This is a genomic window from Bradyrhizobium sp. GCM10028915, assembly GCF_042666195.1.
GTDB lineage: Bacteria > Pseudomonadota > Alphaproteobacteria > Rhizobiales > Xanthobacteraceae > Bradyrhizobium > Bradyrhizobium canariense_D.
The window spans coordinates 111,176-165,508 of the sequence record NZ_JBHTFN010000024.1 but is presented as its reverse complement, the minus strand read 5'-3'; the positions used below and the strand labels follow the sequence as shown (position 1 = coordinate 165,508).

The 54,333-nt window shown below is 64.6% G+C and carries 59 protein-coding genes (2 of these 59 only partly in view); 33 read left to right on the top strand and 26 right to left on the bottom strand.

Annotated features, from left to right (window positions below; translation table 11 throughout):
* The 4 genes from ACFQX9_RS15565 to ACFQX9_RS15550 form a co-directional block, all read left to right on the top strand.
* Positions 1 to 403: the 3' end of an acyl-CoA synthetase gene (locus ACFQX9_RS15565; RefSeq protein ID WP_377789282.1), read on the top strand. It extends 1,505 nt beyond the left edge of the window; only the last 403 of its 1,908 coding nucleotides appear in the window; the start codon falls outside the window, past its left edge; it ends in the stop codon at positions 401 to 403.
* A gap of 167 nt (positions 404 to 570) precedes the next feature.
* Positions 571 to 2,418 carry a caspase domain-containing protein gene (locus ACFQX9_RS15560; protein WP_377789280.1) on the top strand — a complete coding sequence of 616 codons (1,848 nt, stop codon included), beginning with the start codon at positions 571 to 573 and terminating at the stop codon, positions 2,416 to 2,418.
* Positions 2,419 to 2,441: 23 nt separating this feature from the next.
* Entirely contained in the window at positions 2,442 to 4,220 is a 1,779-nt protein-coding gene (locus ACFQX9_RS15555) for a caspase domain-containing protein (RefSeq protein ID WP_377789530.1), read from the top strand.
* Between the two features lie 125 nt (positions 4,221 to 4,345).
* Positions 4,346 to 5,671 carry an LVIVD repeat-containing protein gene (locus tag ACFQX9_RS15550; RefSeq protein ID WP_085358876.1) on the top strand — a complete coding sequence of 442 codons (1,326 nt, stop codon included), beginning with the start codon at positions 4,346 to 4,348 and terminating at the stop codon, positions 5,669 to 5,671.
* Positions 5,672 to 5,777: 106 nt separating this feature from the next.
* Here ACFQX9_RS15550 and ACFQX9_RS15545 read toward each other — a convergent pair whose 3' ends face one another.
* Together ACFQX9_RS15545 and purB are read right to left on the bottom strand one after the other, a co-directional pair.
* Positions 5,778 to 6,950: a M20 aminoacylase family protein gene (locus ACFQX9_RS15545; RefSeq protein WP_026232974.1), complete on the bottom strand. Its 1,173-nt coding sequence runs from the start codon at positions 6,948 to 6,950 to the stop codon at positions 5,778 to 5,780.
* A gap of 106 nt (positions 6,951 to 7,056) precedes the next feature.
* The gene (purB, locus tag ACFQX9_RS15540; protein ID WP_377789275.1) at positions 7,057 to 8,364 is read right to left on the bottom strand and encodes an adenylosuccinate lyase; all 1,308 of its coding nucleotides are present in this window, start codon (positions 8,362 to 8,364) and stop codon (positions 7,057 to 7,059) included.
* A gap of 589 nt (positions 8,365 to 8,953) precedes the next feature.
* Between purB and ACFQX9_RS15535 the strand changes: the two genes are divergently transcribed.
* Positions 8,954 to 9,538, top strand: coding sequence for a TetR family transcriptional regulator (locus tag ACFQX9_RS15535; RefSeq protein ID WP_018455555.1), 585 nt, complete (start codon positions 8,954 to 8,956; stop codon positions 9,536 to 9,538).
* A gap of 57 nt (positions 9,539 to 9,595) precedes the next feature.
* Here ACFQX9_RS15535 and ACFQX9_RS15530 read toward each other — a convergent pair whose 3' ends face one another.
* From ACFQX9_RS15530 to ACFQX9_RS15520, 3 genes are all read right to left on the bottom strand, one after another.
* On the bottom strand, positions 9,596 to 9,898 hold the full coding sequence (locus ACFQX9_RS15530; RefSeq protein WP_377789273.1) for a hypothetical protein: 303 nt from the start codon (positions 9,896 to 9,898) through the stop codon (positions 9,596 to 9,598).
* 146 nt (positions 9,899 to 10,044) lie between these two features.
* Positions 10,045 to 10,695, bottom strand: coding sequence for a response regulator transcription factor (locus tag ACFQX9_RS15525; RefSeq protein ID WP_085396093.1), 651 nt, complete (start codon positions 10,693 to 10,695; stop codon positions 10,045 to 10,047).
* 7 nt (positions 10,696 to 10,702) lie between these two features.
* Positions 10,703 to 12,073 carry a sensor histidine kinase gene (locus ACFQX9_RS15520; protein WP_377789271.1) on the bottom strand — a complete coding sequence of 457 codons (1,371 nt, stop codon included), beginning with the start codon at positions 12,071 to 12,073 and terminating at the stop codon, positions 10,703 to 10,705.
* 179 nt (positions 12,074 to 12,252) lie between these two features.
* Here ACFQX9_RS15520 and ACFQX9_RS15515 point away from each other — a divergent pair, with 179 nt between their 5' ends.
* The 5 genes from ACFQX9_RS15515 (at position 12,253) to ACFQX9_RS15495 (ending at position 16,592) form a co-directional block, all read left to right on the top strand.
* Positions 12,253 to 13,023 carry a MotA/TolQ/ExbB proton channel family protein gene (locus tag ACFQX9_RS15515; protein ID WP_085351049.1) on the top strand — a complete coding sequence of 257 codons (771 nt, stop codon included), beginning with the start codon at positions 12,253 to 12,255 and terminating at the stop codon, positions 13,021 to 13,023.
* Complete coding sequence (locus ACFQX9_RS15510) at positions 13,020 to 13,706, top strand: hypothetical protein (protein WP_085351050.1); 687 nt, start codon at positions 13,020 to 13,022, stop codon at positions 13,704 to 13,706. Before ACFQX9_RS15515 ends, ACFQX9_RS15510 begins: the two co-directional genes overlap by 4 nt.
* Positions 13,699 to 14,304 carry a hypothetical protein gene (locus tag ACFQX9_RS15505; protein WP_377789268.1) on the top strand — a complete coding sequence of 202 codons (606 nt, stop codon included), beginning with the start codon at positions 13,699 to 13,701 and terminating at the stop codon, positions 14,302 to 14,304. Before ACFQX9_RS15510 ends, ACFQX9_RS15505 begins: the two co-directional genes overlap by 8 nt.
* A 116-nt stretch (positions 14,305 to 14,420) precedes the next feature.
* On the top strand, positions 14,421 to 15,161 hold the full coding sequence (locus tag ACFQX9_RS15500) for a metallophosphoesterase (protein ID WP_085351051.1): 741 nt from the start codon (positions 14,421 to 14,423) through the stop codon (positions 15,159 to 15,161).
* Between the two features lie 6 nt (positions 15,162 to 15,167).
* On the top strand, positions 15,168 to 16,592 hold the full coding sequence (locus tag ACFQX9_RS15495; RefSeq protein WP_377789266.1) for a protein kinase: 1,425 nt from the start codon (positions 15,168 to 15,170) through the stop codon (positions 16,590 to 16,592).
* Positions 16,593 to 16,616: 24 nt separating this feature from the next.
* Here the strand turns inward: ACFQX9_RS15495 and ACFQX9_RS15490 are convergent, their stop codons facing one another.
* The 4 genes from ACFQX9_RS15490 to rpe form a co-directional block, all read right to left on the bottom strand.
* Positions 16,617 to 16,808, bottom strand: a complete 192-nt coding sequence (locus ACFQX9_RS15490) for a hypothetical protein (RefSeq protein WP_007602380.1) — start codon at positions 16,806 to 16,808, stop codon at positions 16,617 to 16,619.
* Between the two features lie 21 nt (positions 16,809 to 16,829).
* Positions 16,830 to 17,006, bottom strand: coding sequence for a hypothetical protein (locus ACFQX9_RS15485; protein WP_018455566.1), 177 nt, complete (start codon positions 17,004 to 17,006; stop codon positions 16,830 to 16,832).
* A 4-nt stretch (positions 17,007 to 17,010) separates the two neighbouring features.
* On the bottom strand, positions 17,011 to 17,151 hold the full coding sequence (locus ACFQX9_RS15480) for a hypothetical protein (RefSeq protein WP_162847284.1): 141 nt from the start codon (positions 17,149 to 17,151) through the stop codon (positions 17,011 to 17,013).
* A gap of 150 nt (positions 17,152 to 17,301) precedes the next feature.
* Positions 17,302 to 18,003, bottom strand: a complete 702-nt coding sequence (gene rpe / locus ACFQX9_RS15475) for a ribulose-phosphate 3-epimerase (protein ID WP_018455567.1) — start codon at positions 18,001 to 18,003, stop codon at positions 17,302 to 17,304.
* 249 nt (positions 18,004 to 18,252) lie between these two features.
* On the opposite strand from rpe, the gene ACFQX9_RS15470 reads away from it, so the two are divergent.
* Entirely contained in the window at positions 18,253 to 19,047 is a 795-nt protein-coding gene (locus ACFQX9_RS15470; RefSeq protein ID WP_085385053.1) for an EF-hand domain-containing protein, read from the top strand.
* 12 nt (positions 19,048 to 19,059) lie between these two features.
* On the opposite strand, the gene ACFQX9_RS15465 is transcribed toward ACFQX9_RS15470, so the two are convergent.
* From ACFQX9_RS15465 to ACFQX9_RS15455, 3 genes are read right to left on the bottom strand one after another with little or no spacing between them, the layout of a single operon-like run.
* Positions 19,060 to 19,272, bottom strand: coding sequence for a KTSC domain-containing protein (locus tag ACFQX9_RS15465; protein ID WP_026232976.1), 213 nt, complete (start codon positions 19,270 to 19,272; stop codon positions 19,060 to 19,062).
* Positions 19,273 to 19,321: 49 nt separating this feature from the next.
* Entirely contained in the window at positions 19,322 to 20,317 is a 996-nt protein-coding gene (locus tag ACFQX9_RS15460; RefSeq protein ID WP_018455570.1) for a P1 family peptidase, read from the bottom strand.
* 58 nt (positions 20,318 to 20,375) lie between these two features.
* Positions 20,376 to 23,186 (bottom strand): PAS domain S-box protein, encoded by a 2,811-nt coding sequence (locus ACFQX9_RS15455; RefSeq protein ID WP_377789263.1) that lies wholly within the window; start codon positions 23,184 to 23,186, stop codon positions 20,376 to 20,378.
* Positions 23,187 to 23,426: 240 nt separating this feature from the next.
* Here ACFQX9_RS15455 and ACFQX9_RS15450 point away from each other — a divergent pair, with 240 nt between their 5' ends.
* Positions 23,427 to 23,813, top strand: coding sequence for a response regulator (locus tag ACFQX9_RS15450; RefSeq protein WP_018455572.1), 387 nt, complete (start codon positions 23,427 to 23,429; stop codon positions 23,811 to 23,813).
* An 81-nt stretch (positions 23,814 to 23,894) separates the two neighbouring features.
* On the opposite strand, the gene ACFQX9_RS15445 is transcribed toward ACFQX9_RS15450, so the two are convergent.
* The 5 genes from ACFQX9_RS15445 to ACFQX9_RS15425 form a co-directional block, all read right to left on the bottom strand.
* Complete coding sequence (locus ACFQX9_RS15445; RefSeq protein WP_377789262.1) at positions 23,895 to 25,013, bottom strand: branched-chain amino acid ABC transporter substrate-binding protein; 1,119 nt, start codon at positions 25,011 to 25,013, stop codon at positions 23,895 to 23,897.
* 157 nt (positions 25,014 to 25,170) lie between these two features.
* Entirely contained in the window at positions 25,171 to 25,911 is a 741-nt protein-coding gene (locus ACFQX9_RS15440) for an ABC transporter ATP-binding protein (protein ID WP_377789260.1), read from the bottom strand.
* On the bottom strand, positions 25,908 to 26,741 hold the full coding sequence (locus ACFQX9_RS15435) for an ABC transporter ATP-binding protein (protein WP_377789258.1): 834 nt from the start codon (positions 26,739 to 26,741) through the stop codon (positions 25,908 to 25,910). The genes ACFQX9_RS15440 and ACFQX9_RS15435 overlap by 4 nt, the downstream gene beginning before the upstream one ends.
* Complete coding sequence (livM, locus tag ACFQX9_RS15430) at positions 26,738 to 28,057, bottom strand: high-affinity branched-chain amino acid ABC transporter permease LivM (RefSeq protein ID WP_018455576.1); 1,320 nt, start codon at positions 28,055 to 28,057, stop codon at positions 26,738 to 26,740. The genes ACFQX9_RS15435 and livM overlap by 4 nt, the downstream gene beginning before the upstream one ends.
* Positions 28,058 to 28,068: 11 nt before the next feature.
* Complete coding sequence (locus ACFQX9_RS15425; protein WP_018455577.1) at positions 28,069 to 28,986, bottom strand: branched-chain amino acid ABC transporter permease; 918 nt, start codon at positions 28,984 to 28,986, stop codon at positions 28,069 to 28,071.
* A 341-nt stretch (positions 28,987 to 29,327) separates the two neighbouring features.
* On the opposite strand from ACFQX9_RS15425, the gene ACFQX9_RS15420 reads away from it, so the two are divergent.
* The gene (locus ACFQX9_RS15420; RefSeq protein WP_018455578.1) at positions 29,328 to 29,864 is read left to right on the top strand and encodes a hypothetical protein; all 537 of its coding nucleotides are present in this window, start codon (positions 29,328 to 29,330) and stop codon (positions 29,862 to 29,864) included.
* Here ACFQX9_RS15420 and ACFQX9_RS15415 read toward each other — a convergent pair.
* The 3 genes from ACFQX9_RS15415 to ACFQX9_RS15405 form a co-directional block, all read right to left on the bottom strand.
* Positions 29,826 to 30,218: a carboxymuconolactone decarboxylase family protein gene (locus ACFQX9_RS15415; protein WP_085351059.1), complete on the bottom strand. Its 393-nt coding sequence runs from the start codon at positions 30,216 to 30,218 to the stop codon at positions 29,826 to 29,828. The two genes, ACFQX9_RS15420 and ACFQX9_RS15415, sit on opposite strands and share 39 nt — an antisense overlap.
* 107 nt (positions 30,219 to 30,325) lie before the next feature.
* Entirely contained in the window at positions 30,326 to 31,108 is a 783-nt protein-coding gene (gene pcaD / locus ACFQX9_RS15410; RefSeq protein WP_377789255.1) for a 3-oxoadipate enol-lactonase, read from the bottom strand.
* Between the two features lie 36 nt (positions 31,109 to 31,144).
* Complete coding sequence (locus ACFQX9_RS15405) at positions 31,145 to 32,500, bottom strand: 3-carboxy-cis,cis-muconate cycloisomerase (RefSeq protein ID WP_377789253.1); 1,356 nt, start codon at positions 32,498 to 32,500, stop codon at positions 31,145 to 31,147.
* 184 nt (positions 32,501 to 32,684) lie between these two features.
* Between ACFQX9_RS15405 and ACFQX9_RS15400 the strand changes: the two genes are divergently transcribed.
* The 10 genes from ACFQX9_RS15400 to ACFQX9_RS15355 all read left to right on the top strand — a co-directional run bounded on the left by ACFQX9_RS15400 (position 32,685) and on the right by ACFQX9_RS15355 (position 40,632).
* Positions 32,685 to 33,131: a carbon monoxide dehydrogenase subunit G gene (locus ACFQX9_RS15400; RefSeq protein WP_018455582.1), complete on the top strand. Its 447-nt coding sequence runs from the start codon at positions 32,685 to 32,687 to the stop codon at positions 33,129 to 33,131.
* Positions 33,132 to 33,295: 164 nt separating this feature from the next.
* Positions 33,296 to 33,781 (top strand): (2Fe-2S)-binding protein, encoded by a 486-nt coding sequence (locus tag ACFQX9_RS15395; protein WP_007602418.1) that lies wholly within the window; start codon positions 33,296 to 33,298, stop codon positions 33,779 to 33,781.
* A gap of 33 nt (positions 33,782 to 33,814) precedes the next feature.
* Positions 33,815 to 34,621: a xanthine dehydrogenase family protein subunit M gene (locus ACFQX9_RS15390; protein WP_247455062.1), complete on the top strand. Its 807-nt coding sequence runs from the start codon at positions 33,815 to 33,817 to the stop codon at positions 34,619 to 34,621.
* Between the two features lie 62 nt (positions 34,622 to 34,683).
* On the top strand, positions 34,684 to 35,604 hold the full coding sequence (locus ACFQX9_RS15385) for an AAA family ATPase (protein ID WP_377789250.1): 921 nt from the start codon (positions 34,684 to 34,686) through the stop codon (positions 35,602 to 35,604).
* A 130-nt stretch (positions 35,605 to 35,734) separates the two neighbouring features.
* A complete protein-coding gene (locus tag ACFQX9_RS15380) occupies positions 35,735 to 36,937 on the top strand; it encodes a VWA domain-containing protein (RefSeq protein WP_085361694.1) in 1,203 nt (400 codons plus the stop codon).
* 9 nt (positions 36,938 to 36,946) lie between these two features.
* Positions 36,947 to 37,270 (top strand): XdhC family protein, encoded by a 324-nt coding sequence (locus tag ACFQX9_RS15375; protein ID WP_148751517.1) that lies wholly within the window; start codon positions 36,947 to 36,949, stop codon positions 37,268 to 37,270.
* Positions 37,271 to 37,272: 2 nt separating this feature from the next.
* A complete protein-coding gene (locus ACFQX9_RS15370; RefSeq protein WP_377789247.1) occupies positions 37,273 to 37,974 on the top strand; it encodes an XdhC family protein in 702 nt (233 codons plus the stop codon).
* The gene (locus ACFQX9_RS15365) at positions 37,971 to 39,584 is read left to right on the top strand and encodes an NTP transferase domain-containing protein (protein WP_377789245.1); all 1,614 of its coding nucleotides are present in this window, start codon (positions 37,971 to 37,973) and stop codon (positions 39,582 to 39,584) included. The genes ACFQX9_RS15370 and ACFQX9_RS15365 overlap by 4 nt, the downstream gene beginning before the upstream one ends.
* A gap of 184 nt (positions 39,585 to 39,768) precedes the next feature.
* Positions 39,769 to 40,158, top strand: a complete 390-nt coding sequence (locus ACFQX9_RS15360) for a DUF4189 domain-containing protein (protein WP_018455588.1) — start codon at positions 39,769 to 39,771, stop codon at positions 40,156 to 40,158.
* A gap of 63 nt (positions 40,159 to 40,221) precedes the next feature.
* Positions 40,222 to 40,632 (top strand): DUF2000 family protein, encoded by a 411-nt coding sequence (locus tag ACFQX9_RS15355; protein ID WP_377789243.1) that lies wholly within the window; start codon positions 40,222 to 40,224, stop codon positions 40,630 to 40,632.
* Between the two features lie 43 nt (positions 40,633 to 40,675).
* Here ACFQX9_RS15355 and ACFQX9_RS15350 read toward each other — a convergent pair whose 3' ends face one another.
* From ACFQX9_RS15350 to ACFQX9_RS15340, 3 genes are read right to left on the bottom strand one after another with little or no spacing between them, the layout of a single operon-like run.
* Entirely contained in the window at positions 40,676 to 41,089 is a 414-nt protein-coding gene (locus tag ACFQX9_RS15350; RefSeq protein WP_377789241.1) for a GFA family protein, read from the bottom strand.
* A 12-nt stretch (positions 41,090 to 41,101) separates the two neighbouring features.
* The gene (locus ACFQX9_RS15345; protein ID WP_377789239.1) at positions 41,102 to 41,563 is read right to left on the bottom strand and encodes an SRPBCC domain-containing protein; all 462 of its coding nucleotides are present in this window, start codon (positions 41,561 to 41,563) and stop codon (positions 41,102 to 41,104) included.
* Positions 41,560 to 41,895 carry an ArsR/SmtB family transcription factor gene (locus ACFQX9_RS15340; protein WP_377789237.1) on the bottom strand — a complete coding sequence of 112 codons (336 nt, stop codon included), beginning with the start codon at positions 41,893 to 41,895 and terminating at the stop codon, positions 41,560 to 41,562. Before ACFQX9_RS15340 ends, ACFQX9_RS15345 begins: the two co-directional genes overlap by 4 nt.
* A 108-nt stretch (positions 41,896 to 42,003) precedes the next feature.
* Here ACFQX9_RS15340 and ACFQX9_RS15335 point away from each other — a divergent pair, with 108 nt between their 5' ends.
* From ACFQX9_RS15335 to ACFQX9_RS15310, 6 genes are all read left to right on the top strand, one after another.
* A complete protein-coding gene (locus ACFQX9_RS15335; RefSeq protein WP_377789236.1) occupies positions 42,004 to 42,699 on the top strand; it encodes a TetR/AcrR family transcriptional regulator in 696 nt (231 codons plus the stop codon).
* Entirely contained in the window at positions 42,696 to 43,484 is a 789-nt protein-coding gene (locus tag ACFQX9_RS15330) for an HlyD family secretion protein (protein ID WP_377789234.1), read from the top strand. The genes ACFQX9_RS15335 and ACFQX9_RS15330 overlap by 4 nt, the downstream gene beginning before the upstream one ends.
* Entirely contained in the window at positions 43,481 to 44,410 is a 930-nt protein-coding gene (locus ACFQX9_RS15325; protein ID WP_377789232.1) for an ABC transporter ATP-binding protein, read from the top strand. The genes ACFQX9_RS15330 and ACFQX9_RS15325 overlap by 4 nt, the downstream gene beginning before the upstream one ends.
* Positions 44,407 to 45,570: an ABC transporter permease gene (locus tag ACFQX9_RS15320; RefSeq protein ID WP_377789230.1), complete on the top strand. Its 1,164-nt coding sequence runs from the start codon at positions 44,407 to 44,409 to the stop codon at positions 45,568 to 45,570. The genes ACFQX9_RS15325 and ACFQX9_RS15320 overlap by 4 nt, the downstream gene beginning before the upstream one ends.
* A gap of 31 nt (positions 45,571 to 45,601) precedes the next feature.
* Positions 45,602 to 46,909, top strand: coding sequence for an adenylate/guanylate cyclase domain-containing protein (locus tag ACFQX9_RS15315; protein WP_377789228.1), 1,308 nt, complete (start codon positions 45,602 to 45,604; stop codon positions 46,907 to 46,909).
* 809 nt (positions 46,910 to 47,718) lie between these two features.
* Complete coding sequence (locus tag ACFQX9_RS15310) at positions 47,719 to 48,633, top strand: PhzF family phenazine biosynthesis protein (RefSeq protein WP_377789226.1); 915 nt, start codon at positions 47,719 to 47,721, stop codon at positions 48,631 to 48,633.
* A 149-nt stretch (positions 48,634 to 48,782) separates the two neighbouring features.
* On the opposite strand, the gene ACFQX9_RS15305 is transcribed toward ACFQX9_RS15310, so the two are convergent.
* Both ACFQX9_RS15305 and ACFQX9_RS15300 read right to left on the bottom strand, forming a co-directional pair.
* Positions 48,783 to 49,244, bottom strand: a complete 462-nt coding sequence (locus ACFQX9_RS15305) for a DUF488 family protein (protein WP_377789224.1) — start codon at positions 49,242 to 49,244, stop codon at positions 48,783 to 48,785.
* Positions 49,245 to 49,264: 20 nt separating this feature from the next.
* Positions 49,265 to 50,086, bottom strand: coding sequence for a DUF72 domain-containing protein (locus ACFQX9_RS15300; RefSeq protein WP_377789222.1), 822 nt, complete (start codon positions 50,084 to 50,086; stop codon positions 49,265 to 49,267).
* A 115-nt stretch (positions 50,087 to 50,201) separates the two neighbouring features.
* Here ACFQX9_RS15300 and ACFQX9_RS15295 point away from each other — a divergent pair, with 115 nt between their 5' ends.
* From ACFQX9_RS15295 to ACFQX9_RS15280, 4 genes are all read left to right on the top strand, one after another.
* A complete protein-coding gene (locus ACFQX9_RS15295; RefSeq protein WP_085351074.1) occupies positions 50,202 to 50,582 on the top strand; it encodes a hypothetical protein in 381 nt (126 codons plus the stop codon).
* 89 nt (positions 50,583 to 50,671) lie between these two features.
* Entirely contained in the window at positions 50,672 to 50,875 is a 204-nt protein-coding gene (locus ACFQX9_RS15290; protein ID WP_026232985.1) for a hypothetical protein, read from the top strand.
* Between the two features lie 275 nt (positions 50,876 to 51,150).
* Positions 51,151 to 52,284 carry a glycosyltransferase family 2 protein gene (locus ACFQX9_RS15285; RefSeq protein ID WP_377789220.1) on the top strand — a complete coding sequence of 378 codons (1,134 nt, stop codon included), beginning with the start codon at positions 51,151 to 51,153 and terminating at the stop codon, positions 52,282 to 52,284.
* A 6-nt stretch (positions 52,285 to 52,290) separates the two neighbouring features.
* Complete coding sequence (locus tag ACFQX9_RS15280; protein WP_377789218.1) at positions 52,291 to 53,793, top strand: glycosyltransferase family 39 protein; 1,503 nt, start codon at positions 52,291 to 52,293, stop codon at positions 53,791 to 53,793.
* A gap of 25 nt (positions 53,794 to 53,818) precedes the next feature.
* Here ACFQX9_RS15280 and ACFQX9_RS15275 read toward each other — a convergent pair whose 3' ends face one another.
* Positions 53,819 to 54,333, bottom strand: the 3' end of a protein-coding gene (locus ACFQX9_RS15275) for a CHASE2 domain-containing protein (RefSeq protein WP_377789217.1). It continues 1,375 nt past the right edge of the window; only the last 515 of its 1,890 coding nucleotides appear in the window; the start codon falls outside the window, past its right edge — the gene reads right to left on this strand; its stop codon occupies positions 53,819 to 53,821.

Here is a 54,333-nt window from a genome sequence, read left to right as displayed (position 1 = left end):
CGCCTATGCCGGCGAGCTGCCGGTGGGCTATGTGCAGCTGAAGCCGGGCGCGACCGTCGAACCGGGCGAGCTGGAGACATGGGTGCGCGAGCGTACGCCGGAGCGCGCAGCTGTCCCGGTGCAGGTCATCCCGATCGATCCGATGCCAGTGACGGGCGTCGGCAAGGTGTTCAAGCCGCAGCTGCGCTGGGACGCAGCCCAGCGCGTGTTCACGAAGGTGCTGACACCGCTCACTGAGCGCGGCATCGACTGCAAGGTCAGGGTCGGTGCTCACGGCAGCCACGGTTCGATCGCAACTGTGACGCTGGCGGGCCTGCCGGCGGATCAGCGCGAGGCAGTTGCGAGCGAGGTGCACGCACTGCTTGCACCGTTCGTGATGCGCCATGAGGTGGTGCAAATGTAGCGGACCCAACAGACGGCTTCGACCGTCGGCTCGAAAGCGGGGCGACGCTTCGCCGCATTATCCATAACGCCGGTAGAGCCTCTTATGTGACAAATATCACATAGGAAGAGTTGGTAATTGAGCGATGGTCCGAATAGTCTCGTGGAATTGCATCCGGGGGGACGCAAGTGATTCCGTTTCGGATAATTGCTTTGTTGATTTTGGCCATTGGCCTCGCCTGCGGACCGGCCCATGCGGACCGGCGGGTGGCGCTTGTCATCGGCAATTCCGCCTACAAGAGCGCGCCCAAGCTCGGCAATCCCGTCAACGATGCCACTCTGGTCGGCGGCATGTTCAAGAAGGCGGGCTTTGATTCCGTCGATGTCAGGTTGGATCTCAGTGCCAGCGAGATGCGGCGCATGTTGCGTGAGTTCGCCGGCAGGACCCGCGATGCCGACATGGCGGTGATCTATTACGCCGGCCATGGCATCGAGCTGGAAGGTACCAACTATCTCATTCCGATCGACGCGACGCTGGAGACGGATGGCGACGTGCTCGACGAGACCATCCCGGTCGAGCGCGCGCTGTTCGCGGTCGAGCCGGCCAAGCAGCTTCGTCTGATCATCCTCGACGCCTGCCGCGACAATCCGTTTTCCAAGAGCATGAAGCGGACGCTGGCCTCGCGCGCGATCGGACGCGGGCTCGCCAAGGTCGAGCCGACCAGCCCCAACACCATGATTGCGTTCGCGGCGAAGGCCGGTTCGACCGCGTCCGACGGCGATTCGAGGAACAGCCCGTTCGCCGTCGCTTTGGTCGAGCACTTGCCCAAACCGGGCCTAGATTTGCGCAAGGCGTTCGGCTTTGTCCGCGACGATGTGCTGAGGAGCACCGGGAACAAGCAGGAGCCCTTCGTGTATGGCTCGCTGGGCGGCGATGACGTGCCGTTGGTTTCTGCCAAGCCGGCTGCAACCGGTCCGCAGGCAAATCCGCAGGATTCTATTCGCAGGGATTACGAGCTCGCGCTGCAGCTTGCCACGCGCGACGGTTGGGAAGCCTTCCTGGCGCAATATCCCGAAGGCTTCTATGCCAATCTGGCCAAGGGCCAGATGAACAAGATCGCTGCTGAAGAGACGCGCGCGTCGGCCGAGCAAAAAGCGAACGCGGCCGAGCAGCAGAAGGCAAGGCTCATTGCCGAACGCGCCCAGAAGGCCGAGCAGGACAAGGCGGCCGCGGCGGCCAAAGCCGCCGAAGAGGCCCGGATCGCGGCGGAGAAACAGAAGCAGATCGAGCAGGCGAGGACGGAGGCAGCGGAGCACCAGCGCAAGCTGGCTGAGGCTGCCGCGGCGAAAGCACAGGCCGAGAAGCAGGCGGCGGAGAAGGCCAAGGCCGAACTTGCTGCCAAGCAGGCCGCAGAGAGGGCCTCGGCGGAGGCGGGTGCGAAGCCCGCGGCCGACCGACAGCTGCCGCAGGCCGGGACCGAGAAGGTTGCCGCGCTTTCGTCCGCGCCGGCATCCACGCTTTCGGCAGCCGATCTGGCGAAATCCCTTCAGAGCGAACTGCGCCGCGTCGGCTGTCTTTCGGCCGCCGCTGACGGCGACTGGAACGCCGCAACGCAGCGCTCGCTGACGCTGTTCAACAAATATGCCGGCACCCAGTTCGACGCGAAGCTTGCGAGTGTCGACGCGCTCGATGCGCTGAAGGCGAAGCCGGGGCGGGTCTGCCCGCTCGTGTGCAATTTCGGTTTCAAGGCCGACGGCGATCAATGCGCGAAGATCACCTGCCGCGCCGGCTATCATGTCGGCGACGACAACGAGTGCGAGAAGGTGCCGGAGAGAAAGCCGCCGCCTACCGCCCGCGACGAGCCCAGAAGGCGCGACCAGGACCGGAAAGACGCCGAGTCCGCAGCGCCGAAGTCCCAAGCGTCTGGACAGATGATCTGCAACAACGCGGGATGCCGGCCGGTCGCAAAGGGCTGCCGTCTCGGAACGACGAAGCTCAATATAGGATCGAGCGTCACCACCGAGGTTTGCAATTGAGTGTGTATCGGCTCGTCGCTGTAATGGTCTTTGCGACCTGGCTCGCTTGCGGGCCGGCCTGTGCCGACAAGCGCGTTGCGCTCGTCATCGGCAATTCCGCCTATAAGAACGCGCCGCGGCTCGCCAACCCGGTGAACGACGCCGGGCTGGTCGGCGGCATGTTCAGGAACGCAGGCTTCGATACGGTCGAGATCAGGCTGGACCTCAATGCCAGCGAAATGCGACGATCGCTGCGCGAGTTCGCGGCCAGGACGCGCGATGCCGACATGGCAGTCATCTACTATGCGGGCCATGGCATCGAGCTGGACGGCAGCAACTATCTCGTTCCGACCGATGCGATGCTGGAAACTGACGGTGACGTCCTCGACGAGACGGTCGCGCTGGATCGCGCGCTGTACGCGGTCGAACCGGCCAAACAACTCCGTCTCGTCATCCTCGATGCGTGCCGCGACAACCCATTCGCCAAGACGATGAAGCGCACCCTGGCCTCGCGCGCGATTGGTGGCGGACTTGCCAAGGTCGAGCCGACCAGTCCGAACACGATGATCGCCTTTGCGGCCAAGGCGGGATCGACGGCGTCGGACGGCGACTCCCGCAACAGCCCGTTCGCGGTGGCGCTGACCGATCATCTCCCGAAGCCCGGGCTCGACTTGCGCAAGGCATTCGGGTTTGTCCGTGACGACGTCTTGAAGAAGACCGGCAACAAGCAGGAGCCGTATGTCTATGGCTCCCTGGGCGGCAGCGACGTGCCGCTGGTGCCGCTGAGGCCAGTCGCAGCAGGTCCGCAGGCAAACCCGCAGGACAGTGTGCGCAAGGACTACGAGCTGGCGCTTCAGGCCGGCCTGCGCGAAGCCTGGGAAGCATTCCTCCAGACCTATCCGGACGGCTTTTACGCCAACCTCGCTCGTGTGCAGTTGAAGAAGATTGCCGCCGAGGAGGATCGCACGGTGGCGACCGAGAAGGCGCGTCTGGCCGAACAGGAGAAGGCGAGGCTCGCGACCGAACGAGCCCAGAAGGCCGAGCAGGAGAAAGCCGCCGCAGCTGCCAAAGCCGCGGAAGAGGCGAGGATCGCGGCCGAGAAAGCCAAGCAGATCGAGCAGGCCAAGGCGGAGGCGGCCGAACGAGATCGCAAGGCGGCGGAAGCTGCCGCGGCCAAGTCGCTCGCGGAGAAGCGGGCGCTCGAGAAAGCGGCGACGGAGGCCGCAACGAAGCAGGCGGCGGACAAGCAGGCGGCTGATGCCGAAAGCAGGAAGGTCGCCGCGCTGTCGCCGCCGCCAAGCTCCCCGCCGCCCGGCGATCTCGCGAAATCCGTTCAGAGCGAGCTGCGCCGCGTCGGCTGTCTTTCGGCCGCCGCTGACGGCGATTGGAACGCCGCATCGCAACGCTCGCTGACGCTGTTCAACAAATATGCCGGCACCCAACTCGACGCGAAGCTTGCAAGCGTCGACGCGCTCGATGCGCTGAAGGCGAAGCCAGGACGCGTCTGTCCGCTCGTATGCAATTTCGGCTTCAAGGCCGACGGCGATCAATGCGCGAAGATCACCTGCCGCGCCGGCTATCACGTCGGTGATGACAATGAATGCGAGAAGGTGCCGGAGAAGAAGCCGGTGGTCACGCGCGAGGATTCGAAGAGGCGCGACCAGGACCGCAAGGAGGCGGAGTCCGCGGCTCCGAAGTCGCAGTCCTCTGGGCAGATGATCTGCAACAACGCCGGATGCAGACCGGTCGCAAAGGGCTGTCACCTCGGGCCGGTGCCCAATGCGAACGCCAGCGCCAAGATCACCGGCGAGGTCTGCAACTGAGGGCCAGGCAGCGGTGATGTCCGGCCGGACCAGACACGTCTGCGGTTGAGGTGAGGGTAGGCGACACGAGGCTTGCGTGCCCCGCCGCAAGCGAGCATCATTCCCAAAAAAAATGGGGAAAACCGATGCTTGAGCTCTCGCGCCGCAGTCACCTTCAGCAATTGTCGGCCGTGCTCGGATCCGCCGCGCTGCCTGGGTGGTCGAGATGCGCTAGGGCTTCGGAGGCAGACATTCCCCCCGAGGGCATCGGCAAGGGCATCAAGCACATCTCCTACAGCGACATCGGCGGACGGCCCGACAGCGTGCAGGTGATGTTCAACCGGCAGCATGTCTATGTCGGACATATGTTCAGCGACGGCGTGACGGTCCTGGACGCATCCGATCCGCGTGCGCTGAAGCCGGTCAATTTCTTCACCGCGGGACAATACACTCGCACCCACCATTTACAGGTGGCGGAAGACCTGCTGCTGCTTGCAAACGGCGCCAACATCGTCGCGATGCAGTCCTACGACAATATGCGCGGCTATTTCGAGAACACGCTGGTCGACAGCATCACCAAGGCCAAGAAATTCCGCTGTGGGCTGTCGATCCACGACATATCGAAACCGAACGAGATGCGCGAAATCGCATTCCTCGAAATGCCCGGCTTCGGCATCAATCGGCTGTGGTGGCCGGGCGGCCGCTATGCCTATGTATCGGCGCATCTCGACGGGTTCACCGACCACATCCTTTGCGTGGTCGATCTCAAGACCATCACCAAGCCGGAGATCGTCGCGAAATGGTGGCTGCCGGGCATGAACCGTGCGGCCGGCGAGCCGGCAACGCCGAAGGGCAAGCGCTTTGCGCTCCATCACATGATCACGGCGGGTGATCGCGGCTATGCTGCCTGGCGCGATGGCGGCTTCACTATTCACGACATCAGCGATCCCGTGAATCCAAAGCTGCTGTCCCACATCAACTGGTCGCCGCCCTTCGCCGGCGGGACGCATACGCCGCTGCCGCTGCCCAAGCGACAGCTCGCAATCGTCGCCGACGAAGCGAACGCGGACAATTGCGCCAAGGGGCTGTTCCATACATTCGTTCTCGACGTGCGCGCGCCGGCAAATCCGGTGCCGATCGCGACCCTGCCGACCCCGCGCGACCGCGATTTCTGCACGAACGGCACCTTCGGTCCGCATAATCTGCACGAGAACCGTCCGGGCTCGTTCCAGAGCGAGGAGACGATCTTCGCAACCTACAACAATGCCGGCGTCAGGGTGTTCGACGTCAGGGACGCCTTCGCACCGAAGGAGATCGCGTATTGGGTGCCGCCGACACCGAAAAAGCTCATCGATCCGCGCCCGAACGTCGCGCTCGCGGCCAAAACCTGCGACGCCTATGTCCGGCCTGACGGGCTGATGTTCGTCTCCGACTGGAACGCCGGCATGCACGTGCTGCAATATCAGGGATGAGCGGTGTTGTAGGGTGGGCAAAGGCGCGAAGCGCCGTGCCCACCATTTGCAGCGGAGAAGTTTGTGGTGGGCACCCTTGCGCTTTGCCCACCCGGCGAGACCTGCACTAACCCGCCGGCATCCGCGTCTCTACCAGGCGCGCCCAATACGACGCGCCGTGGCCGAGGATGTTGTCGTTGAAGACGTAGGCCGGGTGGTGGCACTCGTTGCCGTCGCCCATGCCGACCAGGATCATCGCGCCGGGGCGTGCTTCCAGCATGAAGGAAAAATCTTCGGCGCCCATCATCGGAATGAACTTGTCGTTGACGCGCTCGGCGCCGACGATGTCGCGGGCGACGTCGGCGGCAAGGCCGGCCTCGCGCGCATGGTTCATCGTCACCGGATACATGCGCGTGTATTTGGTCTCCGCCGAGCCGCCATAGGCGCGAGCGACGCTCTCGGCGACTTCGCCGATGCGGCGCTCGACGAGATCGCGCACTTCAGGGTCGAGCGTGCGCACGGTGCCGCCGAGCTCGGCGATCTCCGGGATGATGTTGAAGGCCGTACCGGAGTGGAATTGCGTGATCGAGATGACGGCGGACTTCAGCGGATCGACGTTGCGCGCGACGATCGACTGCAGCGCATTGACGATCTGCGAACCGATCAGCACGCTGTCGATCGACTTGTGCGGACCCGCGCCGGCGTGGCCGCCCTTGCCGTGGACCGTGATCTGGATGTTGTCGGAGGAGGCGAGCATCGCGCCGGGCGTGGTCGCGAAATGTCCTTCGGGCAGGCCCGGCATGTTGTGCATGCCGTAGACCTCCTGGATGTTCCAGCGCGTCATCAGCCCATCCTCGACCATCGCCTTGCCGCCGCCGCCGCCTTCCTCGGCGGGCTGGAAGATCACCACGGCCGTGCCGTCGAAGTTGCGCGTCTCGGTCAGGTATTTTGCCGCGCCCAGCAGCATCGCGGTATGGCCGTCATGGCCGCAGGCGTGCATCTTGCCCGGGACCTTCGATGCATAAGGCACGCCCGACGTCTCCATGATCGGCAGCGCGTCCATGTCGGCGCGCAGGCCAATGGTCTTGCCCGAGGCGGACTTGCGGCCGCGGATCACGCCGATGACGCCGGTGCGGCCGATGCCCGTCACCACCTCGTCGCAGCCGAACTCGCGCAAGCGGTCGGCGACGATGCCGGCGGTGCGGTGGACGTCGTATTGCAGCTCCGGATTCTCGTGGAAGTCATGGCGCCAAGCGGCCATTTCGTCGGAGAGGGCGGCAACGCGATTGACGATGGGCATGGAGGCTCCGTCTCTGTTGTTGTTGCCGGATGAGCGAAGAGACATCCGGGATCTTTGTGAGAGAAGTCCCGGGTATCGCTGCGCTCACCCGGGCTACGAATGACGCTCAGCTCTCGCCGAACACACGCTTGAAGATCGTGTCGACGTGCTTGAAGTGATAGGCGAGGTCGAACTGCTCGTCGATTTCGGCGTCGGTGAGATACTTCTTCACTTCAGCGTCCTTCTTCAGAAGCTGGAGGAAGTCACCTTCGCCGCGCCAGACCGGCATGGCGTTGCGCTGCACGAGCTTGTAGGCGTCCTCGCGGCTTGCGCCCTTCTGCGTCAGCGCCAGCAGAACACGCTGCGAATGCACGAGGCCGCCGAGGCGGTCGAGGTTCTTCTGCATGTTGGCGGGGTACACCAGCAGCTTGTCGATCAGGCCGGCGAGGCGCACCAGCGCGAAGTCGAGCGTCACGGTCGCGTCGGGGCCCATCATGCGCTCGGCAGAGGAGTGCGAGATGTCGCGCTCGTGCCAGAGCACGACGTTCTCCAGCGCCGGCGTCACATAGGCGCGCACCATGCGCGACAGCCCGGTGAGGTTTTCCGAGAGCACCGGATTGCGCTTGTGCGGCATCGCGGACGAACCCTTCTGCCCTTCGGAGAAGAACTCCTCGGCTTCCAGCACTTCGGTGCGCTGCATGTGGCGGATCTCCACCGCGAAACGCTCGACCGAGGAAGCGATCACGCCGAGCGTCGAGAAATACATCGCGTGGCGGTCGCGGGGGATGACCTGCGTCGAGATCGGCTCCGGGACGAGGCCCATGGCTTTCGCAACATGCTGTTCGACGCGCGGATCGATCTGGGCGAACGTGCCGACCGCACCGGAGATGGCGCAAGTCGCGACTTCCTTCCGCGCCGCGATCAGGCGTTCCCTGGCGCGCGAGAATTCCGCATAGGCATAGGCGAGCTTGAGGCCGAAGGTCACGGGTTCGGCGTGGATGCCGTGGCTGCGGCCGATGGTCGGCGTCATCTTGTGCTCGAGGGCGCGCTTCTTCAGCGCCGCCAGCACCTTGTCGAGGTCGGCGAGCAGCAGGTCGGCGGCGCGAGTGAGCTGGACGTTGAGGCAGGTGTCGAGCACGTCGGAGGAGGTCATGCCCTGATGGACGAAGCGCGCTTCGGGGCCGACGATCTCGGCGAGGTGGGTGAGGAAGGCGATGACGTCGTGCTTGGTCTCGCGCTCGATCTCGTCGATGCGGGCGACGTCGAAAGTGGCGTCCTTGGCCTTGGCCCAGAGCGTTTTGGCGGCCTCCTTGGGAATCGTGCCGAGCTCGGCAAGGGCGTCCGCCGCATGCGCCTCGATCTCGAACCAGATCTTGAACCGGGTCTGCGGCTCCCAGATCGAGGCCATTTCCGGGCGGGTATAGCGGGGGATCATTGGACTGCTCCAGGAAGGTGGGCGGGCGACCCAGAAGGGGGCGACCTGCCAAAATGCTTTTTACGCCGTGACTTAGCAGAGCGGGGAGAGCGAAACAAACGGCACCCGCAACGTAGCGGGGGATGATTGGGCTGGGTGGGGGCATCGCGCCGGCCGCAGCGGGGGCGCTGGGCGGCCCGCGCCGCCCGCGCCGTAGGGGACCGCAGATATTAACTGTCAATCACGGATCATTGACTGACAGATATTGAAATCTGTCAGCGAGACGTGTATATCTGTTGTCGGACGCTCCGATTGGGCGTCTGGCGGCATCCCGGGAGCCCGACATCCCAAGCAGATGGGGGATTGAGGGTCGCAATTGAACAACAGGGACCGCCAATTGATTGGAGACTTACGACAATGACGACCGAAATCATCAATTTGACCGGGACGATTGGGCACTGGCTCAATTTACTGGTGGCGCGCCAGATCGCGGCGCAGGCTGCAAAACTGCCTCATTAAGGCGAGAGCTTTCCGAAACGACCGGCACGGGCGCTTCGGAAGCAGCTCTGTCGTCGGGTAACTGAGCCCTCAACGGGAACATGGTGCTGGCATGAACGAAGCCGTTATCTTGACGCCGGAGCGGATCCTCGAAGTCACCGAGGACGTACTGCGGCGTTACGGACTGGCCAAAGCCACCGTGGTCGACGTTGCCCGTGCGCTCGATGTGAGCCATGGCAGCGTCTATCGCCATTTCCCGAGCAAGGCTTCGCTGCGCGAAGCGGTTGCCAAACGCTGGCTTGACCGCATCGACGCGCCGCTGCTGGCGATCGCCAAGGAGCAGGGCCCGGCGCCTGACAGGCTCGACCGCTGGCTGCGCACGCTGTTCGCCGCCAAACGTTCGCGTGTGCTCGACGACCCCGAGATGTTCGACACCTATCTGACCCTGGCGCGCGAAGCCTGCGCGGCCGTCAAATGTCACAAGGACACCATGATCGACCAGATCGCGGCGATCCTGTCCGACGGCGTGACGCAGGGCGTGTTCGCCGTCGATGACGTCAAGACCACCGCGCGTGCGATCTTCGATGCCACAGTCCGCTTTCACCATCCGGCCCATGCCGACGAGTGGAAGGATGCCGATCTCTCGGCGCGTGTCGATGCGACGCTGGCGCTGGTATTGCGCGGGCTGAAGGCGTAGGCCGAATACTCCACGCGCTGTTCCAAAGCCGTTCGATGGCCCGTATGGGCGGCGCTTTTATCCGTCGACCTTGTGGGCGAGGGCACCATCGCGGAGCGAACGCGGATGGTGGGACTTTTTCCGCGCACGAAGAGCGGTACCCGCCAATGGCACGACCGGCGGGCTTTCCGGATAGGCATTGACTTCAATTTCGACGAGGTCCTTCGCCCGCTTTCGAAGCCTGTAGAATGCAAGCTCATGTTCGAGCATGGGGCAGTGGAATCGAATGGTTGCTGTGTCTGGCAAGCGACAGAGTTCATCGATGAGCTCGCCGACAGTGATGAGCGCGGGATAGGTAGCTTCGCGGATAGCCTTACTCATGGCGGAACTCCTTCACTCCGGTACTAACCAGAGTTCGACGGCCTCCGTTCCAATCCGCATCGCAAGGCGGTCGAAATATACTGGGAGACGCCCGCATGCGGAGGACGGCTCCGTGCGCCTGCCTGCCTCCAAGGAGGGGCAAACACCTAGATCTTCGTCAGTCCACAATTGGCTGCCAGCCGCACCAGCTGCGCATCCGTGCGCGCGCCGGTCTTGGTCTTGATCAGATAGTGATAGTTCTGCACCGTCTTGACGCTGAGATTGAGATGCGCAGCGATCTGTTCGGTCGTGGCGCCGCCGGCGAACTGGCGCAGGATCTCGATCTCGCGTTCTCCCAATTGATCCAGCGCCGAGCCCGCCGACAGACTGTCCTCGGCCAAGATGTGCGCGATGTCGTCGCTCATGGCTCGCTCGCCGCGGGCAACGCTGCGGATCGCGGACACGACCGCGGACGGCTCGCTACTCTTGGTGACGAAGCCGCTGGCGCCGGCACTGAAGGCTGCCTTCACCAGCACGGCCTCGTTGTGCATGGTAAAGACGAGGATGCGCGCCCGCGGGCTGCGCGCGCGGATGTTGCGGATGGCTTCCAGTCCGCTCGCGCCGGGCATCGAGATATCAAGCACGACGACATCAGGATCGCGCGCCTTGAAGGCGCTGTAGGCATCCGCAGCGTTGTCGGCTTCCGCCACGACATGCAGATCACCCTGGCTTTCCAGCACGCGCCGATAGCCTTGCCGCACGATCGGATGGTCGTCGACCAGCAGCACGGAAATGCCTGTTGCCGTAATCTCGTTCATGCCGGCCTCATGCGGCGAGCGGGATGGTGGCGGCGACGCTGAGTCCGCCTCGGGCGGGCAGGATCGAGAATGAGCCGCCGGCCGCTGCGACGCGCTCGCGGACGCCGGTGAGGCCGAAGCCGGCCGACTGCTTGACGCGTGCTGCGTTGCCGCCGCCATCGTCGTCGACACGGATCAGCAATGCATCGTCGTCGCCCGCGCGCCGTTCCACGCTGAGCGAAATCTCGCGTGCCGCGCCGTGGCGCAACGCGTTGGTCAGGCATTCCTGCGCGACGCGATAGGCCGTGATAGCGGCCGGGCCGCTGATGTCGGTGAAGTCGCCCTTGAGATCGAGCTGGATCGTCGGCCGCGCCGAGCTCTGCGAGCGCCAGCTATCCACCAAATTCACGAGGCTCGCCTCCAGTCCGAGCTCGGCGGGCAGGGGATTGCGCAGGCGCTTCAGCGCGTCGCGTAGCGAGGCCATCAGATGATGCGTGGCCTGCGAGATCATCCGCGCGTCCTGCACGATATCGTTGCGCTTGTCTGCCTTCGTGCTCGCCGTCTCGATGGTGTTGGCGAAGGCGAGGATGGCCGAGAGATTTTGTCCGAACTCGTCGTGCAGCTCGCGGGCGAGCGCGCGGCGTTCGTCGTCGCGGATCTCGATCAGGCGCCGCGTCAGCGCCGCGCGCTGTTCGGTCGCTTCCTCCAGCCGGCCGCCGAGCTCGCCGACGGCGCTGCCGATCATCGCCAGCTCCATCGAGCGGAAGCGCGGCAGTTTCGTGCGATAATGGCCGCGGGCCATGCGCTGCAAGGCCGTCACGATCGTGCGCGCCGGCGCCAGCGCATGCGCAATCGCGAGCGAGGCCAGCAGCGCGATCGCCGCCGCCATCAAAAGCGCGACGTCGATCACGTTGAGGATGTACTCCCATGCAAGCGAGATGGCGGCCGTTTCATCCGGCGTCGCGACCACCGTTCCGGCGGTCGCCGCGCGGGGACTGACGGGCCGTATCACTTCGGCATGGCTGCCGAGGAAGGTCGGCACGATCGACGCGAACCAGCGCGGCGGCGTCTTGCCCAGCCCCTCGCTCTGGCCGCAGAGCGGCTTTTCGAATGCGATGGCCGGTTGGAATTCGACGCAGACGCCGGGTGAGATCAGCTTCATCGTTTCCAGCGTGCGCCACTCCGGAACCGGCAGAAGCTGCTCGCGTGTTCTGCTGCTACGCAACAGGAATTCGTGCCAATACAGGGCCTGAAGCGCCTGGGCGACCCGCTGCGCCGAGGCCGCAGTCGCCCGGTCCACGCTGCGATAGGCGTCGAACGTGGCCCAGATGGTCGCCGCGCCAAGGCAGAGCACGACGATGAGAAACAGACGGGCGACAAGCTGAAGCACAAGGCGCATGCGATCACCCCAAAGTTTGCTAAGGTCAGCCTAACAACGCCGCCGCGCCTTGCCAATTGCGAGGCACGGCAAGATGGTAGCTCGGGCAAATTTCCCATGCCGGATTGGGCATGGCTCTTTGGACCGGGCGCGGCGGCTTTGATCTAATGGGCGGAATTCACGGCCAGGAGCGGTGCAGCATGAGTTCGATGACGATTGGGCCGATCGCGGGGCCTGCTGCCGACCCATCCGAGCGCAGTGCGCTCCTGTTCTGGATGATCTTCACCGGGCTTTCGATCTTCGCCGTCGTGCTGCTGTGGCGGTTCGGCCTGATCCGCCTGATGCTGACCTCAGATCGGACCTACATTTCCAGCGTGATCGCGCTGCTCTATGTCCTCACCTGCGGTCACTGCTTCCTGCGCACGCGGGCCATTGCCCGCGAGGGCGCGGCGGCAAGGCGCTGCCGCGCGGTGCTTGCGGCCCCCGAGGGCGGCAGGGCGCTCGACGTCGGCGCTGCCGCGCTGCCGCGCGGGCTGGTGCGGGACCACATTGAGAGCCTCGTGACCAAGGCCGCGGCGCAGGACTACCGCCCCGTCGACCAGACGCTATTGCTGCGAACGCTCGCCGACCGGCTGCGCGGCTCCAACGGCTTCGGGGCCTTCGTCTCGGATACGCTGATGAAGCTCGGCCTGCTCGGCACCATCGTCGGCTTCATCATCATGCTGGCGCCGATCGCGGGACTGGATGCCGCCGACAAGGTCGCGATGCGATCCTCGATGGGACTAATGAGCGACGGCATGGCGGTCGCGATGTACACGACGCTGGCGGGCCTCGTCGGTTCGATCCTGGTCCGCATCCAGTATTACATGCTGGATGCCGCGACCCAGAAGGTGTTCTCGGATGCGGTGGTGCTGACCGAGACCTATGTGACGCCGGTGCTGGAACGTAAGGGCGCTGGAATCGCGACATGATGGATGATTTCGGTCTCTATCCGCGCGAGGAGCCGTTCGATCCCTTGGGCGTGATGCTGTTCAAGGCGCTCCAGGTGATCGCTTTCCTGTTCTTCCTCGCGCTGCTCGCGGTCTCGCCGGACGCCAAGGACGGCAAGATCGACTCCAAGGCCGAGTTCATGATCACGCTGGACTGGCCCGACAGCCATCCCGACGATCTCGACCTGTTCGTGCAGGATCCCGTGGGCAATATCGCCTGGTATCGCCACCGCGAGGCCGGCTTCCTCACGCTCGACCGCGACGATCGCGGCGGAGCCAACGACTTCATCATGGTCAACGGCAAAAAGATTGCCTCGCCGATCCGCGAGGAGATCGTCACGGTGCGGGGCATCGTTCCCGGCGAATACACCGTCAATGTCTCACATTTCGTGGCTACGACCGGCGAGCCTGTGACGGCCAATGTGAAGGTGCAAAAACTCAATCCGACGGCGCAGGTGATCTTCGATAACAAGTTCACGGTCGATCACACCGGCGACGAGAAGACCGCGGTGCGGTTCCGGCTCGACGCCGAAGGCAAGGTCGTCAATGTGGACCAGCGGCCGAAATCGCTGCTGGAGACCTTTCGCAGCGGCTGGCGCAACGGCGCCGATCTCGACCCGAGCACCGGCGTGAGCAAGAACGCTGTGAGGGTGCGCCGTGACTAGCCTGCAAACGGTCATCCTCACGCTATCGATAGCCTACGCCGTCATCGGTGCGCTGCTGCTGGTCGTTCTGGTCTATGCGCGGCTGCATTGGTCGTTCAAGGCGGTCGCGGTGGTCGTGACCAGTGCGTTCTATGTCGTCAGCTTCACCGAGATGCGCGGGCTGCTCGGCTGGGCCAGCGCCGATCGGCTGCCGGCCTCGTTCAAGCTGCTGAAGGCCCGCATCGTCGAGCCGCATTCGCTGGAGGGCGATCCCGGCTCGATCTATCTCTGGGTCGAGCAGCTCGACGAGGACAATCGGCCGAGTGGCATCCCGCGCGCCTTTCGTGTGCCCTACAATGACAGGCTGGCCGACAAGACCCATGCGGCGGAGAACGAGATCGCGCTGGGACATCCGCAAGGCGGCCGGGCCGCCGATTTCGGCGGCGGCGATGGCAGCCTCATCGACATGGTCCGGGAATATGTGACGCCCAAGACCATCATGGAGACGAGCGGAGGCGATTCCTCGACCGGCGAATTCCTGGTACCACCGGCCGGCGCGCAGGGCGCCGTGTTCACGCCGTTGCCGCCGCCCCGGATGCCGCCGAAGGACGAGCAATAGGCTCTTCACCATCGCGACAGGGCAGTGCTGGCAAACCGCGCGCCGCTGGCGCATGTTCTTGACCTCCCTCAATTTAGCCTTATCGGCTCCCAATAAGGTTCGAGGGTGGAGGGTGCGTGCTTCTCGCTGTCTTCTCGGATATCCACGGCAACCGGCAGGCGTTCGAGGCGTGCCTGAAAGTCGCGCGGGCGCGTGGCGCCGAGCGCTTCATCCTGCTTGGCGACTTCGTCGGCTATGGCGCCGATCCGGAATGGGTGGTGGATACCGCGATGGAGCTGGTTGTCCAAGGCGCCGTCGCCGTGCGCGGCAATCATGACCAGGCGGTGAATTCCTCGGCCGAGACCATGAATGCCGAGGCGCAAATCGCGATCGAATGGACCCGCGGCCGGCTCGACACCGCGCAGCGGCGGTTCCTGGCGGAATTGCCGATGCTGGTGGAGGACGGCGATCGCCTGTTCGTGCATTCGGAAGCCTCCAGCCCCCGAAGCTGGCACTATGTCCGATCGACCGCCGACGCAGCCAAGAGCCTGATCGCGACGCCGGCTCATGTCACGTTCTGCGGCCACATCCACCGCCCGGCGATCTATTCGATGTCGGTGACGGCGAAGATGTCGGGACTCGTGCCCAAGACTGACGTCTCCGTACCGCTGCTGCGCGGCCGGCAATGGCTTGCGGTGCTCGGCTCGGTCGGCCAGCCGCGCGATGGCGATCCATCCGCGGCTTTCGCGCTGTTCGACACGGTCTCGTGCCAGATCACCTATTGCCGCGCGCCCTACGACGTCGAGACGGCCGCGAACCGGATCCGCGAGAACGGCCTGCCGCATTGGCTCGCCGACCGACTGTCGCAGGGGCGTTAGAGGCCGATGCCGAAACCCCTCGTCAAATCGGGCGCAGAGATCGACGGCTACACGATTGGCGATTGCGTCCATGCCGGCGGAATGGCGACGCTGTGGACCGTCACCCGTCCCGGCCTCGACGTGCCGCTGCTGATGAAAATTCCGCGGGTGTCGGAGGGCGAGGACCCCGCGGCGATCGTCTCCTTCGAGATGGAGATGATGATCCTGCCGCGGCTTGCGGGTCCGCACGTGCCCTCCTGTTTCGGCACCGGCGATTTCGCCCACCAGGCCTATGTCGTGATCGAGCGCATCTCCGGGACCACGCTCTACAAGCGGTTGCCCGACCTGCCGCTGCCGTATGACGAGGCGCGGCAGCTCGTCGCCAGGATCGCAACGGGGCTTGCTGATTTGCACCGGCAGAACGTGATCCATCACGACATCAAGCCGAGCAGCATCATGTTCCGCGAGAGCGGCGAGGCGGTGTTGATCGACTATGGCCTGTCGCATCACAACCATCTGCCGGACCTGTTGCAGGAGGAATTCCGCCTGCCTTACGGCACCGCGCCCTATATGGCGCCAGAACGGTTGTCAGGGGTGCGCGACGATCCGCGCAGCGATCTGTTCTCGCTGGGCGTGCTGCTCTATTTCTTCACGACCGGCGAGCGGCCGTTCGGCGAGGGCGAGACACTGCGTGCGATGCGGCGCCGGCTTTGGCGCGATCCGCACCCGCCGCGCGGCTTGCGCGCCGATTATCCGCCCTGGCTCCAGGAGGTGGTGCTGCGGTGCCTCGAGATCGAGCCGGTGCGGCGCTATCCGACGGCGTCGCAGCTCGCCTTCGATCTGACCCATCCGGACCAGATCAGGCTCACCACACGCTCGGAGCGGATGAAGCGCGACCCGTTAAGCGTCGCTTGGCGGCGCCGCTTCAACCAGGGCGTCATGCAGCCGCGCGCGAAATCGGATGTCGCAGCCCAGATCGCATCAAGCCCGATCCTCGCGGTCGCGCTCGACACGGTGGAAGGCGCCCCCGAGCTGAACGAAGCGTTGCGCGTCACCACCGAGCGTATTCTCGCCACGCTGCCGTCGGCGCGGCTCGCCTGTCTCAACGTGCTGAGGCTCAACCGCATCGCGATTGACAGGACGCTGGATGAGCAGGGCTCCAACAAGCATATCGACCGGTTGGTGGCGCTCAGACACTGGGCCACGCCGCTCAAGCTCGATGAGAGCCGGCTGTCGGCTCACGTGCTGGAAGCCGTCGATCCCGCGGCGGCCATCCTGGAGTTTTGCGAGGTCAACCACGTCGACCACGTCATCATCGGCGCGCGGCAGGGCTCGTTCAGGCGCACGCTGCTCGGCAGCGTCTCGGCCAAGGTGGCCTCGGAAGCGGCCTGCACCGTCACCGTGGTACGGCCGCCGCGAATGGCTGCGGATGCGGGCGAGGAGGCCGGATAGGGCCGCGCTCTGGATCCTGGAGGCTCAGGCCGCGTGAGCGGTGTGGACGGAGCGCTTGCGACGGATCGGCCAGGAGAATTGCGGGCCGGGCTCGCCGTGATCCGCGCTGCCGCCGAAGAACTGGATGATCTCGCGGCAGGGCTCGCAGTTGAACAGGTTACGCGACGCGGATGCCTTGGTCATTTCCTTGAGGCAGTTCGGGCAATGCGGCTTCATGAGCTTGGTCCAGAAAAGAATTCAATGCCGGCGCGGTAACCGGAGCGGGTGATCCAGGTCCATCTCGGGCCCGGTGTCGTCGCGCATCTCGTCTTCGGTGCGTTCGAGCCGACCGAAGAAAAAATCGAGGTCAGGATGTGGGCGCCGCGGGATGCGGCACCGGCGCTTCGGCTGACGTTTCACGAGCGCGATCTGCATGGGGTCAGGCCCGATACCAGTCGCGACGAGCGATGCGGGCCGAGCGTACCGAGACCTTCACCGGTCCGGCCGATGGACCAAACACAACAAACGCACAAAAACCAAGCCACAACGCCACGCCAGTCCAGACCAGGGTCGTCGTCATGATGTGCTCCCGCGAAAACAGGCAAGAATCACTAGCGGTGATTTGCGCGAATCAGGGAAGCCCGGAGGAGTACGGATCAAGGTTGCAAATCTAGGCATTGCGCGCCGCAACACCCGTAGAAGCCGCACGTCTGCGGAGTCGAGCGGGCCCTCAGATCGCCTCGCCGCGTGCGCCCGCGGCGGCGTTGCGGATTGCGGCGATGTTGGTCTTATAGGCGTCCTGCGTGCCGCCCCTGAACACGGACGTGCCGGCGACGAAGGCGTTGGCCCCGGCCGCAGCCAGGGGACCTGCGACGTCGGGCCCGACGCCGCCATCGACCTCGATGTCGATCGGGCGGCCCGCTGTCATGGCGCGGATGTCGCGGATCTTGCCGATCGCGGAGGGGATGAAAGCCTGGCCGCCGAAGCCGGGATTGACCGACATCACCAACACGAGGTCGACCAGGTCCAGGACGTATTCGAGCGCACTGATCGGCGTGCCCGGATTGAGCGAAACGCCGGCCTTCTTGCCGAGTGCGCGGATCGCCTGAAGCGAGCGGTGCAGATGGGGACCGGCCTCGGCATGCACGGTGATGTGGTCGCAGCCGGCTTTCGCGAAGGCCTCGAGATAGGGGTCACAGGGCGAGATCATCAGATGCGCGTCGAAGATCTTCTTGGTGTGCGGGCGCATCGCCTTAATGACGTCGGGGCCATACGAGATGTTGGGAACGAAGTGCCCGTCCATGACGTCGAGATGGATCCAGTCGGCTCCAGCGGCGTCCACGGCGCGCACCTCCTCGCCGAGCCTGGAGAAATCCGAGGCCAGGATCGAGGGCGCGATTGCCAGGGGGCGGGGAGCGAAGGCTTGGGTCATGGCGGTTTCCCGTGGCGGCCGTGGAAGATGGACTCGCCTAACATGGGCCTCTCAGCCGGGCAATGCAGGGGCGGCGTGCTTCCTGTGGGCGGAAATTTCTGCCGCGACCGGCATGAATTGCCGGTGTTCCGGGGCCGTGCAAAGTGCGGTGAAAGCGGATTTCATTGAGCTTTTTGCGCTGGCACGGCGCTTGCTGACTTCACCTGAACAGAACAGGCCGCGGCATGCCGCATCGGTTGGAGTTGTGCAATGTTGTTTGCTCTTGGGGCCGTATCGAGCGCACTCGACGCGATCCAGTCGCTGACGAATTCGAAATCGTCCTCGTCGACGCAGAAGACGGGATCCTCGCAAAAGCCCGCGACCAATCCGTTCGCGATCGAGAGCGGCAGCAACAGCACGACCGGCGCGGCCTCGTCGGTCAATGCGGGCAAGACCCCGCAGATCTCGCCGGAGACGATGAACGCGCTGTTCGCTGCGCAGAGCCAATCCTCGGACAGCACCGGCAGCGCCGCCAGCTCGACCTCGTCGAGTTCGACGTCCTCCTCCTCGACGCGCCGCGACGCCGCCTTGAAGGATCTGTTCTCGCAGATCGATGGGGACGGCGACGGCAAGATCACCAAGTCGGAATTCGAGAATGCGCTCGGCGCCGGCGGCACCAATCTCGCGCAGGCCGACGACGTTTTCTCGAAGCTGGATTCGAATACCGACGGCAGCGTCAGCCTCGACGAGATGTCGAAGGCGCTGAAGGGCGGCCATCACGGTCACCATCACGCGCAAGGCGCGGGCGATGCCTCCGGCAGCGGTTCGGGTTCCTCCTCGCGGTCCAGCGGCGGCTCGACCTCGACCTCGACGACCGGCGCCGACGGTTCGACCACCACCACTGTCACCTATGCCGACGGCTTCAAGATGTCGACGACGGTCCCGGGCGCCTCTAGCTCCCGTAATTCGGCGTACGATCTGTTCGCGCAGTTGATGCAGCGGCAGGGCGGGCAGGGACAAGGCGCCTCAGCGGCTGTCGGTTCATCGATGTCGATGAGCGTGTAACCTTGCTCACGGCTAGCCGGCATATTCGTGCGTGATGTCACGATAGGCATACCGGTCGCGGATTTCGCGGTTGAAGAACGTACCCTTTGACCGCACATTCTTGAACGCGGCGGCGACCTCGGGCGGAACGTCCGCATAGACATAGAGGCGTCCGCTGACGAAAGTCACCGTCAGCTCGCGCCTATCGGGGGCGTAGCGGAAAAAGCGGATCACGGAAGACGGCATGGTTGTGCACCTTGTCGGCCAGGGTAACGCCGTGTCAGCCGTTTCGTTTCTATCCGAACCGGTCCTTCCACGCCGGCATTGCGCCGGCAAACGGCAGGGCCGTCGCATTGTAGACGCCGCGAGCGATGGCGCGTGCGACCACGTTGGCGGCGATCGTTCCGAGCTCGGTAAGGCCGACCAGCGGCTCGATCGGCTTCTCGCCCGTTGCGGCGGCGAACAGCACGTCGCCGTCGGTCGGTGCATGCACCGGATAGATCGCACGGGCGAACCCGGTATGCGCGATCATCGCAAGCCGCTTGGCCTGGGGTTTGGTCAGCGTGGCATCGGTGACAACGACGCCGATCGTGGTGTTCTCGCGCGCGTTCGCGGCGGGTCCGCCCTTGATGCGCATCGCTAGCATGTCTGGTGTGAACGTGGACGGCAGGCCGCGCCCGCCGAACTCGCCGTTCTCCTCGAACGGCGCAGCCCAGAACCAAGGCCCTTCGCCAACGGTTGTGCTGCCGACCGCGTTGACGACCATGATCGCGGCGACCTTGATACCATTGGCCAGGACCGCGGAGGCCGACCCCAGTCCACCCTTGAAGGTCGCGGTGGTGGCACCGAGGCCGGCGCCGACGCTGCCCAGTGCGAAATCGTCGCTGGCGGCCAACGCTGCGGCGTAGCCGAGGTCGCGATAGGGCGCGAAGCGTCCCCAGGCCTTGTCGCCGCCGTTGAGCAAGTCGAAAACGATTGCGCCAGGCACGATCGGAATCACCGCCTCGCGAATTCGCAAGCCGCGGCCTTGTTCGGCGAGCCAGGCCTGGATGCCGCCGCCGGCGTCGATTCCAAAGGCGGAGCCGCCGGACAGCGCAATCGCGTCAACGCGATCGACGGTGCTGGCGAGGTCGAGCAACGCGTCTTCGCGCGTGCCGGGTCCGCCGCCGCGAACATCGATGGCCGCAACCGCGGGGGCGTCGAAGATGATCGCGGTCGTGCCAGTGGCGATTTTCGCATCCTCGGCATGGCCGACGCGGACGCCGGCGATATCGGTGAGAAGGTTTTTCAAGGCGGCTCCGCAGGCTGAAAGGCGCTCGCTTCAGCGATATCGCAGGGATGCCGCAGGCTCAACCCGCGAGCGCGGTCCTCAGCATCTTGGCGAGCTCGGACTTACGGTAGGGCTTTGCCAGCAGCAGCACGCCGGAATCGAGCCGCCCGTGATGGACGATGGCGTTCTCGGTGTAGCCCGAGGTGAACAGCGTCTTCAGGTCGGGGCGGCGGCGAGCCGCCTCGTCGGCGAGCTGGCGGCCGTTCATGTTGCCGGGCATGATGACGTCCGTGAATAGCAGGTCGATGTCCTTGTCGGCGTCGATGATAACGAGGGCCTCGGCCGCGTTGGCGGCTTCGAGGGCGGTATAGCCGAGGCTCTTGATCTGGGTCACGACATATTGGCGCACCAGCGCGTCGTCCTCGACGATCAGGATCTTTTCGTGGCCGCCGGTGACCGGCGCGTTCTGCAGCGCCTCGAATTCGGTCTCCTGCACGCCGCTCGAGCGCGGCAGGTAAATCTTCACGCTCGTGCCGTGGCCTTCCTCGCTGTAGATCTTGATGTGTCCGCCGGACTGCTTGACGAAGCCGAACACCATGCTGAGCCCGAGGCCGGTGCCCTTGCCGACCTCCTTCGTGGTGAAGAAGGGATCGAACACCCGGTCCATCAACTCCGGCGGGATTCCGGAGCCGGTGTCGCTGACGGCGATCATGACGTAATTGCCGGCCACCACGTCGGGATTCATGCTGGCATAGCCGTCGTCGAGGAAGATGTTGCGCGTCTCCAGCACCAGCGTGCCGCCGTCGGGCATCGCATCGCGCGCGTTCAGCGCGAGGTTGAGGATCGCAGTGGAGAGCTGGCCCGGGTCGATCAGTGCCGGCCACGCATCCTCGGTGAGTTGCGGCATGATGGTGATCTGCTCTCCGAGCGTGGGGTGCAGGAGCTTTGCGGCCTCGAGCGTCAATGCGTTGACGTCGATTTCGCGTGGTTGGAGCGGCTGCTTGCGGGCGAACGCGAGCAGATGCTTGGTCAGTTGCGCGCCGCGCTCGGCGGCGTCGTCGATCAGTTTGGTGATGGCGGCGAGCTCGGGACGGTCAGCGACCGCGTCCGCCAAAATTCCGATGGTGCCGGTGATGACGGTCAGCACATTGTTGAAGTCGTGCGCGACGCCGCCGGTCAATTGACCGATGGAATCCATCTTCTGGACGTGCCTGAACTGCGCCTCGGCCGCCTGCTTCTCGGTGAGGTCGCGGCCGATGAAGAAATGGCGCTTGACCGGCTCGGACCAGGTGCCCATCCAGTTCAGCGTGACCTCGTGACCGTCGTAGTGGTAGTAGCGCGCCTCGAAGCTGCGCTTGACGGCGCCACGCCGCGCCGCGCGCATCTCGTCGCGCGTCTTCTGGAGGTCATCAGGATGAATGAACTCGGTGGCGCTGTGCCCGATCATGTCTTCTGGATTCAAGCCGAGAATAGTCTTCACGCTCGGGCTGACCTGGATGAAATTGCCAAAACCGTCGGTGACCAGGATCAGATCCTGTGAGGTCTCGAAGATCCGCTGCCGCTCCTCGACCTCGCGGCGCAGTTTTTCTCGTGCCTGCTTCTCTTCCGTGATGTCGTGGGCGATCTTGGAAGCGCCGATGATCTGTCCGTTGGCTGATTTCAGCGGAGAAACATTGAGGACGACGTCGACCCGCCGGCCGTCCTTTCGGATCCGGACCGTCTCGTGCTGTGCGATCGTTTCGTTGCCGCCGACCCGGTTCAGGATACCCCTGACCTCGGCCTTGCGGTCCTCCGGGACGATGATGTCGATCGGCTGCCCGATGGCCTCCGCGGCGGCATAGCCGAACAGATGTTCGGCGGCCTTGTTCCAGCCCGTGATGACACCGTCGAGCGTCTTCGTGATGATGGCATCATTGGCGGATTCGACGACGGCGCCGTACAGGGCAAGGCGCTTGCCGTAATAATCGCGATCCAATGCCGACTGCTGGCGCAGCCTGCCGACGAGACCCAGCGTATGCGCCTGGAGGCGGACATTTTCGATCAGGAGCACCGCGAGCACGAAGGTCGCCGCGCAGAGGCCGTAGACACGACCGGCGTAGAAGCCGAGATCGAAGCGCGCCACGTTGACGATCGCCGACAGCGCGATGTCGAACAGCCACGCGCACATCACAACCATGAGCCAGACATCGATGACCGAATGCGGACGGCGGAACCACAGCGAGACCAGCGCGGCGAAGCTCAAGGACCAGACAAAGGACACCACGCCGATCATGGTCTGCGTGTAACCGCCATCGCGCAGCAGGACCGGAAGAAGGTCGTGCTGCGCAGTGACGATCCAGGTCAAGACGATCATGACCGTGACGACGCCGACCACGCTGGCGTAGATCGCTTTGCTTGCCGAGCCCGTGATCCGGGCGCCGCCCTCGGCCTCCTTCAGCCAGGCGTAGGCCAGCACGCAAAGCGGAAAGCCGCCGTGCCAGATCATGTAGAGCCAGACCGTGGTCTGCTGGTTGGCCCCCAGCAGCCCGGTCGGCGAAAAAAGTCCGGGGAAGGTGAGGGCATGGACCACGGCCGCGGCGGCTGTGAAAAGATAGCCCGTCGCGAGCACGAGCAGCGCGCTGGTCCTGAGCACCGCAAACTGCGACAACAGCAGGACGGCGGTGACAATGTCCGCGACCACAAGGGCGGATTGATAGCTGGCGACGAAGGCTGGCACGGGCAGTAGCGGGATACCCGCGAAGGGCACGGCCACCGCGAACAGGATCGACGAGACGCCCACGATCGCCAATGCTGCGGTGCGGTCCTTCGGGGTAGCCGGCAACGTCGAAAGGAATGTGCTTCGATCGGTCGTCGCAGACACGTGCAGCTCGCGCAGATCGGTTTTGAGCATCTTCGCCAATCTCATTTGGCCCAATCAATTTCTGCCCATGGTAGCGGGTTCTGGGCACGCATCATGACAAAACCCACTGCGACTCAACCGAAGGTTACAGTTTACTTAATTTTTGGGGGAACGCGCACCGGGGATCGGGTAAGATGCGCTTTACTGGATGGTGCAATAATGCTCTCCCGCAGCTGCGGGTTCCAGGTTTGAACCAGGCATTTTGATTTCAGGATCCGGGAGTTGTTCCCTATGCCCCGCGTTCTCATCATCGACGACCAGAAGGACGTCCGTGCGATGGTCGCGATCGTGCTGCGCGTCAACCGTTATGAGGTCGTTGAGGCCGACAGCGGCGCAGCCGGGGTGAAAGCCTTCACCGAGGTCGGCTTCGACGCGGCAATCGTGGACATTTTCCTCGGCGATACCAGTGGCGTCGAGGTCATCACGACCCTGCGCGAGCTTGCACCGAGCCTCCCGGTCGTTGCCGTGTCGGGGATGACGGCGCTGGACTTCATGGAACAATCGCCCCACCTCGCCAGCGTGGTCTGCCTGCAAAAGCCGTTTCGGCCGAACGATCTTCTTCAAGCGCTGAGGAAGGCCCAAGCCGCGGTGGACGGCGCGATACAAGCAGCAGTCTGATCCTGACGCAGGAAGAAACGCCCCGGGCGAGCCGGGGCGCGATGATGATTGGAGGAGGCCTTCAGGCCCCGGCAAGCGTGCTTAGGTGCCGTTGCCGCTGATCGCGGCGTAGCCGCCCTTGGCGTCCCATTTGTAGACGACGTAGTCGAGCTGCTTGATATCGCCCTTGGAGTCATACTCGATCGGCCCGATCACGGTATCCCACTTGCCGGCCTTGATGGCTGCCATGACCTTCTTGGCGTCGGTGGTGCCGGCCTTCTTGGCCGCCTCCGACCAGACCTGCATCGCTGCGTAGGTGTAGAGCGTGTAGCCCTCGGGGTCGATGTTCTTGGCCTTGAAGGCTTCGACGATCTTCTTCGCGGTCGGCTTGTTGCGCGGATCGGGGCCGAAGGTGAACAGCGTGCCTTCGCCGGCCGGGCCGGTGATGGAGGCGTATTCCTTGTCGGCGAGTGCGTCGCCGGCCATCAGCACGGTCTTCAGGCCCTGGTCGCGCATCTGGCGCAGGAGAAGGCCGCTCTCTTGATGGTAGCCCCCGACATAGACGAGATCGATGTTGTCGCGCTTCAGCCGCGAGACGATCGCGTTGAAGTCCTTGTCGCCCTTGTTGTAGGACTCGTACATCTTCTCGGTGACGCCAGCCTTGTTGAGCGCCTTCTTGGTCTCGTCCGCAAGGCCCTTGCCGTAGGTGGTCTTGTCGTTGAGGATGGCGATGTTCTTGCCCTTGTAGTTCTTGGCGATGTACTGGGCGGCGACCAGGCCCTGCTGGTCGTCGCGGCCGCAGACGCGCGCCACGTTCCACAGTCCGCTATCGGTGAACTTCGGATTGGTGGAGGCGGGAGTAATCTGGAGCACGTTGCCGTCGGCATAGGCTTCCGACGCGGGGATCGACGAGGACGAGCAATAATGCCCGGCCACGAACGGAATTTTCGCGCCGGCGATCTTCTCGGCGATCGAGCGCGCCTGTTTCGGATCGCAGGCGTCGTCCTCGACGGACAACGCGAGCTTCTTGCCGTTGACACCGCCGGCGGCGTTGATGTCGGCTACGGCCATCTCGGCGCCGTTCTTCATCTGGCGGCCGAAGGCGGACTCGCCGCCGGTCATCGGACCTGCGACTGCGACGGTGACATCCTGCGCGAATGCCGCGCTCGACAGCGCGATCGATGCGCCCAATGCCAGACCGATGAGCTTCAGTGATTTCATGAGATACCTCGAGGGTGGTCGCCTGTGGAAGTTACCGGGCATGCCCGGTTCAAACCGGCGCCATTCTTGAATGAATTCGAGGAGAAGTCACCGGCAAAATACGGGCATTGGCAGAGATATCGCCAAATTCGGCCGCACGGGTTCGCCTTGGGCGGCCTCAGCCGTGCCGGCCGCCTTCCAGGTAGGCGGCGCGAATCTCGGGGCGCTGCAACAACTCGGCACCGGTCCCGGCCAGGGTGATCAGGCCATTGACCATGACATAGCCGCGATGGGCGAGCTTGAGCGCGTGGTTGGCGTTCTGCTCGACGATCAGCACGGTCAGGCCGTCCTGCCGGTTCAGAGTGCGGATCGCATCGAAAATCTGGCGCGCGATCAGCGGCGCCAGACCGAGCGAGGGCTCATCAAGCAGGAGCAGGCGAGGGCGGCTCATCAAAGCGCGGCCGATGGCCAGCATCTGCTGCTCGCCGCCAGACAGGGTTCCCCCGCGCTGGCCGTAGCGTTCCTTCAGCCGCGGAAACAGCGTGAACACGCGTTGTAGCGTCACCTCGCGTTCGGCGTCGGTGCATTCGGTGGCGTCCGCCCCCATCTGGAGATTTTCCGCCACGCTCATGCGCGGGAAGATGCGGCGGCCTTCCGGCGATTGCGCGATGCGCAAATGCGCGATCTCGTGGGTGGGCACTTGGGTGATGTCGCGGCCTTCGTACAGGATCTGGCCAGCGCGGGCGCGGGGCTTGCCGAAGATCGTCATCATCAGCGTCGATTTGCCGGCGCCGTTGGCGCCGATCAGCGCCACGATCTCGCCGGCATTGATCTCGAGGTCAACGCCCTTCAGCGCCTCGATCTTGCCGTAGGCAGCGCGAAGGCCGCGGATCGCGAGCAGGGCAGTGGGCGACGTCACGACCCGCTCTCCATCACGGCCGCCGCCTCTTCCTCATCGGTGCCGAGATAGGCGGCGATCACCTTCGGATCGTCGCGAACCTCGCGCGGGGAGCCTTCAGAGATCTTCAAACCGTGGTCCATCACCACGATGTGGTCGGAGATCTCCATCACCACGGACATGTCGTGCTCGATCAGCAGGATCGAGGTGCCGAGCTCGTTGCGGATCGACAGCAGCAGCTCGCTCAGGGCGGCGCTCTCGCGCGCATTGAGGCCGGCGGCGGGCTCGTCCAGGCACAAGAGCGCGGGCTCGGTGCACATCGCGCGCGCGATCTCGAGTCGTCTCTGGTCGCCATAGGCAAAATTACCGGCGGCATCGTCGGCGCGATCGAGCAAATTGACGCGCTTGAGCCAGTCGGTGGCGAGATCGATCGCGCGCTTCTCGGCTTCGCGGTAGACGGGCGCGCCAATGAGCCCGAGCAAGGTGAAGCCGGAGGCGCGCATCAGCGCGTTGTGCTGCGCCACCATCAGGTTTTCCAGCGCCGTCATGCCGGGAAACAGGCGGATGTTCTGGAATGTGCGGGCGACCTTGGCCTGCTTGGCGATGCGGAAATCGTTCAGCCGCTCCAGCGCGATCACCTTGCCGTCGTCATGGCCGAGGCGGATGGCGCCGCCGCTCGGCTTGTAGAACCCGGTGATGCAGTTGAAGACCGTTGTCTTGCCGGCACCGTTGGGTCCGATCAGCGCGGTGATCTTCTTCCGCTCGGCAGCAAACGACAGGTCCTGCACCGCGACGATGCCGCCGAAGCGCATGGTAAGCCGGTCGACCTCGAGAATCTGGTCGCGGCTCATCCGTGCCCCTCCTTGACGAGGTCGGATGAGATCGCGTGGGCCTTGGTCAGATACACCGTCGGCGCGCGATGGCCGATCAGGCCGCGCGGCCGCCAGATCATGATCAGCACCATGGCCATGCCGAACACCAGCATGCGATAGCTCTCGAGGCTCCGGAACAGCTCGAAACCGCCGATCATGGCGAGCGCTGCGAGCGCGACGCCAAGCTGCGAGCCCATGCCGCCAAGCACGACGATGGCGAGCACCAGCGCCGATTCCTGGAAGGTGAAGGATTCCGGGCTGATGAAGCCCTGGCGGGTTGCGAAGAACGCGCCGGCAAAGCCGCCGAACATCGCACCGGTCGCGAATGCCGTGAGCTTGGTGGTCGTGGTGTTGATGCCGAGCGCGCGGCAGGCGACCTCGTCCTCGCGCAGGGCTTCCCAGGCGCGGCCGATCGGCAGGCGGCGCAGCCGGATCGTCACCCAGTTGGTGAGCAGCGCGAGCGCCAGGATCAGGTAGAACAGGAAGACGATGCGGTGGGTCGGCGAATATTCGATGCCGAGCCTGGCTGCGAGCCCGTTGTCGCTGTTGTCGAGCGGGATGCCGAAGAAGGAGGGGCGGGGAATGCTGGAGACGCCGTTGGGGCCGCCGGTCAGATCCTGCCAATTGATGATGACGAGGCGGATGATCTCGCCGAAGGCGAGCGTCACGATCGCGAGGTAGTCGCCGCGCAGGCGCAGCACGGGGAAGCCGAGCAGCACGCCCCAGAATGCGGCGAGGACGCCCGCTAGCGGCAGGCAGATCCAGAATGACCAGCCGAAATTGGTCGCAAGCAGCGCGTAGGAATAGGCGCCGACCGCATAGAAGGCGACATAGCCGAGATCGAGCAGGCCAGCCAGCCCGACTACGACATTCAACCCCCAGCCCAGCATCACATAGGTGAGCACGAGGATGGCTAGATCGAGGATGTAGCGCTGGTCATAGAAGATCACAGGCACCAGCAGGGTGAAGATCAGAAGCGCCGGTGCGAGATAGCGGCCGAGGAACGACATTCCGCTCTGCACCGCCGGCGGCACCAGCTTCTCGGCGCCGGTCGGACCGATCCATTGCTTGAGCAGCTCGAGCACGATCGAGCCGCCGAATACCGCGGCGACGAGGGAGGCGACCTCGCCGAAGCGCGTCCAATAGGTGAGCTGGCCGTCGGAACCGGCTTCGGTGCGGACGCCGACCATCAGCGAGAACAGCACCAGCGCGATCAGTGCGTTGACGCAGGCGGTCTTCAGGAGAGCGGGTATGCCCGATGCGGTTTTGGCCGTATTGATCGAGGGAGCTTTCACGCGCGCGACCGTCAGACTTTTTCGACTTCGGGGCGGCCGAGCAGGCCGGTCGGCATGAAGATCAGCACGACGATCAGGATCGAGAACGCGGCGACATCCTTGTATTCGACCGAGAAATAGGCCGACCAGAACGTCTCGATCAGCCCGATCGCGAGCCCCCCGAGCATGGCGCCGGGCAGCGAGCCGATGCCGCCGAGTACGGCCGCGGTGAACGCCTTGATGCCGGCGACGAAGCCCATGAAGAAATCGACCAGGCCGTAATAGAGCAGGTACATCAGGCCGGCCACTGCGGCCAGCGCAGCGCCGATCACGAAGGTCATGGAGATAGTGCGGTCGACGTTGACGCCGAGCAGCGCCGCCATGGTCTGGTCCTGCTCGCAGGCGCGCATGTCGCGCCCGAGCCGTGTGCGCGACACCAGCCAGGTGAAGATCGCCAGCAGCACGATGGTGGTGATGACCACCACGATCTGGATATTGGAGAGCTGGATGACGAAGCCATCGGCGCTCTCGTGCAGCGTATAGCCGCCGGTGATCACTGGCGGCACTGGCTTCACCCGCGCGCCTTGCGCCACCTGCGAATAGTTGGTCAGCACGAAGGACATGCCGATCGCCGACAGCATGGGCGCGAGGCGGAAGGAGTGGCGCAGCGGACGGTAGGCGATGCGCTCGATGGTCCAGCCATACAGGGCGGTGATCGCCATCGAGACCAGGATCACGATCAAAAGGATCACCGGGACCGCAGTCAGGCCGGTCGAGACCAGCAGAAGGAAGGTGATCAGAGCGATGAAGCCGCCGATCATGAAGACATCGCCATGGGCGAAGTTGATCATCCCGACGATGCCGTAGACCATCGTGTAGCCAATCGCGATCAGCCCGTAGATCGAGCCGAGCACGAGGCCGTTGATGAGCTGCTGGGCGAAATAATCCATAGGCTGCCGTACCCAAATCTGACGCGGCTCAAAGGGAGCTCTTCGAGAGAGAGTGCTGGTTTCTTCTCGGGCCCCGGCAGCCCTTAAGCATTCTCGTTTTGTAACAGGAGGGAACTGGCGGCTGCAACCGGCCTCGCCTCCGCATCAAGGCTTTTACAGAGATCATTTGGCGCTCCGGTTCCCCCGCAATGGGCGGAACCGGCTCCGCCAGCGCCATCGGATGCCTGTCGGGAGGCAGTTAAGGTAAACAAAGGGTTTAAATTGCCGCCACAGTCTGATGCGAGTTAGCTCCCGGCAGAGCCTTCCATCGAAGGCGCGGGCCAAACGAAGCGGGAAGCGGCATGTTCGGAAACTGGCGGATCGGTTCGGTCAACGGCGCACTTCTGGCGGCCTATTTCATCCCGACCTGGACCCTCGTTGCCTTCAACATCATGGTGGCGCCGGTGCACGGCCTCTATGAGCGGCCGAGCGTCGCAGTCGCTCTTTTCCTCAGCGACCATCTCCAGATGGCGGGGATGGACACGGTGCGCGCCGCCTGGCTGCTGGCGCTGGGGCGCTTAACGGTGGTGGCGTTCTTTGCGATCTACCTTGCGCTGCTCTGCATCCCCCGTATCCGCAAGAACGGCGGCAGCGACGAAGCGCTCGGCATTGCGCTTGCGATCGGCAGCCTGATCTCGTTTGCGAGCATGATCATGGCCTCGAAGGTCGGCGAGATGGCCGCGCTGCGGCTGCACGCCACCGAACTTCTGCTCTTGCTCGGTGCCGCCATCGTGGTGGTGATCGAGCGGCCCGCGGCGGCGCCCAAGATCGTTCAGAAGCCCGTCGAGGCCACCCCGCCGCTAGGTCTTGAGCAGGCCGAGCTCCTGCACAATCGCTGAGGCTTCCTTGACGGCGTGGTTCGCCGCCGGCACGCCGCAATAGATCGCCTGCTGCAGCAGGATTTCCTTGATGTCGTTGGGCGTGAAGCCACCCTCGGCGAGGGCGGCGCGCACATGCAGGCGGAATTCATCCCATTGCCCAAGCGCAACCATGGTGCCGATCACCAGCACCCGCCGCGTGCGCTCGTCGAAATGCGGCCGCGTCCAGATCTCGCCCCAGGCGTAGCGCGTGATCATGTCCTGGAAATCGGTGTTGAATGCATTGCGACCCGCGATCGACTTGTCGACCCAGGCATTGCCCAGCACTTTTCGGCGCACGTTCATACCGGCATCGCGGCGCTTCTGGTCGTCCATGCTGTTTCCTCCTTCGTCATTGCGAGGAGCGAAGCGACGAAGCAATCCAGTCTCTCACCGCAGACGGATTTCTGGTTGCATCGCTGTGCTCCCAACGACGGTTGTGGCTAGCGTTGCGTCAAAAAGCCCACGACCGCGTCGGTGAATGCGTGCGGCTGCTCGACATTGGAAATGTGGGCGGCGTCAATGATGGTCATGCTCGCGCCGGGAATGCTTGAGCGGATCAATTCACCCGCCGAAATCGGCGTCGCCATGTCGTGGCGGCCGGCGATCACCAGTGTCGGGTTCTTGATGTTCGGCAGCAACGCGCGCTGGTCGAGCGTCGACAGCGCTTCGCAGCAGGCGAGATAGCCTTCGACCGGCGAGGCCAGCAGCATCGCCTTCATCCTGGCGGTGATGTCGGGCGCGCGCTCGCGGAAATCCGGGGTGAGCCAGCCGGCGATAACGGCGTCGGCGACGGCGGCGATGCCGCTCTTCTTCACGGCGTCAATGCGCTCGAGCCATTTGGTCGGCTCGGCGTAGTAGCAGGAGGTGTTGGCGAAGATGAGCTTGCCGAAGCGCTCCGGCGCGTTCGCGCCGAGCCATTGCCCAACCATGCCGCCCATCGACAGGCCGCACCAGTGCACTTTTTCGATATTGAGGTCGTCCAGGATGGCCAGCACGTCGCGGCCGAAGCGCTCCATCGTATAGGGGCCGGGCGGAACGTTGGACTTGCCGTGGCCGCGGCGGTCGTAGCGGATGACGCGGAATATCTGCGTCAGTGCCTTCATCTGCGGCTCCCACATCTGCAGCGTGCAGCCGAGCGAGTTCGAGAGCATCAGCGTCGGCCCGCCGTCGCGGCCCTCGACGGAGACGTTGATCAGGCAACCGTCGGCATCGATCATGGGCATGCGGGCGTCTCCGTTTTATTGGCGCTCAGGACTGCTTTATTCGCGTTCGAGGCTGTCGAGCAGGCGGTCGATCAGGACTTGGGAAGCGCCTTGATAGGCCATCGGCTCGAACAACGCCGCAATTTTTTCCGGCGAAAGATGCGCAGTGACCTGCGAATCGGCTGCGAGCACCTCGCGTAGATGCTTCTTCTCGGCGACCGCGCGCTTGCTCGCGGCCTCGATCAGATGATGCGCATCGCTCTTGCCGATCGTCTCGGCCAGCGCAAAGGTGACCGCTTCCGCCATGATCAGGCCGTGGGTTGCATCGAGATTGCTGCGCATGCGCGCCGGATCGACGTCGAGACCCTCGGCGATGTCGACGATGGCGGCGAGGGCACCGGAGGTGACCAGCATCAATTGCGGCAGTGTCGGCCATTCCGCGTGCCAGGGGCCGGCGCTGCGCTCATGGTCCTGCACCTGTGCAGCGAATATCGTCGCGGCGAGCTGCGGCGCCATGGTTGCGCAGCCCAGCGCGCTTGCGGCCGCGACCGGGTTGCGCTTGTGTGGCATGGTCGAGGAGCCGCCGCGGCCTTCCCCGGCGGGCTCGAACGCCTCTGCGACGTCGGTCTGCATCAGCAGCGAGACGTCGCGCGCGATCTTGCCGCAGCTGCCGGCGAGAATCGCAAAGCTCGATGCGGCTTCCGCGATGCGGTCGCGGTGGGTGTGCCAAGGCGCTTCTGGCAGTGGCAGGTTCAGCTCCTGCGCCAGCCGTTCTGAAACGACGAGCCCCTTGTCGCCAAGTGCCGCAAGCGTGCCGGCCGCGCCGCCGAATTGCAGTGCGAGGCCCTCGCGGCGCAGCCGCCTGAGGCGGCAGCGGGCGCGGGCAAGGCTTGCGGCGTACTCGGCGGCCTTCAGTCCGAACGGCATCGGCAGGGCGTGCTGGAGCCAGGTTCGCGCCACCATTGCCGTGTTGCGGTGATTGCGCGCCAGTGCGGCAAAGCCCTTGATGGCGCGGCTGAGATCGGCGTCCAATGCATCGATGCCGGCGCGAAGCGTGAGCATGGTCGCGCTGTCGATGACGTCCTGGCTGGTCGCGCCCCAATGCACGTAGCGTGCGGCCTCGGCGTCGGCCTTGCCGACATTGGCGGTCAGAGTCTTGACCAGGGGGATCGCGAGATTGCCGGATCGCGTCGCGGCCTCGGCCAGCGCAGCCATGTCAAAGGTATCGGCCTTGCACGCGGCTTCGATCGGGCCCACCGCGGACGCGGGAATCACACCCGTGGCCGCCTCGGCTCGGGCCAGGGCTGCCTCGAAATCGAGCATATTCTGGAGGGTCGACCGGTCGTCGCAGACCGCACGCATGGCCACGCTCGACAGCATCGGCGCGAGCAGGAGGGAGAGGGATGTGCTCATATTGTGCGGGACCTAACCACCATGACCCGCCTGTGCCAATCCCAAACCGGCGGCGCAAGCTTTTTGCAGCTGCGAATATGCATTGCACGTGACCGAGGGCCACCCTTTCTTTTGCCGCCTCCGTGCGGTACTTGAGCAGCATTAAAGTTGCGCGATCCAAGTTCGATATCCCGGGAGGCACCCAATGGCCATGACGATGAACGGCGAAGTCCAGCTTGCGGCGCCGCGCGAGGCGGTGTGGGCCAAGCTCAACGATGCCGAGGTGCTGAAGGCCTGCATCCCCGGCTGCGAGGAGCTGGAGAAGACCGACGATGGCGGCTTTCGCGCGACGGCAAAAATGAAGGTCGGTCCGGTGTCGGCGCGCTTCAAGGGCAAGGTCACACTATCCGATCTCGACCCGCCGAACGGCTACAAGATCTCCGGCGAAGGCGAGGGCGGGGTGGCCGGCTTCGCCAAGGGTGGCGCCGTGGTCAAGCTTGCGGAGAAGGACGGCGGCACGCTTTTGTCCTACGAGGTCGAGGCGCAGATTGGCGGCAAGTTGGCGCAGCTCGGCCAGCGCCTGATCAACGGCGCCGCCAAGAAGCTGGCCGACGAATTTTTCGCGAACTTCGCCAAGGCGGTACAGGGCTGAAGGCCAACACCTCAAGCATTGCGCCTTTCCGCATATCGCGTTTTGTCATGGCGCCTTGCATTCCGGGTGATGTTGCCCCGGGGCATAATGGCCCATATGATGGGTTGGAATAAATATAAGAACCGCTTCGACGGGACCCGTCGGGGCGCTGATAGAGAGTGTTTATGGCAAAAATCTCCCTCATCGTGAACGGCAATCCTGTCACGGCCAACGTCGATCCCCGCACCCTGCTGGTGCAGTTCCTGCGCGAGAATCTGCGGCTCACCGGCACCCATGTCGGCTGCGACACCTCGCAGTGCGGCGCTTGCGTCGTGCATCTGGACGGCAAGGCCGTGAAGTCCTGCACCACGCTCGCCGTGATGGCCGATGGCCACGAGGTCAAGACGATCGAGGGCCTGGCCGCCGACGGCGCGCCGCTGCATCCGATGCAGGAGGCCTTCCGCGAACACCATGGCCTGCAGTGCGGCTTCTGCACGCCCGGCATGATCATGACCGCGATCGACATCGTCCATCGCAAGGGCAACGAGCTCGACGACCACACCATCCGCGAGGAGCTGGAAGGCAATCTCTGCCGCTGCACCGGCTACCAGAACATCGTCACCTCGATCTCCGCCGGCGCCAAGGCGATGGCGAAATCCGATCTCGCGTAAACCGCGCGCGCACTCTGCGATCAGGACATTCAGATGTACGATTTCAAATACCATCGCCCCGGGACCGTTCGGCAGGCCGCCAATCTCCTGGTGAAGAACGAAGACGCCAAGGTGATCGCCGGCGGCCACACGCTGATTCCCGTCATGAAGCAGCGCTTGGCCAGCCCGCCGCATCTGGTCGACCTCTCCCATATCGATGGTCTAAACACGATTGAGATGAAGGGTCGCGCGCTCGTGATCGGTGCCACCGCCAGGCATGCCGAGGTCGCAAGCTCCGCCATTGTCGGCGAGGCGATCCCGGCGCTCGCGAACCTGGCCAGCCAGATCGGCGATCCCGCCGTGCGCCACAAGGGCACGATCGGCGGCTCGCTCGCCAACAACGATCCGACCGCGGACTATCCGGCTGCCGTGCTTGCGCTGGGCGCCACCATCGTCACCAACAAGCGCCGCCTCAAGGCGGAAGAGTTTTTCCAGGGCCTGTTCACGACGGCGCTCGAAGCCGACGAGATCATCACCAAGGTGATGTTCCCGCTACCGAAGAAGGCGGCCTATATCAAGTTCCGCAACCAGGCCTCGCGTTACGCGCTGGTCGGCGTGTTCGTGGCGCGGCGTCCCTCCGACGTGCGGGTCGCGGTCACCGGCGCCGGCTCCGAAGGCGTGTTCCGTGTCACCGCGTTCGAGGAAGCCCTGAAGAAGCGCTTCGCCGCGAAAGCGCTTGACGGCATCGAGGTGCCCGCGGACGGCCTCAACAGCGACATCCATGGCAGCGCCGAATACCGCGCGCATCTTATCGGCGTGCTGACGCGGCGCGCCCTCGACGCCGCGAACGCCAAGGAGTGAGTGATCCTCACGCCTCGGCCCAAACTTGTCCCCGGTGAGGGCGTAGCGAGACTGGCTTTTTCATGACCTCAGCGGCCAATACGTCCGGTGCCTTGCCGGCATCGGTCGATTCGATGCTCGAACTCCTGACGTCGCGCGGCTATCTCGCCGAGCGATCGCTGGCCACGGTGACCTATCTGTCGCTGCGCATGGGCCGGCCGCTGTTTCTGGAAGGCGAAGCCGGCGTCGGCAAGACCGAGATCGCAAAAGTGCTGTCGGCGGCCTTGGGGCGGAAGCTGATCCGTCTGCAGTGTTACGAAGGCCTCGACGTTTCCTCGGCGGTCTACGAATGGAATAGCGCCGCGCAGATGATCGCGATCCGGATGGCGGAAGCCGCCGGCGACACCGATCGCGATCAGCTCTCCTCCGATATCTTCGCCGACCGCTACATGATCAAGCGGCCGCTGCTGCAGGCGCTGGAGCCCGACGTTGCGGGACCGCCGGTGCTCTTGATCGACGAGCTCGACCGCGCCGACGAGGCGTTCGAGGCGTATCTGCTCGAAATCCTCAGCGACTTCCAGGTGACGATTCCCGAATTCGGCACCGTGAAGGCGCCGCATCCGCCGATCGTGATCATCACCTCCAACCGCACCCGCGAGATCCATGACGCGCTGAAGCGGCGCTGTCTCTATCACTGGGTCGATTATCCCGACGCCGATCGCGAGCTCGCGATCGTCAAGTCGCGCGTGCCGGGCATCTCCGCGAAACTGTCGCAGCAGGTCGTGCGCTTCGTCCAGGCGCTGCGCAATCAGGATTTCTACAAATCGCCGGGCGTCGCCGAGACCATCGACTGGGCCACTGCGCTGTCGGAGCTCGACGCCCGCTCGTTGACCCCGCAAGTGGTCGGCGACACGCTGGGCGCGCTGCTCAAATACCAGGACGACATCACGCGGATGCAGGGCGACACCTTGCAGAAGGTGCTGAAGGACGCGACGAGCGAGTAACTTGTCATTCCGGGGCGCGCGGGAGCGTGAACTCTGATGCGCAATTGCGCACCTGAGAATCTCGCGCCACAATCTCTGGATTCCGGGTTCGTCGCTTCGCGACCCCGGAATGACGGAGCAAGGATGAACCATGGCCATCAACCACCTTGCGCCTGAGCAAACCGAGCAATTCGCCGACAACATCGTCGGCTTTGCCCGCGCGCTGCGTTCGGCGGGCATGCCGGTCGGGCCGGGTGCGGTCATCGATGCCATGAGCGCGCTTGAGGTGATCGACATCGGCCACCGCGCCGACGTCTTCACCACCCTGGAGGCGATCTTCGTCAAGCGCCACGAGCATGCGCTGATCTTCAAACAGGCCTTCAACCTGTTCTTCCGGGCGTCGGAAGAGTGGAAGCACATGCTGGATTCGGTGCCGCTGCCGGAGCAGGCCAAAAAGAAGCCGCAGGCCGGCTCCCGCCGCGTCCAGGAGGCGATGTCGCAGCCGCGCATGACGGAGACGCCGCAGCACCAGGAGCAGGATTTGCGCCTGTCGGTCTCCGACAAGGAAATCCTTCAGAAGAAGGATTTCGCTCAGATGAGCGCGGCCGAGATCACCGAAGCGCTCCGCGCTGTCGAGCGGATGCGGCTGCCGCAGGCCGAGCTATTGACGCGCCGGCACCGACCCGATGCGCGCGGGCTTCGTCTCGATTTGCGCCGCACCTTACGCGCGTCCTTGCGTACCGGTGGCGACATCATCGACATCCATCGCCTCGGGCGGATCGAGAAACCGGCGCCGATCGTCGCGCTGCTCGACATCTCGGGTTCGATGAGCGAGTACACCCGCCTGTTCCTGCATTTCCTGCATGCCATAGGGGACGCGCGAAAACGTGTCTCGGTGTTCCTGTTCGGCACTCGCCTCACCAACGTGACCCGGGCGCTGCGCCAGCGCGACCCCGACGAGGCGCTGGCGAGCTGCTCGGCCTCGGTCGAGGACTGGGCCGGCGGCACGCGGATCTCGGCCTCCCTGCACAATTTCAACAAATTGTGGGCGCGGCGCGTGCTGAGCCAGGGCGCCATCGTGCTGCTGATCTCCGACGGGCTGGAGCGGGAGGCCGATTCCAAGCTCGCCTTCGAGATGGACCGGCTGCACCGCTCCTGCCGGCGGCTGATCTGGCTCAACCCGCTGCTGCGGTTTGGCGGCTTCGAGGCCAAGGCTCAAGGCATCAAAATGATGCTGCCGCACGTTGACGAATTCCGTCCGGTACATAATTTGAGCTCGATCCAGGAGCTGATCACCACGCTCTCCCGGCCGCTGCCGCCGCATCACCGCAGCTTGATCCGCTCCGCAGCCTGAGAGGTAGCCATGCTCGATCGCGACGAGGATATTCTGAAGGCGGCGGAGGACTGGCAGAAGGCCGGCCGTGGCGTCGCGCTCGCCACCGTGGTCGAGACCTGGGGCTCGGCACCGCGTCCGGCGGGCTCGAGCCTCGTCATCAACGACGAGGGCACGTTCCTGGGGTCCGTCTCCGGCGGCTGCGTCGAGGGCGCCGTGGTCACGGAGGCCATGGATGTGATCGAGAGCGGCAAGCCCAGGATGCTGGAGTTCGGCGTTGCCGACGAGACTGCCTGGAATGTCGGGCTGTCCTGCGGCGGCACCATCCGCGTCTTCGTCGAGAAAGTCGGCTAGCCGTGAAGCTCGAGATCCTGCACGAACTCAATACCGAGCGCGCCGCGCGCCGCCCGGTGATTTTGGTCACCGACACCGAGAGTGGCGAGCAGCGCCTGGTGAAGGCCAAGGATTTTGCCAAGGATCCATTAGGCGCCGAGCTGAACAAGCAGCTTCGCATGGGCAAAAGCGCCAGCGTCGAAGCCGGCGGCAAGAAGCTTTTCCTCAACGTCTATGCGCCGACCGCAAAGCTCGTCATCGTCGGCGCCGTCCATATCAGCCAGGCCCTGGCGCCGCTGGCGCGCTCGCTCGGCTACGACGTCACCGTGGTCGATCCGCGCACGGCCTTTGCGAGCCCCCAGCGCTTCCCCGACGTTCCACTGGTCGCGGAATGGCCCGACACGGCGCTGCCGCCGCTCAACGTCGACGCCTACACGGCCTTCGTCGCGGTAACGCACGATCCCAAGATCGACGATCCCGCGCTGCTGCACGCCTTCGAGCGCAACTGCTTCTATATCGGCGCGCTCGGATCACGGAAGACGCACGCCAAGCGCGGCGACCGGCTGCGGGCGCAAGGCGCCAAGGAGGCTGACATCGCGCGCATCCACGCGCCGATCGGGCTTGCGATCGGCGCGGTCTCGCCGTCCGAGATCGCGGTCTCGATCATGGCCGAGATCACGGCGGTGCTTCGCCTGCCGCCCAAAGAAAAAGAAGAAGCCGCATGAAGTTCGGCCCGGCGAGTCCCAGGGATGCGATCGGCGGGGTGACCGTCCACACACTGCGCCAGGGACCGCTGGTGCTGAAAAAGGGCACGACGATCGGCCCGGCCGAGGTCGAGGCGCTGGAGCGCGCTGGCATCAAGGACGTCGTGGTGGTGCGGATGGAGGAGGACGATGTCTCCGAGGACATCGCTGCCGCCAGCATCGCGCTCGCCGTCGGCGGCGAGGGCATCCATGTCGAGCGCGCCTTCACCGGCCGGGCCAATCTGTTCGCCGCGCAGCCAGGCGTGCTGGTGATCGATCGCGCCGCGGTCGACCGCATCAACAATGTCGACGAGGCCATCACATTTGCGACGCTCTCCGCCTTCAAGCCGGTGGTCGAGGGCGAGATGGTCGGCACCGTCAAGATCATCCCGTTCGGTGTCAAAGGAAACTTGCGTGATGCCGCGGTGAAGGCCGCGGGTCGCGACGTGCTGAAGATCGCGCCTTACGTCATCAAGCGCGTCGGCGTGGTCTCGACGCTGCTGCCCGGCCTGTCCTCCAAGGTGATCGACAAGACGTTGCGCGTCACCGCCGAGCGGCTGGCGCCGGCCGGCGCCGGCATCATCGCCGAGCGGCGGGTCCCGCATGAAGAGCAGGCGCTTTCGGCTGCGATCAAGGAATTGCTCGGGCTCGGCGCCGAGCTCGTGATCGTGTTCGGGGCCTCCGCGATCGCGGACCGCCGCGACGTGATCCCTGCGGCCGTCACCAGCATCGGCGGCGAGATCGAGCATTTCGGCATGCCGGTCGACCCCGGCAACCTGCTGCTGATCGCCCGGGCCGGCGCCGTGCCGGTGCTGGGCGCGCCCGGCTGCGCGCGCTCGCCGGTCGAGAACGGCTTTGACTGGGTGCTGATGCGGCTGCTCGCGGGCATCAAGGTGACGCGGTCCGAGCTGATGGGCATGGGTGTTGGCGGCCTCCTGATGGAGATCGTCACGCGCCCGCAGCCGCGCGCAAAACCGGAGATCGAGGGCAACAACCAGGTCGCGGTCATCGTGCTCGCAGCAGGCCGCTCGACCCGGATGGGTGGGCCGAACAAGCTACTGGCCGAGCTCGATGGCAAGAAGCTGGTGCGAATAGCGACCGAGCAGGCGCTGGCCTCCAAGGCGTCCGAGGTGATCGTCGTCACCGGCCATCAGACCGAGCTGATCGAACAAGCCTTGCAGGGCCTGAAGGTGCGTTTCGTCAAAAATCCGGATTTTGCCGGCGGCATCGCAAGCTCGGTCAAGGCGGGCATCGCGGCCGTTCCCGAGACGTCCGACGGCGCCGTGGTCTGCCTCGGCGACATGCCGCTGATCGACGCCGGCCTGATCGACCGTCTCATCGACGCGTTCGCACCGGACCGCGGCAATCTCATCGTCGTGCCCGTCAGCGAAGGCCGCCGCGGCAACCCCGTGCTGTGGTCGCGCCGATTCTTCGGGGAGTTGATGACGCTCGACGGCGATGTCGGCGCGCGCCATCTGATCGCGAAGCACACCGAGGCGGTCGCCGAAGTGCCGGTCGACGGCGAGAGCGCCTTCCTCGACATCGATACGCCGCAGGCGCTGGAAGCGGCACGGCGGGATAGCGGTTCGTAGGGTAGGCAAAGGCGCGCAGCGCCGTGCCCACCATCCCTCGACACGGTGGTGTTTGATTGGTAGGCACGCTTCGCTTTGCCCACCTACCGCGCCGCCCAGGCCTCAATTCAACGCCCCGTTCACCATCTGGAAACAACCGCCGCTTACAGTCACCTTCACCTGCCTTGGGGGGAGGGGTTTTTCCATGGCTTCGAACGTCGTCGCGCGCCGTTGCGCGATGTTTTTCTTTGCGCTGTCCGTCTGCATCGCGGGCGCTCGCCATATCACGGATGCGCATGCCGCCGGTGCATTTGCGGTCGGCAAGTGCGGCGCTTACGGCCAGGCCTTTGATTATGGCGCCGAGCACGAAGCCCGTGCGGCGGCGCAGAAGCAGTGCAAGGGCGATTGCACGACCGTGACGATGAAGCGCGCCTGCGCCGCGATGTCGGTCGATCTTTCCAATCCCTGCGGCGCCTATGGCTATGCCGTCAAGCCGAAGATCTCGACCACGCTCAATGCCGCCACGCGCGAATGCTACAAATACGGCGGCAAGGAATGCGTGATCCGCGCCTGGGCCTGCGACGCCAAGGGTTGATTCCTGTTGCAGTCATTCCGATCGTGCGTAGCATCGAATCCGGAATGACAGTCGGGGAGTTGCATGCAGTTCGATACCAAGATCGCCATCGTGATTCGTACCGATCTTCAAGCCTGGCAGAAGCTCAACGTCGCGGCCTTCCTCACCAGCGGCATCGCCGCGGCCTTTCCGGAATGCATCGGCGAGCCCTATGAGGACGCGTCGGGCACGAAATATCACGCGCTGATCGGTCAGCCGATCCTGATCTATGGCGCCGACGGTCCCGCATTGACGCGCGCGCTCGATCGGGCCCGGACGCGCAACGTCAAGCCGGCGGTCTATACCGAGGACATGTTCAAGACCACTCATGATGCCGCCAACCGCGAGGTGGTGAGGGCAGTGGCGCGCACCGATCTCAATCTCGTCGGTCTCGCGATGCGCGCGGAGCGCAAGGTGATCGACAAGATCGTCGACGGGTTGAAGTTTCATAGTTGACGTGAACGCGCGCGGTCTTGCGCGCGTTTCCACCTGCGATGCCTCACCCCGGCGGCATGCCCGCGAATTTGGGCAGGTCAGGGTCAAGACGATCCCAGTCATGTCCGCGCGCGGCGAAAGTGACCGCCTGCGGCTTGTAGCGGGCGGGCTCGTCGAGGCTTGCGGCGCGGATCGTGAAGACGTCGGGCTGTGCCGCGAAGGTCATGTACACAGGCACGCCGCACTGTGTGCAGAAACCGCGCGTCTTCACGTTGCCGCTGTTGGCGACCATGTCCCAATGCTTTGCCTCGCCCGTCACCGTGACGCCGTCGCGTGCGAATGTCATGTACGAGCCGTGGGCGCTGCCGCTTTCGCGCTGGCAGTCCCGGCACTGGCAGTGATTGCTGAACAGCGGCTCACCGGCAATCGAATAGCGGATCGCGCCGCAGGCGCAGCCGCCGGTATAGGAATTGTCCATTGCAGTAACCCCTCAACCTTCGCCGCTGATTTCGTCGAGCTGGCGGACGACCTTCTTCCAGCCGCCGCTCATGCCCGTGTAGGCCGATTCGTTCCTGGGCAAGACGAAGCCAGCATGAACCAGGCGGATCCGCGTGCCGGCCTCCACTGGCGTCAGTGACCACGTTACGACAGTGTCGAGCGGCGCGCCGTAGCCAATGTTGCGCTCATCGCCGCCCTTCCAGGCGTAGACGAGGCGGCGGTTCGGCATGACTTCCAGGACCCGGCAATGGATGACACCATCCCATGCGCCGCCCGGCGTGGTCTGGTAGGTGAAAGTGTTGCCTTCGACGGCCTCGAAACCGGTCGGCGGCATCAGCCAGCGCGCGATCAACTGGGCGCTGGTCAGCGCCTTCCAGATCGTCTCCGGCGCATGAGGGAGCACCTCGTCGATGACGATGTCTTTTGTCTCGGCTTTCAATTCAACAGCACTCACGGGTCGATCTCCTTCAAGAGGTCACGCAGGTTCTGGAAGCGCTCGCGCCAGAACACGCTGTAATGGTCCATCCAGGAGACCAGCGGTTCGAGGCCTTGCGGCGCGGCACGGTAATAGACGTTGCGGCCCTCGGCACGCTCGGCGACGAGGCCGGCCTGCTTGAGGGACTTCAAATGTTGCGAGATCGCGCCTTGCGTCACGCCACTTCCCCGCGTGAGTTCAGCGACGCTGATCTCCGTGCTCTCGAACACGCGTTCGAAGACGGCGCGTCGCGTCGGGTCCGCGAGGGCGCGCATGACGGTGGTAACGGGATTTGGGGCGGCTTCGATCATAGGATTAGATTAGCCGTCGCTAATGAATTAGTCAATACTAATTTGTGGACCAGATTGGGTCCGTAGCGCTGTCTTGACTATGACTGACTGGTCAGTCATATCAGATGAATGACCAGGAAACCCGCCAAAGCCGCCACGCTGCCCGCAGCTCGCGCGAACGCGAAGGCCAGTTCACACGCTGGCGAGGCCGCGGTGCCCGCGTCGAGCCGTGCCACGCGCGCGGCGGAGCGGCGCGCGGCGATCGTGGATGCCGCGATGGAGGAATTCATCGCGCGGGGCTTTGCCGCGACGCGGCTCGACGACATCGCGAAGCGTGCGGGTGTCGCCAAGGGCACCATCTACCTGCACTTCAAGGACAAGGAATCGATGTTCGAGGAGCTGGTCCGGACGGTGATCGTGCCTGTCGTGACCCGGTTGACGGCATTGCCGCCACCGGCGGGCTCGGTGCGCGATCTGGTCGAGGCGTTTGCGAGCAACTTCCTGAAGGAGGTCATCGGCACCAGGCGCGGCGATCTCGTGCGCCTGATCGTGGCCGAGGGGCCGCGGTTTCCCTCCGTGGCCGACTTCTACTACCGCGAGGTCGTCTCGCGCGGCATCTCCGCCATGCGCGCCCTGATCGAGCTCGGCATCGCCCGCGGCGAGATCCGCCAGAAGAACCTGGCGCACTATCCGCAGATCCTGGTCGCACCCGCGATGATCGCGGTGATCTGGCAGAGCCTGTTTGCGCGGCACGCGCCGCTCGACGCGCAGGACATGCTGCGCGTTCATCTCGATTTGATTTTTGGCGAACGGAGCACGACATGAGGCCGTCGCAAGCAATTTCTGTACTCGCATTGATCGCGGTCCTCGCGACCGGGCTTGCCGGCTGCAAAGACAAGCGTGATCCCGGCTTCCAGGGCTGGGTCGAGGCTGACATGATCTTCGTTAGCCCAGACGAGGCGGGTCGCGTGACGAAGCTCAACGTCCGCGAGGGCGATCAGGTCAAGGTCGGCGATCACCTCTATTCCGTCGACGACGATCTCCAGCTTGCCGATCTCAACCAGAACAAGGCGACGCTTGCCAACGCGCAGCAAACCTACGATCGCGCGGCTTCGCTGAGCAAGACCGGCTCGGGCACGCAGGCCAATCTCGACTCGGCCGTCTCCGCCTTGCGCGTCGCCGAAGCACGGGTGGCGACCTCGGAGACGCGGATGACGCGGCGCAAGGGCTTTGCGCCGGTCGCCGGTACCATCCAGCAGATCTATTTTCGCGAGGGCGAGATGGTGGCGGCGCAGCGGCCTGTGCTCTCGATCATGCCGCCCGGCAACATGAAGCTGCGCTTCTTCGTGCCGGAGACCGAGCTGCCGAAGCTTGCGATCGGCGATACGGTGCGGATCGCGTGCGACAATTGCGCCGCCGATCTCACCGCAAAGATCTATTTCATCGCAACCTCGGCCGAATACACGCCGCCTGTCATTTACAGCCTCGAGGAGCGCAACAAGCTCGTCTATCTGATCCAGGCGCGGCCTTCGCGTCCCGACGCCTTGCGCGTCGGGCAGCCGATCGACGTCTATCTCAATCCCAAAACTCCGGTGGCGGACAAACGATGAGCGGCAATGGCATCGCGATCGACGTCAAGGGCCTGACCAAGTCGTTCGGCGGCCGGGAGGTCGTGCACGATCTGTCGATGCAGGTGAAGCGCGGCTCGATCTACGGCTTCCTCGGGCCGAACGGCTCCGGCAAGACGACGACCATTCGCATCCTCTGCGGCCTGCTCACACCCGACAGCGGCGAGGGCACCTGCCTCGGCTACGACATCAGGCGCGATGCCGAAAAGATCAAGCGCCAGGTCGGCTACATGACCCAGCGCTTCAGCCTGTATCAGGACCTGTCGGTGCGCGAGAATCTCGAATTCGTCGCACGGCTCTATGGCCTTGCCGACGCGCGCGGCGCCGCGCGCGACATGATCAAGCGGATCGGGCTCTCGGGGCGCGAGGAACAGCTCGCGGGCGAACTCTCCGGCGGCTGGAAGCAGCGGTTGGCGCTAGGTGCCTGCACATTGCCCAGTCCGAAACTGCTGCTGCTCGACGAGCCGACCGCCGGCGTCGATCCCAAAGCGCGGCGCGATTTCTGGAACGAGATTCATGCGCTCGCGGCCGACGGTCTCACCGTGCTGGTCTCGACCCACTACATGGACGAGGCCGAGCGCTGTCACGAGATCGCTTATATCGCCTATGGCCATCTGCTCGTGCATGGCACCGTGGACGAGGTGATCGCGAAATCCGCGTTGACGACCTACACCGTGACGGGCGAGGACCTGAACGAGCTCACGGCTGCGCTCACCGGCAAGCCGGGTATCGACATGGTGGCGCCGTTCGGCACGTCGCTGCACGTCTCCGGCCGCGACGTCGCCGCGCTCGAGGCCAGCATCGCGCCGTGGCGCGAAAAAAGCGGATTGCATTGGCACAAATCATCGCCCTCACTGGAAGACGTGTTCATCGAATTGATGAGCCGGTCCAAGGATAATTTCCAATGAGCGCGGTCGATCATCCTGATCCCCAGCACGCGATCCGGGAGCGCTTCGGCTTCTGGAGGCGCTCCTATGCGATGCTGATCAAGGAGTTCATCCAGCTCAAGCGCGACCGCGTGTCCTTTGCGATGATCGTGATGCTGCCTGTGATGCAGCTGCTCTTGTTCGGCTATGCCATCAACACCACGCCGCACAATCTGCCGAGTGCGGTGCTGCTTCAGGAGGATTCCGATCTCGCACGCTCGATCCTGAAGGCGCTGGAGAACACCGCCTATTTCCGCTTTCTCTACGAAGTCCACGACGTCGAAGATTTCGACAATCTCCTGAAATCCGGCAAGGTTCTGTTCGGCGTCGAGATCCCGCGCGGCTTCGAGCGGGCAGTGCGGCGCGGCGATAAGCCGGCGCTGCTGGTCGCGGCTGACGCCACCGATCCAGTGGCGGCGAGCGCGGCGATCGGCTCGCTCGGCATGGTCGTGCAGACCGCACTCAAGCACGATCTCTACATCGGAGATCCCCCGGAGATGCCGTTCGAGATCCGCGCGCACGCCCGCTACAACCCCGCCGCCGCGTCGAGCCTCAACATCGTGCCGGGCCTCGTCGGCACCATCCTGACCATGACCATGCTGATCTTCACCGCGCTCTCGGTCACGCGCGAGGTCGAGCGCGGCACGATGGAGAGCCTGCTGTCGATGCCGATCAAGCCGGTCGAGGTGATGTTCGGCAAGATCATTCCCTACGTGCTGGTCGGGTTCGTGCAGGCGTTTCTCATTATTGGCATCGGGGTCGGCCTGTTCGGCGTGCCGGTGCTCGGAAATCTGTTCCTGCTGGCGCTGCTCTCGACGCTCTTCATCACGACCAATCTGGCGATCGGGTACACGATCTCGACGCTGGTGCAAAACCAGCTCCAGGCGATGCAGATGTCGATGATGTTCTTCCTGCCGAGCATCTTGGTGTCCGGATTCATGTTCCCGTTCGCCGGGATGCCGGCCTGGGCGCAATATGTCGGTGAGTGCCTGCCGCTGACGCATTATTTGCGCATCGTCCGCGCCATCATGCTGAAGGGTGCGAGCATGCAAAATTTGCGTTTCGACGCGTTGGCGCTGGCGGTCCTGATGCTGCTCGCCATGACCATCGCCGTGACGCGCTTCCGCCGCACGCTGGATTGAGGCAAGATGCCCCTGGAATCAAGGGGGCGGAATGGTCAGTTTTGCGAGCAGGAAGGCCCGGCAGCATGCCGTGATGTCCGAAGACTTCGAGCGCGAGCTGACGCGCGAGGTGCTGCGCACCGAGCTCGTGCGGGTGAGGGCGCTGATCACGACGGGCTGCGTCATCGTCGTGTTCCTCACCGCGATCTACCTCGTCAACTCCTCCGTGGTGCAGCGGGTCTGGCGGGGCACGGAGGGGCTTGCCGAGGTCTATGGTCTCCTGACCGGCTTCATCCTGTTCGAGGTCTGGGTCCACAGCCAGATCAGGCGAAACCTCAAGCTCGACCGCGATCTGCCGGTGATCCGACGCTATATCGGCGCGCTGATCGAGACCTCGCTGCCGACCGTCATCCTGATCCTGCAGATCCGCAGCATGGGCGCGAGCCAAGCGCTCGGCTTCGTCGTGCCGCTGATCTATTTCATTTTCGTCATCCTCTCGACCCTGCGGCTCGACTTCTGGCTGTCCACCTTCACCGGCTTCGTCGCTGCGGGTGAGTTGCTCGCTGTGGCGCTGATCTTCGATCCCGCCAGCGGGAGCGGCGAGCCGCAGATCTATTTCCACGCGGTGCGAAGCACCATCATCCTGATCTGCGGCGTGCTTGCAGGCGCGGTCGGTGCGCAGCTCCGCCGCCAATTCGCCGCAAGCATTGCCGCAGCGACCGCCCGCGACCGGGTGACCAACCTGTTCGGCCAGCACGTTTCGCCGCAGGTGGTGGAGCGGCTGATGGCGGCGGGGACGAGCGCCGCAGGCGACCTCCGCCGCGTCGCCGTGATGTTCGTCGATTTCCGCGGCTTCACCGCTGGCGCGCAGTCGCGCACCCCGCAGGAGGTGGTCGACCGGCTCGACGGCGCCTTCGCCGTCCTGGTCGACATTCTCGACCGCGAGGGGGGCATCGTGAACAAGTTTTTGGGCGACGGCTTTCTCGCCCTGTTCGGCGCGCCGCTGGAGACCTCCGACGCCGCGCACCGCGCGGTCGCCGCGGGCCGCGAGATGCTGACCGCGATGGCGCGCATCAACGCGCAGACGAGCTGGCCGCTCAGAATCGGAATCGGCATCCATTTCGGCGACGTCGTCGCCGGCAATATCGGCTCGCCTCGGCGCAAGGAATACACTGTGATCGGAGACACCGTGAACTTCGCCTCCCGACTGGAGGCGCTGAACAAGGAGTTCGGCTCGCAGCTCCTGATCTCCGCGACCGTCCGCGAGGCGCTGGGCGAGGACGGCAGCGATGCGGTCGCGCTCGGCGAGGTCGAGGTGCGCGGCTATGAGCAGAAGGTGGCGGTGTTTCAACTGGGGTGAGGGCCGCCGCCTGCGCCTTCACTTGTGAGTCGCGGTTCGTTGAAGCGGCTCGCGTTTCGTTGAAGGCGCGTGATGAAATATCCTTGGTAGCTTTTGGGGTCTTGCACGGTGGAAGCCGAAAATCTCAGCTTCCCTTTGTCACCCGGAGAAAGCCAATGACTCGATCGATCCTTGTTGCAGCCGCCCTGATCGCCGCTGTCACCCAAAGCCAGGCAGCATCGGCGCGGGACAGCGCGCCGCGCCGCGCCGCAACTCACGTGGCGGCCGACTGCGTCAGGGCTCCGGCAGCAGGCGCGTATGCCTCTGCGCCTTACGCACAGCCGCCTTGCCTGCCCAACACGGCGTCGTACTAACTTGCGGCAGAGACGAAGCCGGGGGCGGTGAAGTCCGCCAGCCCGGCGTCGCGAACGCTGATGGCGGATTGCGCGGGATCTCGCGCTGGAGGCCGAGTGGATTCGGCGCCGTATCGCAACGACGCGGCCGGCGAAGATTTTGCGAAGACGGCCTACCCGTTGCTGCGCAACGCGTACGGCCTCGATCGACTGCTCTGGGCAGCGACTGGCCGCACACGCAGTTCGAGAAGGCGCAAAGCTAGCGAAGAACCGGCGATTTATCGATGGGCTGATCGTCGATCAGAGTGAACGCGCGCAAGTGCTCGCATCGCCACGTTCGCTCTGCCGCTTTTGATCCGTCTTCCGCGATTGCTCCGATTGCACTCTATTTTCGGGCATGACGGGCGATGTCGCCGGCTTGTAGAGTGCCGGCGATGCAGCCGACCGCGGCTGCGCTTGCGTGAAGAGGAAGCGAAGATGCAGCGCCGCTACATCACCGTCGACGTGTTCACCGACCGCGCCTTCGGCGGCAACCAGCTCGCCGTGGTGCTGGATGCCGGCGGGCTCTCCACGCAGCAGATGCAGGCGATCGCGACCGAGTTCAACTATTCGGAGACGACCTTCGTACTGCCGCCGCGCGATAAGGCCAACGACGCCGAAGTGCGCATCTTCACGCCGGTGTTGGAGATCGCCTTTGCCGGTCATCCCAATGTCGGCACAGCCTTCGTGCTGGCGTCGCTGGCGAAGGAGCCGAAACCGCGCCTGCTGTTCGAGGAGAAGGCGGGGGTCGTGCCGGTCGAGATCGTGCGGGAGCAGGGCCAGGTGGTCAGAACGGAGCTGACCGCGCCGCAGCCGCTGGCGCGGTATGCGCCACTGTCACCTGCTGAAGCCGCGAGTTGCATCTCGCTCGGCGCGGATGACATCAAGACCGACAACCACGCAGCGCACGTCGTCACCGTCGGAAACGCGTTTCTCGTGCTGGAGCTGCATTCGCGCGAGGCGCTGAAGCGGGCCCGGCCGGATGCCGCGGCCTATGGCAAGATATTGCCCCGCGATGGCGCCCGCTCGGTGTGGTTTTATACCCGTGACGTGCCCGCAGCGGAGGCGCCATGTGAGCGCCAGGCGCGCATGTTCATGCGCGGCGTCAGCGGCCTCACCGAGGATCCCGCGACCGGCAGCGCAACCGTCGCAGCCGCCGCGCTGTTCGCCGATCTCGATCCCAGGCGCGACGGCGAGTTGAGGCTCACGGTCGGCCAGGGCTTTGACATGGGCCGTCCCAGCATCCTGCAGACGCGCGTGCGCAAGCAGGACGGCAAGATCGTCTCCGCCCATGTCGGCGGCAGCTGCGTGCAGATGATGGAAGGGACGTTGAGGCTTGATGGGGAGGGTTAGCTCTCTATTCCATCGTCATGCCCGGGCTTGTCCCGCCTGCGCGGCCGAAGCCGCTTCGGCGACGCGAAGGCTCGGGCATCCACGTTCTTCGTGCTGTGTGGCAAGGCGTGGATGGCCGGGACAGGCCCGGCCATGACGGAGAGAGTCGTTCAGGCCTGCCGTCCCGCCAAATTCTTCACCGTTACCCCATCGCGCTCCTCGATGATCTCCGCGATCATCTGGCGGTGGCAATGGGTGTGGTCGCGCTCGTAGCAAAGCAGGCAGACGGGACCGGCTTTCTTCACCAGCGCCGAGAGCTCGTCCATCTGCTCCCTGGCCTCCGGCGTCTTCAGGTGCTTTGAGAAAACCTTCTCCAGTACATCGTATTGCCCGCTGCGGGCGGCGAGGCGGCCTTCCTTGGGCGTGCCGAGCGCTGCCAGATGGACATAGGCGATGCCGCGTTCTTCGAGGCCTGCGGCGAGCTGCCTCTTGGAAAAGCCGGGCCGGCGCGATGACGTCACCGCGCGCACGTCGACGACGAGCTTGACGCCGGATTGCTCCAGCTCGTCGAGCACTGCCTTCGGCGGCGTCTGCTCATAGCCGATGGTGAAGAGCTTTTTTGCCTTTGCCATGAGACACCTTTAGCGACACGTCAGCTCACCCGCGCGATCAGCTCCATGGCGCCGGCCGGCGCGCGCACCTTGCCCTCGTGGATGACATAGGCGAACACGTCGCGCGGCTCCTTCTTCGGCTTGGCCTTGTCGACCTTCGGCAGGTCGTCGGGTTCACTTCCCTCGGCCCAGTCCTGAAAGCGCTGGGCCCAGGCATCGAGCTGCTTCGGCGGATAGCAGGTCTTGATCTCGTCATTGCCCTTCTGCAGTCGCGCATAGACGAAATCGCCGGCGACGTCGGCGATGGCCGGATATTTGCCGTGCTCGGCGAACACGACGGGCGTCTCGAATTCGCGGATCAGCGCGACGAAATCCGACGTGCAGAAACTGTCGTGACGGACCTCGACGACGTGGCGCAGCGCGCGTCCCTCGAGCTTGCGCGGCAACAGCTCGAGGAATTTGCCGAAATCGGCGCCGTCGAATTTTTTGGTCGGCGCAAACTGCCACAGCACCGGCCCAAGATGATCGCCGAGTTCCAGCACGCCGGAATCATAGAAACGCTTGATGGAATCCCCGGCCTCGGCCAGCACGCGCCGGTTGGTGGCGAAGCGCGGCCCCTTCACCGAGAACACGAAACCATCAGGCACCTCGCTCGCCCATTTGCGAAAGCTCTCTGGTTTCTGCGAGCCGTAATAGGTGCCGTTGATCTCGATCGAGGTCACCTTCGAGGCGGCGTAGGACAGCTCCTTGGCTTGCGTGAGCTTCTCCGGATAGAACACCCCGCGCCATGGCTCGAAGGTCCAGCCGCCGATGCCGATGAAGATGTTGCCGGATTTTTTGGACGCGGTTTTTGCTTTGGCCACGGGAGGATCTCGGATGCGGGAGGAGGGCCTCCATCCTAATCAAACCAGTTGTGATTGGCCAGTTGCGACGTCCCGTCTAAGCTCGCGATAGGATCTGCGAAAAAAGGAGAACAAGATGCGGATGCTGATGGTGGGAGCGGCGCTCGTCATGATGACATCTGCTGCCATGATATCTTCAGTTATGGCCGACGATGACGATGCCAAGGGTGCGCAGAAGCTCGCCACGCAGGGCCGCGACGATTATTGGCATTGCCTGGCGCGGGAATATTCGCGCGTCGGCAACCAGGGCCTGTCGGAACAGGATTTTGGCCGCTCCGTCGCCGGAGCCTGTCCGTCGGAGCGACAATACTACCGGGTGGCACTGCTCGATTATCTCACCACGCAATATCCGGATATTGATGCCGGCGCCCATCTCGCGACCGCGAACAGGGCGGTGGAGGCGGCGCAGAAGGACATCGTGACGGCCTTCGTCAAGCACAAGCCGCCGCAGAAATAGCCCATTGAACCGGTGCGTCCGGCAAGCCCTTCCGGCAGCGCGCGCATCCATGGTATCACTGGGCGCATCTGGAACAGGGATGGGTTTCCATGTCGTCTGAGTCGGTGGGGGGCATTTTGGGCGCGATCGTCGCGGCGATCGTGCTTGCGGTCGCCGTCGTCTTTGGGCCGATCGGCCAGTACGGCAAGCCGCCCAAACCTGCAAAGGCCGAGCCGGCCGGGGCTGCGGCGCCGGCGGCCCCTGCCGCGCCCGTGCCGCGAGGGCCGGTGATCAAGGAAGTCCCGAACCAATAAGGGCGTGGAAAAGGCCTCTTTCGCCCCTTGTAAAGCGGCGTTGCCGTTCCCATTTAGCTTTTAACGGCGACGTTGAGCGAAAAACTCCGGCGCTGGAACGACCTTGGAATAGCACAGGCTGCGCCGGATGTACGCGCGGCCCGCCGTTCCGGGGTCGTTGGCATTTTGGGGCCCCTTTTTGGGCCGCTCCCCAGAGAAACCCCGGCTTGCTGGCGCAAGTTCTTGGCAGCACAAGTTCTTGGCAGCACAGGACGCGGCGGATATACGCTGCCGTCATGAATCAAGCGATCAGACCGGGCTCCGATACCCCACAGGCGGTTTCGCCCGCGCCGGAATTGTCGGTCGTCGTCCCGACCTTCAACGAGCGCGACAATGTCACGGTGCTGTACCGGCGGCTGGAGGCAGTGCTGGCCGGCATCGCCTGGGAGGTCGTGTTCGTCGACGACAATTCGCCTGACGGCACCTGGGACGTCGTGCGCGCGCTGGCCCAGCGCGACAGCCGCGTGCGCTGTGTCCGCCGTATCGGCCGCCGCGGCCTGTCGGGGGCCTGCATCGAGGGCATCCTGGCCTCCAGCGCGCCCTATGCGGCCGTGATCGACGCCGACCTCCAGCACGACGAGACGCAACTGCCGAAGATGCTGTCGCTGCTCGCGAGCGGGCAGGCCGAACTCGTGGTCGGCAGCCGCTACATCGAGGGCTACAAGAGCGAAGGCTTCAACAAGCAGCGCGCTGGCGCCAGCGCGCTGGCAACAGAACTCGCCAGGAAAGCGCTGCGGGTCGAGATCGCCGATCCCATGAGCGGCTTCTTCATGGTTCGCCGCGACCGGTTCGAACAGCTGGCGCCGAAACTTTCCGTGCACGGCTTCAAGATCCTGCTCGATCTCGTCGCGAGCGCCAACGGCACCTTGCGCGCCATCGAAATTCCCTACACGTTCGGCGAGCGCCAGCACGGCGAAAGCAAGCTCGATTCCATGGTCGCGCTGGATTTTCTCGGCCTGGTGCTGGCGAAGTTCACCAACGATGCTGTCTCGTTACGTTTCCTGCTGTTCGCGATGGTCGGCGGGATCGGCCTCGTGGTGCATCTCACCACCCTGTTCATATCGCTCGAGCTGTTCAAGGAGCCGTTCGCGGAAGCGCAGGCCTCCGGCGCCATCGTCGCGATGACCAGCAATTTCGTCCTCAACAACTTCCTCACCTATCGCGACCAGCGGCTGAAGGGCTTTGCACTGCTGCGCGGCCTGATCGCGTTCTACATCGTGTGCAGCGTCGGCCTGCTGGCCAATGTCGGCGTCGCCTTCTCGGTCTACGACCAGGAGCCGATCTGGTGGCTTGCGGGTGCGGCCGGGGCGCTGATGGGCGTGGTGTGGAACTACGCGATGTCCGGACTGTTCGTCTGGCGCAAGAAATAGCTCACGATGGGCGGGGCTGACGCGCGGATCGTCCGCAATACGGCGCTGGTGATCGTTGCGCTGGTCGGCTTGCGGCTCGTCGCAGCCGCGTTCACGCCGATCACCTTCGACGAAGCCTACTACTGGATGTGGTCGCAGAACCTCGCCGGGGGGTACTACGACCACCCGCCGATGGTTGCCTACGTCATCCGCGCCGGCACCCTGATCGCCGGCGACACCGAGCTCGGCGTCCGCCTGGTCTCGATCCTGCTCGCGCTGCCGATGAGTTACGCGATCTATCGCTCCGCCGCGATCCTGATCGGCGGCGCGCGGGTGGCCGCGACCAGCGCCATCCTGCTCAATGTAACGCTGCTGGCCTCGGTCGGCACGCTGATTGTCACGCCCGATGCGCCGCTTCTGGTTGCCTCCAGCTTCGTGCTGTTCTTTCTCGCCAAGGTGCTGGAGAGCGGCCGCGGCATCTGGTGGCTCGCGGTCGGCGCAGCCGTCGGTGCGGCGCTCCTGTCCAAATACACCGCGATGTTCTTCGGGCTGGCGATCCTGATCTGGATCGCTGCCGTGCCGAAACTGCGGCACTGGTTTCTCTCGCCCTGGCCGTATCTGGGCGGTTTCGTTGCGCTCGCGTTGTTCTCGCCGGTGATCCTCTGGAATGCCGATCATCAATGGGTCTCGTTCGCAAAGCAGCTCGGGCGCGCCAGGATCGAGGATTTTCGTCCGGTCTTCATCGCCGAGCTGATTCCGACCCAGATCGCGTTCGCAACCCCGCTGGTGTTCATCCTGGGCGCGATGGGGCTGCACGCGCTGACCTGGCGCCGGGCCGGCGCACTGGCCTCGCGCGTGCTGATCGAGACGATGTTCTGGACCATCGTCGCCTATTTCGTCTGGCATTCGCTGCATGCCCGCGTCGAGGCCAACTGGTTCGCGCCGGTCTACCCCCCTTTCGTCATCGCGGCGGCCGCCGCCGCCAATCTGGTGCAGTGGAAGCCGCGGCAGCGTCGCCTGGTGGATTTCTGCCTGCGCTGGGCCGCACCCACCGGCATCGTGATGTTTGCCGCGCTGATCGTGCAGGCCAATACCGGCTGGCTGTCCGGCTATCGCCGCGATGCGACCGTGCGCAGCGTCGGAGTCGGCTGGCACGAGCTCGCTGCCGAAATCGAAGCGGTGCGAGCCCGCAATGGTGCGACCTGCGTGCTTGCGCCGGACTACGGCACGACGGGTTGGCTCGCCTTCTATCTGCCGCGCGGCAGCTGCGTGGCGCAGCAAAATCAGCGCATCCGCTGGGCCAACATGCCCGAGCCGGATCCAAAGCTGCTTGCGGGCAAGCTGATCTATGTCGACGAGCTGCGCTCTGACGGCCATCCCGCCGTCCACGATCTCTTCGCCAAGGTGACGCAGGTCGCGCAATTGCAGCGCAAGCGCGGCCCGCTCGTGATCGAAACTTACAGCATCGATCTGCTCGAAGGCGCCAAGGGCGACGTGCTGGACCGCTCGCCACCGCCGGAAGTGCGGTAGCTCTCCTCGGAACGACGACGAAAGCTCAGTTGATCATCTCGGCCTTGGTCGCGGCCTGGTTCGGCCTGTCCTGGTCGCGCCAGAACCAGACGCTCACGACGCCGGAGCGGCCGCGGACCTGCGTGAGCAGGGGGCCCGACAATACGCCGTCGGGAGCGCCCTGGAAATCGGCCGCATCCAGCAGCGGATCGCTGAGCGCGAGCCGCGCGCCGTTTTTAGCAGCGACCTCCATCAACCGGCTCGCGACGTTGACGGTGTCGCCCGTCGCCGTGATGTGCTGATGGCTTTCGCCGAGGCGGGAGGCGACGATCGGGCCGAAATGCGCGCCGATCTTGAAGCCGAGCTGATCCCTGATCGCGGGCGGCAACCACGCGATCCAGCGTTCGACGCCGCGGTGCAGGTCCATCGCGCATTTCAGCGCGCGTGCGGCGTCGTCGGGCATCGCGCCGGGCAGGCCGAACAGGATCATGGCGCCGTCACCGAGAAAGCCGCTGATCATGCCGCCGCAATCGACCGCGGTCTTCTCGATCAGCGCGTGAA

Coding starts and splice junctions, on each gene's coding strand:
- ACFQX9_RS15555 (WP_377789530.1), top strand. CDS start 2,442: ATGGTCTTTGCGACCTGGCTCGCTTGCGGGCCGGCCTGTGCCGACAAG.
- ACFQX9_RS15550 (WP_085358876.1), top strand. CDS start 4,346: ATGCTTGAGCTCTCGCGCCGCAGTCACCTTCAGCAATTGTCGGCCGTG.
- ACFQX9_RS15545 (WP_026232974.1), bottom strand. CDS start 6,950: ATGCCCATCGTCAATCGCGTTGCCGCCCTCTCCGACGAAATGGCCGCT.
- purB (WP_377789275.1), bottom strand. CDS start 8,364: ATGATCCCCCGCTATACCCGCCCGGAAATGGCCTCGATCTGGGAGCCG.
- ACFQX9_RS15535 (WP_018455555.1), top strand. CDS start 8,954: ATGAACGAAGCCGTTATCTTGACGCCGGAGCGGATCCTCGAAGTCACC.
- ACFQX9_RS15530 (WP_377789273.1), bottom strand. CDS start 9,898: ATGAGTAAGGCTATCCGCGAAGCTACCTATCCCGCGCTCATCACTGTC.
- ACFQX9_RS15525 (WP_085396093.1), bottom strand. CDS start 10,695: ATGAACGAGATTACGGCAACAGGCATTTCCGTGCTGCTGGTCGACGAC.
- ACFQX9_RS15520 (WP_377789271.1), bottom strand. CDS start 12,073: ATGCGCCTTGTGCTTCAGCTTGTCGCCCGTCTGTTTCTCATCGTCGTG.
- ACFQX9_RS15515 (WP_085351049.1), top strand. CDS start 12,253: ATGAGTTCGATGACGATTGGGCCGATCGCGGGGCCTGCTGCCGACCCA.
- ACFQX9_RS15510 (WP_085351050.1), top strand. CDS start 13,020: ATGATGGATGATTTCGGTCTCTATCCGCGCGAGGAGCCGTTCGATCCC.
- ACFQX9_RS15495 (WP_377789266.1), top strand. CDS start 15,168: ATGCCGAAACCCCTCGTCAAATCGGGCGCAGAGATCGACGGCTACACG.
- ACFQX9_RS15490 (WP_007602380.1), bottom strand. CDS start 16,808: ATGAAGCCGCATTGCCCGAACTGCCTCAAGGAAATGACCAAGGCATCC.
- ACFQX9_RS15485 (WP_018455566.1), bottom strand. CDS start 17,006: ATGCAGATCGCGCTCGTGAAACGTCAGCCGAAGCGCCGGTGCCGCATC.
- ACFQX9_RS15480 (WP_162847284.1), bottom strand. CDS start 17,151: ATGACGACGACCCTGGTCTGGACTGGCGTGGCGTTGTGGCTTGGTTTT.
- rpe (WP_018455567.1), bottom strand. CDS start 18,003: ATGACCCAAGCCTTCGCTCCCCGCCCCCTGGCAATCGCGCCCTCGATC.
- ACFQX9_RS15470 (WP_085385053.1), top strand. CDS start 18,253: ATGTTGTTTGCTCTTGGGGCCGTATCGAGCGCACTCGACGCGATCCAG.
- ACFQX9_RS15465 (WP_026232976.1), bottom strand. CDS start 19,272: ATGCCGTCTTCCGTGATCCGCTTTTTCCGCTACGCCCCCGATAGGCGC.
- ACFQX9_RS15455 (WP_377789263.1), bottom strand. CDS start 23,186: ATGCTCAAAACCGATCTGCGCGAGCTGCACGTGTCTGCGACGACCGAT.
- ACFQX9_RS15450 (WP_018455572.1), top strand. CDS start 23,427: ATGCCCCGCGTTCTCATCATCGACGACCAGAAGGACGTCCGTGCGATG.
- ACFQX9_RS15445 (WP_377789262.1), bottom strand. CDS start 25,013: ATGAAATCACTGAAGCTCATCGGTCTGGCATTGGGCGCATCGATCGCG.
- ACFQX9_RS15435 (WP_377789258.1), bottom strand. CDS start 26,741: ATGAGCCGCGACCAGATTCTCGAGGTCGACCGGCTTACCATGCGCTTC.
- ACFQX9_RS15425 (WP_018455577.1), bottom strand. CDS start 28,986: ATGGATTATTTCGCCCAGCAGCTCATCAACGGCCTCGTGCTCGGCTCG.
- ACFQX9_RS15420 (WP_018455578.1), top strand. CDS start 29,328: ATGTTCGGAAACTGGCGGATCGGTTCGGTCAACGGCGCACTTCTGGCG.
- ACFQX9_RS15415 (WP_085351059.1), bottom strand. CDS start 30,218: ATGGACGACCAGAAGCGCCGCGATGCCGGTATGAACGTGCGCCGAAAA.
- pcaD (WP_377789255.1), bottom strand. CDS start 31,108: ATGCCCATGATCGATGCCGACGGTTGCCTGATCAACGTCTCCGTCGAG.
- ACFQX9_RS15405 (WP_377789253.1), bottom strand. CDS start 32,500: ATGAGCACATCCCTCTCCCTCCTGCTCGCGCCGATGCTGTCGAGCGTG.
- ACFQX9_RS15400 (WP_018455582.1), top strand. CDS start 32,685: ATGGCCATGACGATGAACGGCGAAGTCCAGCTTGCGGCGCCGCGCGAG.
- ACFQX9_RS15395 (WP_007602418.1), top strand. CDS start 33,296: ATGGCAAAAATCTCCCTCATCGTGAACGGCAATCCTGTCACGGCCAAC.
- ACFQX9_RS15390 (WP_247455062.1), top strand. CDS start 33,815: ATGTACGATTTCAAATACCATCGCCCCGGGACCGTTCGGCAGGCCGCC.
- ACFQX9_RS15385 (WP_377789250.1), top strand. CDS start 34,684: ATGACCTCAGCGGCCAATACGTCCGGTGCCTTGCCGGCATCGGTCGAT.
- ACFQX9_RS15380 (WP_085361694.1), top strand. CDS start 35,735: ATGGCCATCAACCACCTTGCGCCTGAGCAAACCGAGCAATTCGCCGAC.
- ACFQX9_RS15375 (WP_148751517.1), top strand. CDS start 36,947: ATGCTCGATCGCGACGAGGATATTCTGAAGGCGGCGGAGGACTGGCAG.
- ACFQX9_RS15365 (WP_377789245.1), top strand. CDS start 37,971: ATGAAGTTCGGCCCGGCGAGTCCCAGGGATGCGATCGGCGGGGTGACC.
- ACFQX9_RS15360 (WP_018455588.1), top strand. CDS start 39,769: ATGGCTTCGAACGTCGTCGCGCGCCGTTGCGCGATGTTTTTCTTTGCG.
- ACFQX9_RS15355 (WP_377789243.1), top strand. CDS start 40,222: ATGCAGTTCGATACCAAGATCGCCATCGTGATTCGTACCGATCTTCAA.
- ACFQX9_RS15350 (WP_377789241.1), bottom strand. CDS start 41,089: ATGGACAATTCCTATACCGGCGGCTGCGCCTGCGGCGCGATCCGCTAT.
- ACFQX9_RS15340 (WP_377789237.1), bottom strand. CDS start 41,895: ATGATCGAAGCCGCCCCAAATCCCGTTACCACCGTCATGCGCGCCCTC.
- ACFQX9_RS15335 (WP_377789236.1), top strand. CDS start 42,004: ATGACCAGGAAACCCGCCAAAGCCGCCACGCTGCCCGCAGCTCGCGCG.
- ACFQX9_RS15330 (WP_377789234.1), top strand. CDS start 42,696: ATGAGGCCGTCGCAAGCAATTTCTGTACTCGCATTGATCGCGGTCCTC.
- ACFQX9_RS15325 (WP_377789232.1), top strand. CDS start 43,481: ATGAGCGGCAATGGCATCGCGATCGACGTCAAGGGCCTGACCAAGTCG.
- ACFQX9_RS15320 (WP_377789230.1), top strand. CDS start 44,407: ATGAGCGCGGTCGATCATCCTGATCCCCAGCACGCGATCCGGGAGCGC.
- ACFQX9_RS15315 (WP_377789228.1), top strand. CDS start 45,602: ATGGTCAGTTTTGCGAGCAGGAAGGCCCGGCAGCATGCCGTGATGTCC.
- ACFQX9_RS15310 (WP_377789226.1), top strand. CDS start 47,719: ATGCAGCGCCGCTACATCACCGTCGACGTGTTCACCGACCGCGCCTTC.
- ACFQX9_RS15305 (WP_377789224.1), bottom strand. CDS start 49,244: ATGGCAAAGGCAAAAAAGCTCTTCACCATCGGCTATGAGCAGACGCCG.
- ACFQX9_RS15295 (WP_085351074.1), top strand. CDS start 50,202: ATGCGGATGCTGATGGTGGGAGCGGCGCTCGTCATGATGACATCTGCT.
- ACFQX9_RS15290 (WP_026232985.1), top strand. CDS start 50,672: ATGTCGTCTGAGTCGGTGGGGGGCATTTTGGGCGCGATCGTCGCGGCG.
- ACFQX9_RS15285 (WP_377789220.1), top strand. CDS start 51,151: ATGAATCAAGCGATCAGACCGGGCTCCGATACCCCACAGGCGGTTTCG.
- ACFQX9_RS15280 (WP_377789218.1), top strand. CDS start 52,291: ATGGGCGGGGCTGACGCGCGGATCGTCCGCAATACGGCGCTGGTGATC.